This is a genomic window from Alteraurantiacibacter aestuarii (genome assembly GCF_039523595.1).
GTDB lineage: Bacteria > Pseudomonadota > Alphaproteobacteria > Sphingomonadales > Sphingomonadaceae > Alteraurantiacibacter > Alteraurantiacibacter aestuarii.
In genome coordinates this window covers 56,751-114,105 of sequence record NZ_BAAAFP010000003.1, presented here as the reverse complement: position 1 = coordinate 114,105, position 57,355 = coordinate 56,751, and the positions used below count along the sequence as shown (strand labels likewise).

The following is a 57,355-nucleotide window of genomic DNA, read 5'->3' as shown; positions in this document are numbered from 1 at the left end:
TCGCTTTCGAGAATCCGCTCGAACAGTTCGCGGCTGGTATAGTCGCGCACTGTCTCGCAATGGGCGATGGCATCCTTCAGCAGGGGGATCGCTTCGTTTTCCAGCGCCAGATCGGCGCGCAGGATTTCCTCCACCGTCTCGCCAACCTTGAGCTTGTGCAGCGCCTGGAAATTGGGAAGGCCATCAAGGAACAGCACGCGATCGGCCAGCATGTCGGCATGTTTCATCTCGTCGATCGATTCGTGCCGCTCATATTCCGCCAGCTTGCTGACGCCCCAATTGTCCAGCACGCGGTAATGCAGCCAGTACTGGTTGATCGCAGTCAGCTCATTGGTGAGTGCCTGGTTGAGATATTCGATGACTTTTGCATCACCCTTCATCGGGGCCTCCCTTGATTACCTGCCTGACATTAGGCGCGAGCATTGGTCCGATGGCAAGCAAAAGCACCTGCGCGTGAGGGAAAAAACGATGGAAAACCGCGCTGTTGCGAATGCGTTTCAGGAGAGGTCAGGCGGCCACCGTGTCCGGGCGGGCGCTCTCGCGTTCCTCGAAGATCAGCTCCTCGGCCTCTTCCAGGCACTGGCCGCAATTGGGCCGCTTGCCCAAGGCCGCATAGACGCCTTCCGCATCGCCGCCGGTGCGGCGCGCCATTGTTCGCAGGTCACATTCGCGAATGGCATTGCAGATGCAGATATACATGGGCGGGCGAATCTCCGTGGTGGAGATCAGTGTTAATGCGACTTTGTTGCAATAGCAAGCCAGATGCGAACCGTTATCAAATGCGGTTGGGGAAGATCCGCCAATAGGTCAGGCAGCGCCACAGCCATTCCAGCGGGCCGCGCCGGAAACGTGCCAGCCAGACCCGCGAAAAGGCAATCATCATGGCCCAGCCCAGCGTCACCACCACCAGCAGTTCCGCCCGGTGCATGGTGCCGAACCGATCGCCGGCCCAGCCCTGGAATATCAGCACCATCACCAGCGATGTGCCGATGTAATTGCTGAACGCCATGCGCCCAGCATCCGACAATCTGAGCACCAGCCAGCTATCGCCCGCCCCATCACGCGTCCGCGCCGCCCATTGTGCCAGCAGGCAGGTTCCCCCCACCAGCAATGGCACATTGGCAAAGCCGGAAAAGCCGAAGAAGGCCATCTGCGTGATGAAGGGTGTGAAATCGCGGGAATAGACGAACAGGCCCGCCGCCAGGTTCAGCGCCAGCCCCAGCACCAGTGCCGCCAGCGCCGGTCCGCGCCAGTGCGGCTTGCCTTCCCCGGAATGGAAAACCCCGCTGCGGAACAGGCCCATGCCGATCATCATCAGCGGGATGGTTTCAACAAAGCCAAAGGAGAAATAGCTCCACAGGTCGCCGCTCTCCTGCGTCAGGCGATAGCGCAGGATCGCCAGATAGGAATCGCCCGCCATCAGCTGACCGCTGCGCGCCGCATCGGCCAGCTGGCCCTGCCAGAATTGCTGATACAGGCTGATGGCGGTGGGATTGGCATCGGCGCCACCCAGTACGGTCAGCACCGCAGGCAGATAGGCAATGCCCTGCCACAACGCGCCGAGCATGGCCCAGATGATGCCGATGGTCAGCTGCGTGCGTGCCTTGAGCGGCACGGCATAAAGCGCAAACATCCCCGCGCAGCCATAGCTGAACAATATATCGCCTTTGAACAGCAGGTAGAAATGCGCCAGCCCGAACAGGATGAGCCAGAACAGCCGCCGCATCTGCAACAACGCGGCGGTCTGATAATCGGGGATACGTTCGATAAACAGCACCATCCCGGCGCCGAACAGGATTGAAAACAGACCACGGAACTTGCCGTCCACCAGCACATATTGCGCCAGCCAGATCAGCCTGTCCGCCGTATCGCCGCCGCCGGGCAGCGCGGGCGGCCAGTAATAGGCGATATCGACATGGGCAAAGCCGGTAATATTGGCGAGCAGAATGCCCAGCACCGCTATCCCGCGAATGAGGTCGAGCGAGGCAATGCGCGCACCAGCCTGCACCGGCGCCACCGTCACCTGTTCAACCGGACTATCTTGCTGCTGTGCGACCATTGGACTCCCGTCCGCAGGTCTTAGCGCTTCACTCGCGCGTCACAAGACAGTCATGCCCTGAATTCTGCAGTGAGCGGCAGGCAGCCTCTGCTTCGGCGCGCGAGGAATAGCCCCCGGCCTGCAACTTGGTGACACGGCCGGCAGGCACAAGCAGGCGCTGATACCCTGCCAGCTCGCGCCGGGACCTCAGCTGGCTCCACAGCCGCTCGGCATTGCTGGCGACCGAAAACGCGCCCAGCTGCACCCGCCACGGACCAGCGGCTCGCGCCTGCTGGGGTGCCGGTGCCGGAGCTGGAGCCTGTACCGGAGCAGGTGCCGGAGCCTGGACCGGAGCCGCAGCAGACGCGGAGGCGACGGTGGTTCCGGCCACGCGGCGGGGACGAGGTGATGGGGCAGCAGACGCGCCATAGGCAGCACCGGCCTGCGCCGGGCTTTCAGTCCCGGTGGCGCGGCTCGCCTCTTCCAGCGCGGAGCGCGCGGCGGCAACCGAAGGCGAAACGGCGGTGGTGGCAATCGGGCGCGGCACCCGGGCGCTGGGCTGTGGCGCCGGACGGGCGGACGGGCTGGCGGAGGGACTGGCGGAGGGACTGGCGGAAGGTATCTGCACACCCAGATCTGCCGCAGCCAGTTCCACTGCGCGGGCAGTGTCCGCCTCGGCGCGCAATTGCTCGGCCATTCCGGCACCTTGCTGGCGCTGTTCCAGCGGGATGAACTCATCCATCTGCGCCAGCGCCGGGATCGCCTGCGGCAGGCCCGAACCATTGGCCAGCGTCATCAATGCATAGGCGCGAACCCAGTCTCGCTCTGCAAAATCGCCGTTGAAGTGGGCAATGCCCATCAGATATTGCGAACGCGGATCACCGCGCCGGGCGGCTTCGGCAACATAGGGCAGGGCTTCCTGCTGGCGTCCGTTCTGGAACAGCATAAGGCCATAGATATCGCCCGCCTCGATATGGCCCGCCTGCGATGCACGGTAGAACAATTGCTCGGCGCGTTGCAGATCGAGCGGAACGCCGCGCCCGACTCGGTAAGCCTGGCCCAGATTGAACATGGCATCGGGATCGCCTGCAGCAGCAGGACCTTCCCATTCGCTCACCGCAGCCCCATAATCGCCGCGGCTCCACGCTTCCACGCCGTCTCTTACATCTGCCATTGCAGGCACGGCGACCAGCGCCGAACACAGCGCGGCTAGTCTGAGAATCTGGTACTTTTCCGGGCGTTTCACGGGATCATCCCCTAGAGTCTGACGCAAACACAAGCCTCCTCATAGTAAATGAGGCTTTAGCAAAAGATTTATGGCGCGCGGATTTTTGGGCGCATTTCGGGAGAGGCTGGGTGCTGCCATCCCCCTTCGCAGCACGATTATCCGGCAGATCGTGCCGCCCGCTCAAACCGTCGCCGCCACAGTATATGATAAAGTCCTGCTGCGAATTAACCCAAAATAAACGGTGATCTGCGAACTCCTTGCCAGGAAGGACCGCGAAATCCTCTCTTCCGGTCCAATATCTGAGGGGAATTGCCCGTGCGCGTTTTGGCATTGGCGTCACAAAAAGGTGGCTCTGGCAAGACTACACTGTCCGGTCATCTGGCCGTGCAGGCACAGCGTGCCGGTGCCGGTCCGGTGGTGCTGATAGACATCGATCCGCAAGGTTCGCTGGCCGATTGGTGGAATGAACGCGAAGCCGAATTTCCGGCTTTTGCGCAAACCACCGTTGCGCGCCTGGCCAATGATCTGGCGATATTGCGCCAGCAGGGATTCAAGCTGGCCGTAATCGATACCCCGCCTGCCATCACCATGGCGATCCAGTCGGTCATTTCGGTGGCCGAACTGCTGGTCATCCCCACCCGCCCCAGCCCGCATGACCTGCGCGCCGTGGGCGCAACCGTTGATCTGTGCGAACGCGCCGGCAAGCCGCTGCTGTTCGTGGTCAATGGCGCAACGCCCAAGGCCAAGATTACCTCGGAGGCTGCCGTGGCGCTTTCCCAGCATGGCACCGTGGCCCCGATCACCCTGCACCACCGCACCGATTTTGCCGCCTCCATGATTGACGGGCGCACGGTAATGGAAGTGGAGCCGGAAGGACGCAGCGCGCAGGAAGTTGTCGCGCTGTGGCATTACATCGCCGATCGGCTGGAGAAGAATTTCCGCCGTACCGTGTTTGCCGCTCCTGGCACCAGCGCAGCGCAGGCCAATGGCGTGTACCGTGCGCAAGGTGGCTTTGGCCGCCGGGTTGCCCAGTAAGGTGACGGAACAGGCCATGAGCGAACCCACATCTTTCGCCTCACTCGGCCCGCTTCTGCTTGCCCGTAAAGGCGGCGCAAAGCCCGCCCTTCGCGGCGCGAACGGCGAAGACGTTGCAGACGATCTGGCGCAGGACAATGAAATCGGGGCGGATGGCGAATCCATCGAAGCCCAGCTGGCCGCCTTCCAGGATGATGAGGCCTTGCGGGCAGAGCCGGAAGTGAAACGCCAGCAGCAAGCGCTGCTTACGCGCATTGCCGATGCCAATATCAGTGCCGCTGATCACCCCGGTACTTCCGATGCCGCGCAGGCGCAGGCCGCTGGCCGCCGAGCTGCCTTTACGCTGCGGCTCGATCAGGAACGCCATCTCAAATTGAAGCTGGCCAGCGCCGTGCTGGGTGCCAGCGCACAGCAGCTTGTTACCCGGGCGCTCGACCAGATGATGGCCGAAATGCCCGAAATTGAAGCACTCGCCGCGCAAGTCACGCGCGATGGAAGAAAGGCCTAAGGGGGGCCAGACCGGAATGTACCAGGTGGACAAAAGCAATCGGATGATCGGCCTTGCGGTCACCACCGCCATGGCCGGAGTGCTGCTTTCAGGCTGCGCTACCAATCCCGCGCCGCGTGCCGACATATCGGCCGCAGCCGCGCAAGAGGCGATGGCTGAAGGCCGCTCCGACCGCGCCATCCGGCTGGCGGAGGAAGCCGTGCAGGCCGATCCGCGCAACGCTGCCTATCGCACCATGCTGGGCACCGCCTATCTCGATGCCGGCCGCTTTGCCTCAGCCCAGACCAGCTTCAACGATGCGATGTCGCTGGGCGACAATTCACCGCGCACCGCGCTCAGCCTCTCGCTGGCGCTGACGGCACAGGCCAAATACGAAGAAGCCGCTGCCCTGCTGAACGATTGGGAAGGCGAGATCGGCACATCGGATCTGGGCCTTGCGCTGGCTCTGGCCGGACAGCCACAGCGCGGCATCCATCTGTTGAGCAACGCCATTCGCGGCGGTGAAAACACCGTGAAAATGCGCCAGAACCTCGCCTATGCCTATGCCATGGCAGGTCGCTGGCGCGAAGCACGGCTGATGGCGGCGCAGGATGTTCCGGCTGATCAGCTGGGCGACCGCATGGCCTATTGGGCCGAAATGGCCAGCCCGCTTGCCCATGAGCACCGCATTGCCGGACTGCTGGGCGTGCCTGCGGACGTACGCGATCAGGGCCAGCCGGTGCAGCTTGCGCTGGCCAACACTCCCGGCGTTGAACAGCTCATCGCCGAAGCAAGCGCCTATGCCGCTGCGGAACCGGCGGCTGTCCAGGTTGCGCCCAGCGACACGCAGGAACTGGCCGCGCTGGAGACCATCGCCATCCCCGCATCGGGCAGGGAACTGCCTCCCGGGGGCGAACCCGACATCGCGCTGACGCGCTATCAGGCACCGACTACCGAGCGCCCCACCAGCGTGGAACAGGCCTTCGCCACGCGGGCGCCGGAAGGCGGATCGCTCGCGCAGGTTGCGCAGGACGTGGTGCGCTTTGTCAGCGAACCCGTGGTGCAGACCACGCCTGTCCGTTACGGTGCCACTCCCGAACCGCGCGTGGCAGGCCAGGCCGGCCAGCCTTCGCGCCCGATTGCCCGGCGCGCCATTCCATCGGCGGCTCAGCAGTCAGTGATCGGCTCAGACCCGGTTGAACAGGGCGGTGAAGAACTGGCCGCAACGCCGGTTTCGCTGTCCGCAGATGGCTCGCACCTTGTCCAGCTCGGCAGCTTCGCCAGCGAACAGGGCGCACGCCGCGCCTGGGGCATTTATGTCAGCCGCTATCCCGAACTGGCAGGCCACGAAATGGTCCTGACCGAAGCGATCATTCGCGGAAAACGCTATTTCCGCGTTTCGGCGGGCGGTTTTGACCGTGTCGCCAGCCGCACCATGTGTTCGCGCGTGGAAGCCAGCAATGGCGATGGCTGCATCACCTGGGCCGCCGCCAGCCCGCTGCCCGGCGCAGTGGATACCGGCATAAGGTTTGCCAGCCGCTAAACCCATTCTCTCCCGAGAAAGACCTGCCCCTCCCCTTCCATCGAAGCGGAGGGGCTTTTCTTGGTGGTTGCTAGAGCGAATAGCCCCCGTCGCTGACCAGTACGGTGCCAGTGATCGTGGCCGCATCATCAGACAGCAGGAACAGGATCTGCGCCGCGATTTCTGACGCGGTGGCAAAGCGGGCCAGCGGCGTGCCGATTGCGGCCATTGCCGCCAGCGCCTTGTCCCTGTCCCCATCGTGGCTGGCGACCAGATCGCGGAAGAACAGCGTCTGATCCCAGATTGGCGTGTCCACCCCGCCCGGGGCGATGGCGTTGACGCGGATGCCGCGCGCTGCGGCTTCCCTGGCGGCGACACGGGCAAGCTGGATGACCCCGGCCTTTGAAGCGCCATAGGCCGCTGTGCCGGGTTCCGCCTTTACCCCGCTGACCGATGCAGTGAGCACGATGCTGGCCCCGTCGCCCGCCTTGCGCAATGTGCTGCGCAGCGAGAGGAACATCCCGTCCAGATTGACTCCCAGAGTGCGCCGCCAGTCGTCAAATTCGGTGTCGGCAATCATCCCGCCAGCGGCGATCCCTGCATTCAGCACGGCGCGATCAATTGTGCCTGCCTGCGCCTCTATCTGCTCCCACAATGCCGGATCGCAGACGTCACCGGCAAATCGCGTGACATCGCCGCCAGGGTCCAGCGCCTGCAACGCATCGTCATTGCTGTCGACCAGCAGCAGTCGCTGCGCCCCTCTGGCCGCCAGAGCATGGGCGCAGGCCGCGCCTATGCCCGATGCGGCCCCGGTGATGAGGCAGGTTCCGACCGGCGCATCAGAGGGCAATTTCGACCCCGCCCTTCCACAAGGCAGCGACGCGGCCCTGTGCGGGCTGGCGGTCAAACGGCGTGTTGCCTGCCGCCGCTTCCATCTTGCGGCTATCGATAATCCACGGGCGTTCCGGGTCTACCAGCGCGATGTCCGCCTCGCACCCGGCCACCAGCTGGCCCGCGTCGACGCCCAGAAGGCGCGCGGGATTGCTGGCGATCAGGGCAAAGGCGCGCTCCAGCGAGATCACCTCGTCACGCACCAGCGTCAGCACCATGGCCAGCAGCGTCTCCGCCCCGGCCATTCCCGGCGCTGCATCGGCGAAGGGCAGGTTCTTGTCTTCTGGGCCGCGCGGATCATGGCCCGATGACACCACGTCAATCGTGCCATCGCCAATCGCCGCGATCACCGCCTGCCGGTCATCTTCGGGCCTGAGCGGAGGAGAAAGGCGCGCAAAGGTGCGGAACTGGGCCAGAGCGAGGTCTGACAGCATGAAATGCGCAGGCGTAACGCCCGCAGTTACCGGCAATCCGCGCGCCTTGGCCGCACGCACCAGATCCAGCGCGGCGCGGGTGGTGACTTGCCTGATATGCAGCTTTGCCCCGGCGATTTCGGCCAGCGCGATATCGCGCGCCACCGCCAGCGCCTCTGCCTGCGCCGGAGCGCTGGGCAGGCCCAGCCTTGTGGCTATCTCGCCCGCAGTTGCCGCAGCGTTTCCGGCAAGTCCGCCGTCTTCCGCGTGGGAGACCACCACCATGTCCAGCATGGCGGCATATTGCAGCAGGCGCAGCATCAGGCCGCTATCGGCAATCCAGCTGCGACCCGTGGCAATCGCCCGTGCACCCGCTTCGCGCATCAGCGCGATTTCGGCCAGCTGCATTCCGCCAAGGCCTGGCGTGGCTGCTGCCAGCGGATGGACCCAGAAGTCGGGCTTGCCGCTCTGGGCAGCAAAGCGAACGCGGGCAGGATGATCGAGCGGCGGGGACTGATCGGGCATCAACGCCGCGCGGGTGATCCCGCCAAAATGAAACGCCGGCTTGTCGATCGCGAACACGCCCAGATCGACGAGTCCCGGCGCGACCAGCAGTCCGCCTGCATCAAGCACTTCGTCGCCATCGGCAATTTCGCCGCCAATGCTGTGGACCAGCCCGCCTGCCAGACGAAGATTGCCTTCGACCAGTCCTTCAGGCGTAACCAGTGTGCCGCCGGTGATGGAGATGGGGCGCATTTGTTTCATACCCATTGCCCGCCTAGATCATTTTGGCCCCAACCGGGGATGTTGCGGGCCTTGCGGGTCAGCACGTCGAGGCAGGCCATGCGGATCGCCACGCCCATTTCCACCTGCGCGGTGATGATGGAGCGCCCGGCAAGGTCGGCCACGTCGCTGTCGATCTCCACCCCGCGGTTCATCGGGCCGGGATGCATGATGATGGCGTCAGGTGCGGCCAGTTCCAGCCGTTCCAATGTCAGCCCGTACAGATGGCGATATTCGCGCGGAGAGGGAATGAACTGCCCCTCCATCCGCTCGCTCTGAAGACGCAGCATCATCACCACTTCACTGCCCGCCAGCGCGGCGTCGAACGAATGGAACACCTCCACGCCCATCGCCTCTATCCCCACCGGCATAAGCGCGGGCGGCGCGCATACGCGCACTTTCGCGCCCAGCGCCTGGAGGCTCAATATGTTGGAGCGGGCCACGCGGCTGTGCAGGATATCGCCGCAGATGGTCACCACCAGCCCGTTGAATTCCTCTCGGCCCCGTTCACGCAATTTGCGCCGCAGCGCCAGTGCATCCAGCAGCGCCTGCGTGGGATGTTCATGCTGCCCGTCTCCGGCATTGAGCACCGGACAATCCACCTTGCCCGCGATCAGCCCCACCGCCCCGCTGGAGCCGTGGCGGATGACGATGGCATCGGCGCGCATGGCGTTTAGCGTCACCGCCGTATCGATCAGCGTCTCCCCCTTCTTCACGCTCGACTGTGCGGCATGCATATTGACCACATCTGCGCCCAGCCTCTTGCCCGCAATCTCGAAACTGAGCAGCGTGCGGGTGGAGTTTTCGAAGAAGGCATTGATGATCGTCAGGCCCGCCAGCGCATTGCTGTGCTTGCTGGGCTGGCGGTTGAAATCCACCCACTGCTCGGCTTCCTCGAGCAGGTAGAGAATCTCGTGCGTTTGCAGCGCACCGATTGAAATGAGGTCGCGATGCGGGAAGGCCCGCCCGCCAGCCGGAAAGCGGCCTTGCGATGCTGTGTTTTGCGGCGATGTCATTAAAGCCAAGCCATTAGTCGGACTATGTGCAGCGCTCAAGCGCTTTCGGCTGGCACAAGTGCTTTGTGCAAACTAGGTTGCGCGCAAGGCACAATCACAAGGCATTGTTCATGAGTTTTGCAGGCAAGGTTTGGCGGCTGCTGGTTGGCGTAAAGGATGCGCTGGCACTGGTTTTTCTGCTGTTGTTCTTCAGCCTGGTGTTCGCCGCGCTCAGTTCCCGGCCCAATCCCGGCCTTGTTCGCGAAGGGGCGCTGCTGCTCAAGCTGGATGGCTCCATCGCGGAGGAGCCTTCGCTTATCGATCCCATCTCCACCCTGCTGTCAGGCACGCTGCCCACGCGTGAATATGCCGCGCGCGATCTGGTGCGCGCCATTGACGAGGCCGCGCGCGACAAGCGGATAGAAGCGATCGCCCTCGATCTCACCACATTCACCGGTGGCCCGCATGTCACCATGCAGGAAGTGGGCGATGCGCTGGCCCGTTTCGGCCGCACCGAAAAGCCGATCCTGGCCTTTGCCGTCGCCTATTCGGACGATGCGCTGGTGCTGGCTGCCCATGCCGATGAGGTGTGGGTTGATCCGATGGGCGGCGCTGCCATCCGCGGACCTGGCGGCAAGTCGCTCTATTATGCCGATGCGCTGGCGCGGTTTGACATCAACGCCCACGTTTTCCGCGTGGGCACATACAAGAGCGCGGTCGAACCCTATCTGGAAAACGGCATGTCTCCCGAGGCGCGCGAAAATGCCGAGACCTATGTTGGCGCAGTGTGGGATGAATGGCGCGCGCACATCGTGCAGGCGCGCCCGCAGGCCAATATCGAAAAGGCCACCACGGGCCTGATTGCGCTGATCGCGGAAAATGGCGGTGATCTGGCCAAGGCGACCGTGGCCGCGGGCCTGGCAGACCAGATCGGCACGCGCGAGGAATGGGGCGCCCATGTCGCCGAAATCGTCGGCAAGGATGAATGGGATGACCGGCCCGGCACTTTCGCCGCGACCGAGCTTGATCCGTGGCTGGCCGAAGTCGGCCCGGAAACCAGCGGCACCCGCAGCCTGACCGGCGGCAAGAAGGCCATTGGCGTGATCACCATTGCAGGTGAAATCAGCGATGGCGATGCCGGACCCGGCTCGGCTGGCGCAGCGCGGATCACCGCCCTGCTTGATGATGCGCTGGATGACGATCTGGCCGCGCTGGTGGTGCGGATCGATTCTCCGGGAGGGACCGTAACCGGCTCCGAAGCCATCCGCCGCGCCGTTCTGCGGCACAAGGACAGGGACATCCCGATTGCCATATCGATGGGCAATTATGCCGCCAGCGGCGGATATTGGGTGGCCACTGCGGGTGACCGGATATTTGCCGAGCCTGAGACGCTGACCGGATCGATCGGCGTGTTCATGGTGGTCCCCACATTCGAGGATCTGCTGGCGAAATATGGCGTGTCCTCCGATGGCGTGCAGACCACGCCCCTGTCCGGTCAGCCGGACCTGCTGGCAGGCCTGACCCCTGAGACAGAAGCACTGCTGCAGGCAGAGACTTCGGCGATTTATGACCGCTTCATTGGTCTGGTCGCCGAATCGCGCAATATGACCCGGGCTCGCGCAGATGAGCTGGGCCAGGGCCGGGTGTGGACCGGTGGATCGGCCCGCCAGCTTGGCCTGATCGATCAGTTCGGCGATCTGGATGCGGCGCTGGAATGGGCCGCTGGTGAAGCGGGGCTGGAGGAAGGCAAGTGGGGTCCACGCTTCCTGGTCAGTCCGCCCGATCCCTATGAAGCGATGCTGGCAGGCCTGCTGGGCGGCGATAGTGAAGCGGCGCCGGCCCAATCGAGCGTGTCGGGCATGATCGCGCAGGGCGAACAGGATCTGGCAGCGCGCATCTTCGCCGATTTTGACCGCATGATGTCCATGCGCGGCGTGCAGGTGCGGTGCCTGGAATGCATGCCGTTTGAGCGTGCCCCCGGTCCGCAGGCGGCATCTGCCACCCCGGTCTGGTGGCAGGCCATCGGGCAAAGGCTGTTCGCACGCTGATACGGCAGGAGATGTGCGGGCGACACGGCGGTCACGGTGCAAAGTGGGCGCTTGTCATTGCCGCAAGCTCATGGCAAAGGCCCGCCCCTGCCGTTGACAGCTGAATCGACATCGGTTTCGAGATCGGCTCCGGCGGGCGCGTAGCTCAGTGGTAGAGCACACCCTTCACACGGGTGGGGTCGCAGGTTCAATCCCTGCCGCGCCCACCATTCCTTCCGGCCACTGGCCGGAACGGATGCCTGCCAACAAAATGCCCGCCTTCAAATGGAGACCAGCACGATCCCGCTGGCAGTGATGGCCGTAAGCCAGCTGTTGCGATCGCGGGCGGCGAAGATGATCGGATCATCGTGCAATTCATTGCGGCTTGCCAGCACCAGTATCCGGCCGATCCAGTACAGCAGCAGGGGGCAGATCAGCCACAGCCGCTGCGGATGGCTGTATAGCGCGACGACTTCCGGGCTGGACAGATATTCGGTGATCACCAGGATGGCGCAGAACCCGGCCGCCGCGCCCAGCGGAAACATCACTTCCAGGTCCTGAATGCGATAGCCGCGGCCGGGCGGTGCGGACTTGCCTGCCTCGCGCCGGGCCACCAGTTCGGAACAGCGCTTCACGATCGCCAGGCTCAGGAAAATGAACAGGCTGAACATCAGCAGCCACGGCGACTGGTGCGAACCGGTGGCGATGACCCCGGCCAGCACCCGCAAGGTGTACAGTCCGCCCAGCGTGATGACATCGACCAGCAGGCGACGCTTGAGCAGCAGCGAATAGCTGAGCGTGGCGGCAACATAGATCAGCAGGATCAGCAGGAAGCGCGTGTTCAGCAAGCTCGCCAGGACGATGGCAACGGCCAGGATGGCAAGTGCCATCGGCGGCCCGTGGATCAATCGTATGCGGCAATCGGCAAACGGGCGGTTGCACTTGCGGTGATGATCCCGGTCCCCCGGCAAATCCAGCAGATCGTTGATGATATAGGCGCTGGAAGCTGCCAGGCAGAATGCAACGAAACCAATGGAGCTTTCCATCACCGCGCCGACATCGAGGAAGCGGTGACCAAGAAGCAGCGGCAGGAACAGCAGCAGGTTCTTGGCCCATTGATGCGGGCGCATCGCTTCCAGCCAGGCACGCAGGTCGCGGTCCGACTGCACGATGATCTCGGCATCGGGAAACCGGTTGATGATCTTTTTTGCAAAGCCGGGTCGATGTGCGACCACCAACTTGCCCCGCGCCGCTTCCCATACGGGGATATCGACCCGCGCGTCGCCGATGTAATCGAAGCCCAACCTGCCGAATTTCCCGGTCAGCGCCGCGGCCTTGGCCGTGCCTGCCAGATTGGTCTCGCCGTCTGAAGCGAGCACGCCGGTCAATCCGCCGACACGCTCCGCGACCTTGTCGACCCACCGATGATCGGATGCGGAGGCCAGATATGTCTCGCGCCCCTGCGCCTGTGCCGTGCGGATCGCGGCCATTGTTTCGTCGCGCAAGGGGATCGAATCGATGCCAAAATCGCCCCGTTCGGCCAGCCTGCTTTTCAGCACCGCCTTGCCCAGCAGCAGCCAGTACAGGAGCTTCCAGCATTCGAGTGGATTTTGCGCCACGAACTGCAGCGCCGCCTCATGGAGCAGGTCGGACCTGAGCAGCGTGCCGTCAACATCAACGACGAGCGGCACCTGCTTCGGGTCGCTTTTCTCGGCCGGGTGTTCCGGATTCGTCATGGGTTCTCGCCAGCGTGCTGAAATGAAAGATAGTGCTCTGTTATCATAGAGTAGCAATGGCTGCCCGGCGCAAGGCGTGTTGGCTCGCTCATGCCGATCCTTCGCCGATTGCTTCGACCATTTCCTTCGCCAGTCGCACGCTCTCCGAAATCCCCCGATCTTCAGGGTAATAGAAGCATGTGTCGGCAATCTGCAGCCCCGCAATCGGCGTGCGCACCGGCGGAATCTTCGCTGCGAAACCGGGTTCGCACACGGGCTGGGCGTAGCGCAGGCGCGCGACATGGCTGGCCAGCACGTCATCATCCGAGATCGCCGGGTTCAGCCGCACGATATAGCTCAGCGCTTCGTCCACCAGACGATCATCCGCCCAGGCGAATTTCTGGTGGGTGACCGGCATGTAATAGGGCACGAACACGATCGTCTCCCCGCCAGGCATCGGGCGCAGGTTGGAAAATTCGATGATCCCGGGCACTTCGATCCCGTCTTCGGCGATGTTGACCCAGAAGTGCGGCGTGACGGACTTCTTCAGCTTGAACAGCAGGCAGCACACGCCAATGTTATTGATCGCCTCATAGCGATCCTTCCAGTCCTGCGGCAGGTCGGGAACGGTCGCGGCGACATAGGGCGTGGGCATGGTGGAAATGACGGCGTCTGCCGGAAAGAACCCGTTTGCGGTTTCAACCCCGGTCACCCGCCCGTCGCTGGTAACCACCCGCGTGGCCGCGCTGGACAGGTGGATCTTGCCGCCCATCTCCCCGATCCGCTGGCACAGCCTGTCGACCAGCGTCTGGCTGCCACCCTGAATATAGCCCAGCCGCTCTTCAAACAGCGACTTGCGAGAGCGGCCGATGCGCTTGACCCTGGTCCATATCCACGCCGCGGAAATATCATCGGCATATTCGAAGAACTTGAGATCGAACAACGGCTTCCACAACCGGGCATAGGCTTCCTTGCCCGCCCAGCGGGTGATCCATTCGCGCGCGCTCTGCGTCTCCAGCGCGTCCCACCGCTCACGCCTGGTCGAAACGAAGGCAAGCAGGCCATAGCGCAGCCGCGCGATCAGGCTGACGCCGGGATAGCGGAGAAGGGAAACGGGATCGCCCCAAGGGTGCAGTTTGCCGCCTGAGAAAATGCCCATCGTGGTTGCCGTCCAGCGCATGGAGTCAGCCAGATCCAGTTCTTCCAGCAGATCGAAAGTCGGCTGGTCGGCCATGCACACGAAGTGGTAGAAACGCTCGATCGAGGTCCCGTCGAAATCGAAATGGGCAGCCATTCCGCCCGGCTCGGGGCCGGCTTCCAGAACCGTGACATCATGGCCCGCTTTTGCTGCATGGTAAGCTGCGGCAAGGCCCATCGCACCTGCTCCGATTACAACGACTGCGCTCATTTCAAGGGCACCTTTCGTGTCTGACCTGACCAGTGATCGAGACCTAGAATTCGAGCGCTACCTGCGAGTAGGTCGGATCGCCGAATGTTTCATCCAGAGCTTGCTGCAAGGGAGTGGCTCGGACTCCGAAAATACCCGGCCAATCGATGACTTCGAATATGTCGGGAGTGATAAGCGCCTTGAGTTGCTTGATTGTGAAAGGCGGGTTCCTGCCCAGCAGGCCATAGCTTTTCAACATCAGCCAGAACGACCAGTAGGGCACCCGGACAATCGCGCTGCGGGCCTTTGTGGCGCGCTTCACCGCACGCATCAGATCGATATAGTCGATCCGTTCCTGACCGGTGATATTGTAGGTGCCCGTCATGCGCTTCTGTATTGCAGCATCAATAATGGCCGCAAAATCAGCAACATAAAGCGGCTGGCGAAGGTAGCGCCCATCGCCCGGAACGGGGAAGACCGGCGATTTCTTCATGAAGCGCGAAAGCCACCCCATGTGCTTGCGATCAAACCAGCCGAACATCAAAGTGGGGCGCAGGACGATCTGCGGGATGTCACAGGCGGCGACCAGCGCTTCCTGCGCCTTCTTGGTCTCGGTGTAGAAATCCACCGCCATCGAATTGACGACCGATGACGAGATGTGGACGATGTATTCGATATCGTGGCGCTTGGCCGCATCGATCAACCGAACAGTCGCCTCGATATTGTTCCGGTCGAATTCAGCATAATCAAGCCCGCCGATCTGCGCCTGTCCAATGATCAGCACGTCCGCACAGGCCAGCGCTTCTTCCCATTCCCCCGGCTGCGAAATATCCGCACAAATCGCTTCGACACCGGGATGATAGCGGCGCAGCACCTTCATTTTGGCGACATGCTTGTCGATTGCGACTATTTCGTTTCCGGGAACGTCCAGTCTCTTGAGCAGATTCTGCCCCAGCAATCCTGCAGCACCGGTAAGGACGATCTTTGCAGGCATGAAGTCTGTTCCCCGGGTTCAGCGCCACTGGCTCACTACAGTGCGACATTGCTGCATTGCAACATAAATGATATCGCACAACAGGTGAAGTGGGGCCGCGCGTCGAGCGTCACAGCGTGGTATTTCCACCGTGGCCGCGAGTTGCTGGCGCTGGAGGGTAGGAATGGTCTTGCAGCGAATAACACAAGCTCTCGCCGTGTTCATTGCGAAACGGCCCGGATCGGTCTCCGCCCTGATCTGCGTGCTGTTCTTTATCTTCCTTTTCCTGACGATGAACCGTGAAATCGATGCGTTTGACGAAAGCATCATTCTGGTAAACGCGCAGCGGGTGCTGGCCGGGGATGTGATCCACCGCGACTTCTATTCGAACTATGGCCCGGGCAGCCCCTATCTGGTCGCTGCTGTATTCTGGCTGTTTGGTCCCAAGCTGCTGGCGGCGCGCCTGTTCGGATTGGTGCTGATGGCTGTTCCCGCAGGCCTGGTGACCTACCTTCTGGTGCGCCGCGTCCCGTTTGGCTTGGCCCTGGGTGGCAGCCTTGCGTGCGCCATGTTCATCTATGTTGCGGCCTTCCACCTCTATCCCGTCTATCCTTGCCTTGTGCTGATCCTGGCGAGCGCGATCATCGTGTTGCGTGAGGACATTCTCGCCCGGCCGGGCCTCATCCTCACTTGCGGCGGGTTGACCGGGATCGTGGCGCTGTTCCGCTATGACACCGGCTTCTTCACGCTGGTGGCTTTCAGCATATATCTGCTGGCGATCGGCCCGGGAAAGACAATCCCGGCAAGGATCGCAGCGGCAATCCGGCCAGTCCTGACGCTGGCTGTCGGCGCGGCCCTGGCGTTTGCGCCATTCGCCATCTATTTCCTCGCCACTGCGCAGATAGCGGACTTCTGGGCCGACATTGTCGAGCACTCCGCTCCCTATGCGGCCAATCGCGGCCTGCCCTTCCCCGGACCCGGTGCAATAATGGCAGATCCCGCCGTGGGCGGTGTCTATATTCCCCTGCTCGTCACACTGGCTGCGCTGGCCGAACTGTGGAGAAGCCGGGCTTCGGGGGCAGGACAGCAAGCTGGCCAGGACTTCCTGATCCTGTTCACCCTGCTGACGGTGATCCTGACCTACAAGGGACTGGTTCGCGTCAGTCTGGTCCACATGCTGCTGGCTATCGTCCCGGCGATCACTCTTGCCGCATTTCTTGCACAGCGCTGGGCCTCGCGGCGCGGCCACTGGCGCAGCGCGGCAATAGTGCTGTCTGCCGTGGCGGTCTTTGCCGTGGCGGGCTCGTTCAACCGGCTGCGCGCGGACGTGGGCGCCATCGAACGCACCGCCACCGGTGGGCTGCTGTTCGCCGGGAGTGAAGAAAACCCTCCCTGCGTGGAGGGAAGCCCGCCATTCGTGGGCCTTACCTCTGCCGATTATTCCCGGGCCGTTGCATATCTCGACGCGCATGTTCCGGACGGAGAACGCATTCTTGTGGGGCTGGACCGGCATGACAAGGTTTTCGCCAATGGCCTGTCGATCTATTTCCTGGCGGACCGGCTCCCCGGCACCAAATGGGCCCAGTTCGATCCGGGCGTGACCAATACCGCCGGCATCCAGCGTGAGATCATTGACGATCTCAGGAAATATGACGTCCAGTGGATTGTCCGCGATGCCTCATTCGAAAATGTGACCGAGCCGAACCTCAGCTCCGTCAGCAGCGGAGTGCTCCTGCTCGACAGCTACCTTGCCCGCAATTTCCGGAAGGCATTTGCATCAGGCAAGGTGGAAGTGTGGCTTCGCAACGATGTCCCCGCCCCTGCCCCGGACGGGGCCTGAGGCTACCGGGCTAACGCCCTGCGCGCATTCGCGCTTTGGCTGGGGAATGGAGACCCGGATACATCTGTAACCCCGTCCGCCAATGCAGCACGCATATCTGACATCGGGCGGTCCACTTCGTCAGATTCCGCTTTGTTGCGGTAGAGACTACAATTGTACACCTGACACTCGCCAATATAGCCGGTAACTCTGACTGTTTGGCCGTTCAGTTGATCTATCTGGGTTGGAAATTCGTCGACTGTGATTGGCCTATCGGTGGACGAGCTGCCACAAGCGATCGTGGCAAGTGCCAGAAGAATGCCAGTCACAGGTCGTAGAACTGAAGCGACTCACACTTCCCGGGGATACTGGCGGCGATGTCCGCTTTCCACCCCGACCTCGGTCGTTCATCAGTATCTTGGAACCAGGCGAAAGCGGCCATTCACCCATTTTTGGCGCGCGCCATAACTACACGCCCATCTCGGCTTCCCGTAATTGAGCCTGGATGATTGAAGCTTGCAGGAACCGCATCCTTTTCTGAAAACCCATGCAGCCGCTCCCACTGGGCAGGGCTTCAAACATCGATCCGGCAAGCAGGACCACCCAGAAATCTCGATTCAACTCGATCTCGCGTTTGCTTTGCCAACGCCGCTCGCTGCGTCATTTTCCCGTAATACCTCCATTCTAAGCGCCCGCCTCATTGAACTTCAGGTATTCAAATTGGGGCCCCCACATGAAACTTCTAAAGCTGACTGTATTTCTGGTTTGCACAACATCTGCCACCTCGATTGCCCATGCGGGTGAGATCCGCGGAGTGGTTGCGGATTCGTCACAGACCACGCAATTGCAAGCTGTCGATATCATCGTGGAGGATCTTGGGCGAACCGCTACGACGGACCGCAACGGCGCCTATGTGATTGCCGACATTCCTGCAGGTTCGTATCAGATTTCTGCCAGCTATATCGGTGCTGCGACGGTAACTCAGACTGTTTCGGTCCCTGAAACCGGCACTGTTACGGCCAACTTCATCTTGGGAGCCGGTGCCGACAATCAGATTCTGGTTATCGGCCAGGCCGCCAATCTTGCCAGTTCGCTATCGCGCCAAAGAGCAGCGGACGGAGTTTCCTCCGTGCTTACGCGTGATGCGATTGGTCAGTTCCCGGATCAGAATGTGGCAGAATCGATCCGGCGTCTGCCCGGCGTCAATGTTCTAAACGATCAGGGTGAGGGCCGGTTCGTTTCTATCCGCGGTCTCGATCCTGAATTGAACAGCAGTTCGATCAACGGCGTTCGCCTGCCTGCGCCTGAAAGCGATGTGCGGTCAGTGGCGCTCGATGTGATCAGTTCCGACATCATTGAATCGATCGAGATCAAGAAATCACTTACCCCGGATATGGATGGTGACAGCATCGGCGGCTCGATCGAAATCAACACGACCAGCGCTTTCGATCGCACGAATGACCTGCTGACGGCGAAACTTGAAGGCAGTTACAACGAATATGCCGACAGCGTGACGCCCAAGGGCAGTATCGATTTCGCCACCCGCATCGGCGAGGATTTCGGCATTTCCGGCGGCATCAGCTACTACCGGCGTGAATTCGAATCCGACAATATCGAGGCAGCTGACTGGAACGAGGCCGGCGGCATCGTGTTTGCCGAGGAAGTTCAATATCGCGATTATGATGTGACGCGTGAGCGCCTCAGTGCCTCGCTGAACTTTGATGTCCGTGCATCCGCTTACACCACGCTGTTTGCGCGCGGACAATTCAGCCAGTTCGACGATCAGGAATATCGCCGCCGGACGACCATCATCCTGAATGAAGACCCGGCATCTGGCACCGATACAAGCGCTTTCTTCACCGACGCCGATGGCCGTATCGAGGTACGCCGAGACATCAAGGACAGGTTTGAGCGCCAGCGCATTCGATCCTTCCAGATCGGCGGCGATCATGATGATGGCATCTGGGAGGGAGGTTTTTCTGCCAGCTACGCCAAATCGAGCGAACTGGAGAATTTCTCCGTCGACCCCACCCGCTTCCGCTCCCGTTTTGACGGTGACGGCGTGGATGTAAACTTTGACTACAGCGATCCGCGCCTGCCGCTTTACAGCGTCACTAGCGGATCGGCGCTGTTCAATGATCCTTCGGAATACAGCTTCAACCGCGTCGAGCTGACCGATCTGTCGGCCAGTGTGGACGAGGAATATGCGCTGCAGGGCGACCTTGGCCGCAGCTTCCTGGCCGGGAGTGGTGAATTCACCGTGCAAACCGGCTTCAAGTCGCGCTGGCGTGACAAGAGCTATGATTTCAATGGCCGCTTCTTCGGCGATTATGACGGCGACTACACATTGGCCGATGTACTGGGCGCCCAAACCTATCTGATTACCGATATGGGACCGGTGGCCAGCCATACCGGCGCGACCGACTTCTTCCTTGCCAATCTGGGTAATTTTGAAGTGGACCAGTATGAAACCGATCTGCTCAGCTTCCCCAGCGATTATTCGGTCCAGGAAGATGTGCTGGCAGGCTATCTGCTGGGCCGTTTTGACAGCAGCACTTTGCGGGTGATCGCAGGTGTTCGCGCAGAACGCACGTACAACGAACTCAACGGCAATCTGGTGGTGGATGACGGCGATGATGTGACCGATGTCATCCCGGTTTTCATCACCCGCAATTACACGGACTGGCTGCCCAGTGCGACAGTGCGCTTCTCGCCGGAACGCGAACTGGTTTTCCGTCTGGCCGGATACAAGAGCCTGGTGCGGCCCAAGCTGTCCAATCTGGCGCCGCGTTATACCATCAATGAGGATCTGGAAGCTGAGTTCGGCAATCCGAACCTGCTGCCCTACCGGGCGTGGAATGCGGATCTTTCGGCAGAATATTACTTCAGCGAAAACGGCGCGGTATCGATCGGTGCTTTCTACAAGACAATCGACAATTTCATCGTCGATTCTGTGATCTCGGCTTCCGGAACCTTCCAGGGTGTCGATTATGATGAACTGACCATCCCGATCAACGGGGACAGCGCCGAAGTATTCGGGATTGAGGCAAGTTTCAGCCAGACCCTGTCTTTCCTTCCCGCACCTTTCGATGGGCTGCTGGTGCAGGCCAACTACACTTTCACAGACGCCACAGGCACATTGGATGACGGACGTGAAATTGCCTTGCCAGCGGCTTCGCGCCACACTGGTAACATCGTGCTTGGCTATGAGAACGGTCCGTTTGAGTTCCGGGCTGCTGGCACCTATCGCAGCAGATATCTGGACGAAATTGGCGCCGCCGCAGACCAGGACAGGCTGGTCGACAATCACTTCCAGCTCGACCTTTCTGCCAGAGTCAGAGTGACCGACGACATCCGCATTTTTGGCGAATGGATCAACGTCAACAACGCCAAGTACTTTGCCTATCAGAACTTCATGGGGGCTCAGCGCAACCTGCAGTATGAAGCCTATGGCTCGACCTTCAAGTTCGGCGCGCGAGTCAGCTTCTGATGGCTCCCGCGTGGCGCAAGAGCTGCGTGGCCGCCGCGTTCACCCTCTTGGGAGGGTGCGCGGCGGTCGGCGACGGGATGGTCAGTCTGCCCGCTGTCAGCGTGACAGCAAGCGGCGAAACCACGCCTGTTGGTACGGTCAATGCAGATGCGGCAGATGATCCGGCAATCTGGCGCAACCCCGCCAACCCGGCGAACAGCCTGATCGTTGGCACAGACAAGAAGGCGGGGCTCTACGTCTACGGCCTTGATGGAGCCGTCCGTGATTTTGTGGCGGCTGGCGAGCTGAACAATGTTGACTTGGCCGGCAACGCCGATGGCGCGCTGGTTGTCGCAAGTGACCGGACCGATCCGGCAAATTCCCATGTCGCGATGTTTCAGCTTTCGGCCGAGGGCACGTTGACCCCCCAAGGCAGGATCGCCAGCGGGCCGGGCGAAGCTTATGGCCTTTGCCTGCAGCGCCATCGTTCGCAGGATGGTGCAGGCGGTAGCCAGGTCATTTATGCGGCGATCAAGGACGGCACGGTGCGCGAACTGCGCATTGATCGGCAGGCGGGCGGAACCTGGCAAGGCACCCCTCTGCGCAGCTGGAAAATTGCCACCCAGATCGAAGGATGCGTCACCAATCCGCGGAATGGCGACTTATTCATCGGCGAGGAAAATGTCGGCATTTGGCGCATTCAGACCAGTCTGGCGAATGCCGAACCAGAGCTGTTCGCCAGTGTGGGCGAACAAGATGGTCTCGTTGCCGATGTCGAGGGACTTGCCTTCGCCGCACAGGAAAACGGGCCAGACTATTTGATCGCGTCGAGCCAGGGCGACAATGCCTATGCCGTCTTCCATATCAATGACGGCGCGCTTGTTGGGCGCTTCCGTATCGCTGATGGCATCGTGGATGGCACCAGTGAAACCGATGGCATCGAGGTCTCCATTGGCGACTTGCCCGGTTTCCCCGGCGGACTTTTCGTGGCCCAGGATGGCGACAACTCCCCCTCAGGCCAGAATTTCAAACTCGTCAGTTGGGATGCAATAGTGTCTGGCATGGGCCTGAGGTGAATTTTATGGTTCTGATTCGGCGGATATCGAGGGCAACCGCCTGAAACCGGACATCTGGTCGAAGTCGCCATATGGCAGCTCATCGGGTTGAGCGCGGCGGCAAGCCGCGCCATTCGTGGGCCTTACCTCTGCCGATTATGCCCGGACCGTCGCATATCTCGACGCGCATGTTCCGGCCGGAGAACGCATTCTTGTGGGGCTGGACCGGCATGACAAGGTTTTCGCCAATGGCCTGTCGATCTATTTCCTGGCGGACCGTCTGCCCGGCACCAAATGGGCCCAGTTCGATCCGGGCGTGACCAATACCGCCGGCATCCAGCGTGAGATCATTGACGATCTCAGGCAATATGACGTCCAGTGGATCGTCCGCGATGCCTCATTCGAAAATGTAAACGAGCCGAACCTCAGTCCCGGGGACGCAGGCGCGGACGCGCGTGCGCAAAACCCGGAACGCGGATGCGCGTGCGAAAAGCACATAGTTGCTCTAAATCAATGCGGCTTTGCTGGCGCGCCTGCACTGGCAGCATCGAAGGAGCAAAATCATGTTTGCAACCAATGTCGGCTCTGCCGATCGTGTGATCCGTATCGTCCTTGGCCTGATTCTGTTGTCGCTGACCATGGTCGGGCCGCAAACGCCGTGGGGGCTGATCGGCCTTGTGCCGCTGCTGACCGGTCTGTTCCGGACCTGCCCGCTCTATTCGCTGATCGGGGTCAACACCTGCCCGAAATAGGGTGTGCACCGGACCTGCTGCTGCGCGCCAACACTGGACAATTGCCGTGCCAAGAAGGCATAGGCCGCGCCCATGCATGACCTACGCACCATCCGTGAGAATCCGGAAGGCTTCGACGCCGCGCTGAGCAAGCGCGGGCTTGATCCGCTGAGCAAGGCGCTGCTGGCGCTGGATGAGGAGCGCCGCGCGCTCTCCACGCGCCTGCAGGAAGCGCAAAGCCGCCGCAATGAAGCCTCCAAGGCCATTGGTGCGGCAATGGGCAAGGGTGACAAGGACACTGCCGAGGCGCTGAAGGCCGAAGTGGCCGAACTGAAGCAGACCATGCCCGCAATCGAGGAACGCGAACGCAAGGTCGCCGCCGAGCTGGATGGGCTGCTGGCCGCCATCCCCAACCTGCCCGCCGATGACGTGCCGATGGGCGCGGATGAGGCGGACAATGTCGAGGTCAGCCGCTGGGGCACTCCGCGTGAGTTCGCCTTCCAGCCGCAGGAACACGCCGATATCGGCCCCGCGCTGGGGATGGATTTTGAAACCGGCGCGGCCCTTTCCGGCGCGCGCTTCACTTTCCTGCGCGGTCAGATGGCGCGGCTGCACCGAGCGCTTGGTCAGTTCATGCTGGACCGGCACACCACGCAAAGCGGTTATACCGAATGCGCGCCGCCAGTGCTGGTCAACGACGCGGCAATGTATGGCACCGACAAGCTGCCAAAGTTCGCCGACGACAGCTTCCGCACCACCGATGGCCGCTGGCTGATCCCCACCGCAGAAGTCAGCCTGACGGCGTCTGTACAGGGCCAGATCGTGGATACAGATGCGCTGCCGATGCGCATGACCGCGCTCACCGTCTGCTTCCGCAGCGAGGCCGGTTCAGCGGGCAAGGACACGCGCGGCTTCATCCGCCAGCATCAGTTTGAAAAGGTCGAGCTGGTCAGCGTCACCCGGCCCGAAGATAGCGAGGCCGAGCATGAACGCATGACTGCCGCCGCCGAAGGCATATTGCAGGCGCTGGACCTGCCCTATCGCAAGGTATTGCTGTGCACGGGCGACATGGGCTTTGGTGCGCGCAAGACCTATGATCTGGAAGTATGGCTGCCGGGGCAGAACGCTTACCGGGAGATCTCATCCTGCTCGAACACTGGAGATTTTCAGGCCCGGCGGATGAACACGCGTTACCGACCCAAGGTTGATCAGGCGGAAGCCGGCGCCAGGAAGACCGATTTCGTCCACACGCTCAACGGCTCCGGCCTCGCCGTGGGCCGCACGCTGGTGGCGGTGCTGGAGAACTACCAGCAGGAAGACGGATCGGTCACCGTACCCCCTGTCCTTGCGCCCTATATGGGCGGGCTGGAAAAGCTGCTACCCGCAAGCTGATGCGCATTTTGCTGACCAATGACGATGGCATTCACGCCCCCGGTATGGCGGTGCTGGAAGCCATCGCCCGGCGGCTTTCCGATGATGTGTGGGTGTGCGCCCCGGCAGAAGAGCAATCGGGCGCGGGCCATTCGCTCACCCTGCATATGCCGGTGCGACTGCGCAGCTTTGGCAACCAGCGCTACGCCGTAACCGGCACGCCGACAGATGCCGTCAACCTGGGCTTGCGCAAGCTGTTTGCGGACCAGAAGCCCGATCTGGTGATCTCCGGCATCAATGCAGGCGAAAACCTGGCCGATGACATCACCTATTCGGGCACCATATCCGCCGCGATGGAAGCGGCGCTGGCGGGCATTCCTGCCATCGCCCTGTCACAGGCCATGCGCACGCCTTCCTCCAGTTTCGATGCGGCTGAAGCCTGGGCCGAAAAGGTCCTCGCTCCGCTGGTGGAAGTGACCATGGCCAGGCGCACGCTGGTGAACGTCAACTTCCCCGATCTGCCCGCAGAGGCCGTGAAAGGCATTCGCGTGGTGCGGCAGGGCTTCCATGATTACCAGCGCGGATCGCTGGTGGAAGGGACCGATCCGCGCGGGCGCAACTATTACTGGTTCGGGCTGGAAGACATGGAGCACACGCTTGACCACGGCACCGATCTGGAGGCCGTTGCGGATGGCTATATCGCAGTCACGCCGTTGCAGCTGGACCTGACCCATCACTCCGCCATCGGCACGCTGGCGGAAAGGTTCGCAGGCTGATGGTGGAACGCCGGCGATCACTTATCCGGGACGCCCGCTCGCGCCGCTTCACCCCCCTGCGCCGCGCCGTGAGCGTGCCTGTGTGGGGCGATCTGGGCATTCGCCTGGGTCTTGCACTGATCCTGATCATGAGCGTGGTGATGATCCACTGGCTGGACCGCGACGGGCTGAGCGATACGCATGACGGCGTGGTGAGCTTCCTCGACGTGGTCTATTTCACCATGATCTCCATCACCACCACCGGCTTTGGCGACATTGCCCCGATCAGCGACCGCGCGCGGCTGGTGGAAGCGGTGATCGTCACGCCGGTGCGCTTTGCGGTGCTCTTCATTTTCGTGGGTACGGCGTATAATTTCATCATCAAGAGAAGCTGGGAGAAATTTCGCATGTCTCGCATTCAAAGCCAGCTGTCCGATCATGTCGTGGTGCTTGGCTTCGGCGTGTCCGGCTCCGAAGCGGTCAGCGAACTGATCGAGCGCGGCACCGATCCGCGCAATATCGTGGTGATGGACCGCGATGAACACCAGCTCGAACAGGCCGAGGAACTGGGCTGCAACGTGATCGAGGCGGATGCCACGCGCGATGAAAGCCTGATGGCGGTGCGCATCGATGAAGCGCAGACGGTGCTGGTATCAGCAGGGCGCGACGATGCCTCCATCCTGATCGTGCTGACCGTGCGCCACCTTGCGCCCAACGTGCCGATCAGCGTGGTGGTGCGCGCATCCGATAATGAGATCCTGGCGCATCAGGCAGGTGCCAACAATGTCATCAACCCGGTGCGCTTTACCGGCCTGCTGCTGGCGGGCAGCGCGCAGGGCGCGCATATCGCCGATTACCTGGCCGACCTCGCCTCCGTCTCTGGCCGTGTCCAGCTGGTGGAACGTCCGGTCAAGCCAGAGGAGATCGGCAAGCCGCTGAGCGAGCTTTCCACCGGTGGCCGGGGCCTGCGCATCTATCGCAACGGCGGCGCCTGCGGCTTCTGGGAAGCCGAGGCGGGCGCGTTGCAGGCAGGCGATATCGTGGTGGAGATCCTGCCGACCGGCGAGGACGCGATTTCCACCAAGGGCGACTAGCTCAGCAGCACGAACACCGCGCCCATTGCTGCGGTGCCGAAGATGAAGTGACCGGCATCGATCAGGAACAGCTTCAGGGGCCGGTTCTGGAAGAGGTAGTTGATGCCGATGGCCGGTGTCATCACCGCAGCGCCAAGGCCGACTGCCATCATCATGATGACATGCGGCTGCGGGCTGGTGCGGGCGATCATGTGGCCCAGCAGCCATGATACGATCAGTTCCAGCAGCAGAGCCGTCAGCATGATCTTGACCGTGTAGCCGTTGCCCCTGGCCCTTGCCTCGGCCTTGGCCGCCTCGGTTATGCCCGCTGCGGCCTGCCATGCCTTGCTGAACAGCGGGCCGTACCAGATGGCCCCCACGGCGAAGAAGGCCAGCGCGCCCAGCAGCACGGCCAGATAGTTCACATCACCCATAGCACCCACTCCTCACGCTCTCGCCGCGCACTCTAGCGCAAAGCGCAGCGCGGGTGTAGGGGCGCGCCACCATGGCCAATCAAATACCCGATCAGAAGCGCGTGGGCATCGTCAGCCTGGGCTGTCCCAAGGCGCTGGTCGATTCCGAACGCATACTCACCAAATTGCGCGCCGATGGCTACGCGATGAGCCCCGACTATGCCGGAGCGGACGTGGTGCTGGTCAACACCTGCGGCTTCCTCGACAGCGCCAAGGAGGAGAGCCTTGACGCGATTGGCGAGGCGATTGCCGAGAATGGCCGCGTGATTGTGACCGGCTGCATGGGCGATGAGGCCGACGTGATCCGCGCCCGCCACCCGCAGGTGCTCGCCATCACCGGCGCGCATCAGTATGAGGACGTTGTCAAAGCCGTCCATGAAGCCGCGCCGCCATCGCAGGGCCCGTTCATCGACCTGATCCCGCAAATGGGCGACCTGGCCGACATCAAGCTCACTCCGCGCCATTACAGCTACCTCAAGATTTCCGAGGGCTGCAACCACTCCTGCGCCTTCTGCATCATCCCGAGCCTGCGCGGAAAGCTGGCCAGCCGCCGGGTGGATGCGGTGCTGCGCGAGGCCGAGAAGCTTGTCGCCGCCGGCACGAAGGAGCTGCTGGTCATCAGCCAGGACACCTCCGCCTACGGCGTCGACACCCGCCATGAGGAGCGCGAGTGGAAGGGCAGCCCGGTGCGCGCCCACATGACCGATCTGGCCCGCGAACTGGGCAAATTGCGCACACCCGCCGGTGAAACGCCGTGGGTGCGCCTGCATTATGTCTACCCCTATCCGCACGTGGATGCAGTGATCCCGCTGATGGCTGAGGGGCTACTGACGCCCTATCTGGACATTCCCTTCCAGCACGCCTCGCCCTCCGTCCTGAAAGCCATGAAGCGCCCGGCGAATGAGGCCAAGGTGCTGGAACGGCTGAAGAGCTGGCGCGAAATCTGCCCGGACATCACCGTGCGATCCAGCTTCGTGGTCGGCTTTCCGGGAGAGACCGAGGAAGACTTCCAGTACCTGCTGGACTGGCTGGAAGAAGCCCAGCTGGACCGGGTGGGCGCCTTCCGTTTCGAACCCGTCGAAGGCGCAGCCGCCAACGACCTGCCGAACCCGGTGCCAGAGGCGATCAAGGAAGAACGCTATGCCCGGCTGATGGAAGTGACCGCAAGGATCAGCGCCGCCAAGCTGCAGGCCAAGATCGGCAGGACCCTGCCCGTCATCATCGACGAAGTGGGCGAACCGGACGAAGACGGCGACATCGGCGCCACCGCCCGCAGCCAGGCCGACGCGCCGGAGATCGACGGCAATGTCTTCCTGCGCAACGTGCCCGCTGACCTGAAGGCCGGCGACTTCGCGCAGGCACTGATCGAGGATGCCGACGAGCATGACCTGTTCGGGGTGATCGTCTAGGCGCCAAACGGTTCGCCGAAGCGAAACGTCACCCTGAACTTGTTTCAGGGTCCATTTCTTCACCAGGTCTTCCACCCGAAGATGAAGCATGGATGCTGAAACAAGTTCAGCATGACGGGATGGCTATGAGCAGGCCGGGGAATATGCAGGTCAGCCCGGAAACCCCGCCCCATGTTTACACAAGTTACACCATGTATACCTGGTGCATCGCAGCCTAACACGCTGTTTTTGCAAGAAGATTTGCTCGATTTTGCGGGCGGGATCACACAGCAGAAATAAAAATCATATTACGCACCACTATGCGAAAATTTCCTACACGCCGCGCGTGAGGGAATTGGGTGCAGACAGTGGGAAAGAGCCGCCGTGGCGCTAGGCTGGTCCGGGGTGTGTAGGACAGCGCGAATTTCCCCTATTGGGTGGAAAGCAGACCTCACGCGTCCAGACGCAATGGTTTGGCACTGAAGCCCCACACTCGTGGATGACTTGGCTCGCGCCCGGCCTGTGCTATGTCTCGTTCCACAAGAACCTTGGGAGGGGTGGCATGAGAAACAGAATTCCTGGCGGTATTGTGAGCGCGGCGATGGCTGCTGCGTTTTTCGCCACCGGTGCGTATGCGCAGCAGGACGTGCCGATGACCGAAACCCGCATACCCGTGGCGCCGACGGGCCTGGCGGACAATCCGCTGCCCGACGGTCCTTTCCATTATCGGACCGCAGAGGGGATGGACATTCGCGTGGAGGTGCTCGCCCGCCTCGAATACCCGATGTCGATGGCTTTCCTGCCCGATGGTGACATGCTGGTGGTCACCCGCCGGGGCGAGTTGCACATGCTCGAACAGGGCGCTTCCGAGACAAGCTTGATCGAGGGTGGGCCGGAAGGTGTGTTCTTCGGCGAGTCCGGAGATGCCGGCACCTCCCATGCCTATGTCGATATCGTCCTGCATCCGGACTTCGCAGCCAACCATTTCATTTATCTCGCCTACAACAAACCGACCGAGGATGGCTCGCGCGTAATGGCGCTGGGCCGCGGCCGCTGGACCGGAGACCGACTGGAGGGGTTCGAGGACATATGGGTCGCACATCCGGGCGTGTCGGGCGTGAGCCGCATGGCCTTCGCCAATGATGGAAAGCTGATCTTCACCACCAGCGGCTCCGGGCCGCAGAACCTGTCCACCGCAGGCGGCAAAGTGCTGCGCATCAATGATGACGGCTCGATACCCGACGACAATCCCTTCATTGGCGATGCCAATGCGCGTGACGACGTCTATTCCTATGGCCATCGTGGCTCGCTGGGCCTTGCCATCCATCCCACCACTGGCGCAATCTGGCAGAACGAGAACGGCCCCAATGGCGGTGACGAGATCAACATCATCAAGCCAGGCGCCAATTACGGCTGGCCCTATGTCAGCCTGGGCCGCACCTATCAGGGTCCCTGGCAGGCCGAGCGGCCGCGCCACGACCTGTTCGAGCCGCCCGTTGTCTATTGGATGCCCGCCATCGCGCCGTCCGGAATGCTTTTCTATACCGGCGATGCGCTGCCCGCGTGGAAAGGCGATATCTTCGTCGGCGCCTTGCGCACCGGTGAGATCCCCGGGACCGGCCATCTGGAGCGCATCCTGATCAACCAGAACATGCAGGAACTGCGCCGCGAGACTTTGCTCTACGACCTTCGCCAGCGCGTCCGCGACGTGCGCCAGGGGCCCGACGGCTACATCTACCTCGCCACCGAAGAACGCGACGGCGCCATCCTGCGGATCGTCCCGGACGATTGAACCTTGAGCAATGGGAGATTGGACGGATTATTGGCGCCCACTTTCAAAAACTGAATTCGGGTGTTCCGGAAAGCTGGGAGTTGGGTCGTTAGCTGTCGATCAGCGATCAACGCGCTGAATGTCCACTTTTAGGGTGGATAGCTGACCTTGGCTCACGGTTGCCTGCGAGAGTACACAATTCGCAGGGCCGCGCTGGCAAGAAGTAAGATGATTGGCAACCCGAGCGATACTGCGGCCGTTACTCCGCGGATAAATTCCTGACAGGGCGTTTCCAGATCGAATCCGAAAACACCATCCGGAAGTGGCGGAAATGAATCGGAAACACCCAGTAACGGACAAGCCCCTCTGAAATCTTCCGGTACCTGGACGAATGATGCAACTGCCATTCCCAAAGCGAATGCAAGGTACGAGAGTATCAGGGCAACATTAGCGCTTTGGCTGCCTAGAAAGTGGTCCCTTCCGGCAATGGCGGTCAGCAGCCAATAAGAACCCAAGATTGCGACTACTATCGCGTAAAAAACTGCAAGAGACCTTTGCCATTGTGAAACCACCCAAGCGTCAATCTCTGGGTCAAATCCATTTACCTCGACTGTGTAGGGAGCAAATAGGAACTGCGCACCCGCCAATAGAGCTATAGCGGCTACGGAGGCACCAAACCCGATAGCCGCACTTTTGAAGCGCGATACTTGTCCAGAGGCTCCATGAGTTGTCGACATTTCGTCAGAATATCGACTTTTTCAACGTCCGCAAATGGGTCGTTAGCGGACGCACTCGCGCCGACGCAGCCCAGATCATGGCTTCCACCGCTTTTCCCTACCAACCACCCCCATCGCCCTCTAAACCCACCCCATGCACCAGTCCCAGACCAGCTTCACCATCCCCACCCGCGGCAAGTCGCTGTATGAGTTCACCGATCAGGTGGCGGACTGGCTGGCGTCCACCGATATTGCCACCGGGCTGCTGACGCTGTTCTGCCGCCACACCTCTGCCTCGCTGCTGATCAATGAGAATGCCGCACCGGCCGTTCAGCGGGATATCCTGCGGTGGATGGAGATGGTTGCGCCGGAGCGGGCGGGGTATGAGCATGATGATGAGGGGCCGGACGATATGCCCGCGCATATCCGCACCCTGCTGACGGGTGAGAGCCTGCAAATTCCGGTGGCGGACGGGCGGATGGTGCTGGGCACGTGGCAGGGGATTTTCCTGGCCGAACACCGCAGCTCTGCTCACCGCCGGCAGGTGGTGGGGCATTTAATCGGCGAGTGAGGGAAACCAACTGCGCGCAGGCGCGTTCGCCCAGCATATGCCCATCACCATAAACTCTCGCTTCTCGTTCTTCCTCAACCAGCCGAGCGATGCCCTGCTGCATTTCGAGGCGGCGATGATCCCCGAACAGGATATCCTCAGCTGCGATACGCAGATGGGCGAGGCGATGCATTTTGCCCGCGTGCCCGCGCAGGACAATATCGGCGAGCGTATCTGGATCCGCTCCGAAGGCTATTTCGAAGTGGCCTATTCCGCCAGTGTGGAGGTCAACCGGCAGGTGCCAGACATCGCCGGACTGGGCGCTATCCTGCCGCATGACCTGCCCGGCGACTGCGTGAAATACCTGTTCGATTCGCGCTATTGCCAGGGCGACCGGCTGCACAGCTTCGTCTATGACAATTTCGGTGAGCTTACGGGCGGTGAGAAAGTGGCCGCCATCCGCGACTGGATCTCACGCGAAATGGTCTATGAGCCGGGCAGCAGCGATGCGCGCACCACGGCGATAGACAGCTTTGTGGAACGGCGCGGGATCTGCCGCGATTTTGCCCATGTGCTGATCGCCCTGTGCCGCGCGGCCACCATCCCCGCGCGCTATGTCAGCTGCTATGCCCCCGGCGTGAATCCGCCCGATTTTCACGCCGTGGCCGAGGTGTTCCTGGCCGATCCCACAGTGCCCGGCGGCGGCGCTTGGTACATGGTCGATGCCACCGGCATGGCCGATCCGGCAAAGGCAGTGAAGATCGGCGTGGGCCGCGATGCCGCCGATGTCAGCTTCCTGACCATATTCGGCCCCGCCCAGTTCAACATGAGCGAAGTGCAGGTAAGCGAAACGCCCGCCACCTGAACCGCAGACCTGATCGCCAAACCTCATAGCCCGCCCTGAACTGCAGACCCGATAGCCAGACAGGTCTTGCCAAGCGGGTCCTTCGTCGCCTAAAGTGAACGTTCACAACGGGGTTGATGCAAGGCTGGTGTGGTGCGGGCCCGGGTCGGGCGGGCAATTGAATTGTGCCTTGAATCAACGCCTCTATTGCAGCGCAACATGATCGGTGGGTAATATGCCCTTCAAGCGCCACTGCGAGGAATGCGAATGACGTCGAAGGCACACACACTCCTGTTGTTCGGGGCAACGGGGGATTTGTCGCAGCGGATGTTGCTGCCCAGCCTTTGCGCCCTCCACACAGACGAGCTGATTGCCGAGGATCTGCGCATCGTGGGAACTGCGCGTTCTCCGATGACCGACCTGGAATTCCGCAACTTCGCCCGCGATGCGCTGGAAAAATACATGCCGGCCGAACGGCGCGGCCACATGGCCGATTTTCTGGGTCGACTGAGCTATCAGCAGCTGGATGTGACCAGCCCCGAAGGTTATGAGGAACTGGCCGCAAAGGTTGACGCGGGCGAGGATCTGGCGATCTTCCTGTCGACCGCGCCCAGCCTGTTCAAGCCCACCATCGAAGGCCTGCAAAAGGCCGGCCTGGCAGGCGAAGGCGCGCGCATCAGCCTGGAAAAGCCGCTGGGGTCGGACCTGGCATCGTCCTGCGCCATCAATGATGCGGTGGCTGCGGCCTTCCCCGAACGCCGCATCTTCCGCATCGATCACTATCTGGGCAAGGAGACGGTGCAGAACCTGCTGGCGCTGCGCTTTGCCAATCTGCTGTTCGAACCGCTTTGGCGCAGCCAGTATATCGACCACGTGCAGATCACCGTGGCCGAGACTGTCGGGCTGGAAAGCCGGGTCGATTTCTATGACGATGCCGGCGCGCTGCGCGACATGGTGCAGAACCACATGCTGCAATTGCTGGCGCTGGTGGCGATGGAGCCGCCGGGCAGTTTCGACGCCGATGCCGTGCGTGACGAGAAGGTGAAAGTGCTGCGCGCGCTGCGCCCTGTCAGCGCCGAGGAAAGCGTCACCGGCCAGTATCGCGGCGGAGCCAGCAGCGGTGCCATCGTGCCCGGCTATGACGAGGAACTGGGCCGCGACAGCAATACCGAGACCTTCGTTGCCCTCAAGGCCCATGTCGACAACTGGCGCTGGCGCGGCGTGCCGTTCTACCTGCGCACCGGCAAGCGCCTGCACAAGCGTGTGACGGAGATTCTGGTGCAGTTCCGCCAGGTGCCGCATTCGATCTTCCCCGATGCGCGGATGAAGGCCAACCAGCTGCTGATCGGCATTCAGCCGGAGGAGAACATCTCCATGACGCTGATGGCCAAGGTGCCGGGGCTGGAGGAAGAAGGCATGACCCTGCGCTCCGTCCCGCTGGATATCGCCATGCCCGATGCCTTCACCGGCAAGCACAAGCGCATCGCCTATGAACGGCTGCTGCTGGACCTGATCAACGGTGACCAGACGCTGTTCGTGCGCCGTGACGAGGTGGAGGCGCAGTGGCGCTGGGTCGATGCGATCCGCGCAACATGGGCCAAGGAAGGCGTCACGCCCAAGACCTATAACGCCGGAAGCTGGGGGCCAAGCGCCGCCATCGCATTGGCAGAACGCGACGGGGTAAGCTGGCATGAGTAATCTGCACCCCGCCGTGGAGCGGGTGACCGACCGCATCATCGAACGATCGCGCAAGGGCCGCACGGCCTATCTTGCGCTGATGGCGGAAGAGGGCGAGCGGCATAAGGATCGCAACACCTCCCTGCCCTGTTCCAACCTGGCGCACGGCTTTGCCGCTGCCGAGGAAGACAAGGCCAGCATCGCCACCCGCGCCGGGCCGAACATCGGCATCATCAGCGCCTATAATGACACCATCAGCGCGCATCAGCCTTACGGCGCCTATCCGCCCCGGCTGAAGATCTATGCCCGCGAAGCAGGGGCCACGGCGCAGGTGGCCGGCGCCACGCCCGCCATGTGTGACGGCGTGACGCAGGGTGCAGACGGCATGGAACTGTCGCTGTTCAGCCGCGATGTGATCGCGCTGGCGGCGGGCGTGGGCCTGTCTCACAACATGTATGATGCGGTGGCGCTGCTGGGTATTTGCGACAAGATCGTGCCCGGCCTGCTGATGGGCAGCTTGCGCTTTGGCTGGCTGCCGGCCATGTTCATTCCGTCAGGTCCGATGGCCAGCGGCCTTGCCAACAAGGAAAAGCAGCGCGTGCGCCAGCTCTATGCCGAGGGCAAGGTGGGCCGCGCCGAATTGCTGGAGAGCGAGAGCAAGAGCTACCACTCGCCCGGCACATGCACCTTCTATGGCACCGCCAATTCCAACCAGATGATGATGGAGCTGATGGGCCTGCACATGCCCGGCGCCGCTTTCGTGCAGCCCGGAACGCAGCTGCGGCAGGAACTGGACCGCGCCGCCATGCACCGGCTGTCCGCCATAACCTGCGATGGCAATGATTACCGCCCCTTGAGCGCCTGCGTGGATGAAAAGGCCATCGTCAACGCTGCCGTGGGCCTGCTGGCAACCGGCGGATCGACCAATCACGCGATCCACATTCCCGCTGTTGCGCGCGCTGCCGGGATCATCATCGACTGGTCCGACATGGCCGAGCTGAGCCATGCCGTGCCGCTGCTCGCCCGCGTCTATCCCAATGGCTCCGGCGATGTGAACCACTTCCACGCCGCAGGCGGGATCGGCTTCGTGATCCGCGAACTGGTGGCAGCAGGGCTGGCGCACAAGGACATATTGACCGTAGGCGGCTATGACCTGGGCGATTACGCGCGTGAGCCGTGGCTGGACAATGGCCAGCTGGAATGGCGCGATATCGATGGCAGCGGAGACGCCGACATGCTGCGCCCCGCCGCCGATCCGTTCCAGGCTGATGGCGGCATGCGGCTGGTGGAAGGCAACCTTGGCCGTGCCTGTTTCAAGACCAGCGCGGTGGACAAATCCCGCTGGACCATCGAAGCGCCATGCCGCGTCTTCAGTGACCAGAAGGCGGTGGCCGATGCCTTCACCGCAGGCGAGCTGGACCGTGACGTGGTGGTGGTGATGCGCTTTCAGGGTCCGCGCGCCAACGGCATGCCCGAACTCCATGCGCTGACACCTCCGCTCGGCGTGTTGCAGGACAAGGGCTACAAGGTGGCGCTGGTGACAGATGGCCGCATGTCGGGCGCATCGGGCAAGGTCCCCGCCGCGATCCATTGCAGCCCCGAAGCGCTGGCGGACAAGGATGGCAACAGCGGGCCGCTGTCGCTGCTTCAGGATGGTGACCTGGTGAGGCTGTGCGCCACCACCGGCACGCTTTCGACCACCGCAGACCTTTCCGCCCGCACGCCGGCCACCGCGCCGCCAGCGGCCAGCGGCACGGGACGCGAGATCTTCGCCATGTTCCGCGTCGGCGCGGATGAGGCGGAAAAGGGCGGCAGCGCCATGCTCGCCGCGGCGGGCCTGTAATGACAGCTGGAGGGGAGAGCGCGATGGAACTGGTAACCGTGGATATTGGCGGCACCCATGCGCGCTTTGCCATTGCCGGCGTGGCAGCAGACCGCAGCATCACCATGGGTGAGCCGATCACCCTCAAGACATCCGATTACGCCAGTCTGAAAACCGCGTGGGAGGCGTTTGAAAGCCAGTATGGCCAGGTTCTGCCACGCCGCGCGGCCATCGCCATTGCCGGGCCGGTAACGGGCGAGACGGTGCGCATGACCAACAACAGCTGGGTGCTGCACACCGGCGCTCTGGACGAGCAGCTGGATATCGATGCGGTCAGCGTGATGAATGATTTTGCCGCCGTGGCCCATGCCGTGGCGCATGCTCCCGAAGATCAGCTGCTGCATGTCACCGGCCCCAAAGGCCCGCTGCCGGGCAAGGGCACGATCAGCGTGATCGGCCCCGGCACCGGCCTTGGCGTGGCGCAGTTCTACCGCAATGGCGGCACCTATCACGTGCAGGCGACCGAGGGCGGCCATATCGATTTCGCCGCGATCGATGCGCTGGATGATGCGCTTATGGCCAAGCTGCGCAGCGCCCACCGCCGCGTTTCGACAGAGCGGATCAATTCCGGCCCCGGCATCGTGCATATTTACGAAGCGCTGGCGGCACTGGAAAAGCGCAGCATCCAGCCGCTGGAAGACCGCGAAATCTGGCAGGCGGCCTTTTCCGGCAAAGACAGCCTGGCGGTGGCGGCAATGGACCGCTTCTGCCTCAACCTGGGCAGCGTGGCGGGCGATTATGCGCTTGCCCACGGTGCCTGCGGCGTGGTGCTGGCAGGCGGGCTGGGATACCGGATGCGCGACATATTGCCCAAATCAGGCTTTGGCGAACGCTTCCGCTTCAAGGGCCGCTATGAAGGATTGATGGCATCAATCCCGGTCAAGTTGATCACTCACCCGCAGCCCGGCCTGTATGGCGCCGCCGCTGCCTTTGCATCGGAGCACGGCGTATGAGCGCGATTGAAAAGATAATGCGCACCGCGCCGGTGATCCCGGTGCTGGTGATCGACGATGTCGCCGATGCCCGCCCGATTGCGCAGGCGCTGGTGGCAGGCGGGCTCAAGGTGCTGGAAGTGACCCTGCGCACACCCGCCGCGCTCGATGTGATCCGCCGCATGAACCTGGTGCCCGGCGCGATTGTGGGTGCAGGCACTGTCACCAACAAGGAAGAGCTGGAGGCGGCGCTGTCCGCCGGGGCCGAGTTCATCGTCTCTCCCGGCCTGACGGAGCCATTGGGCAGGGCCGCGATCCGCGCGGGCGTGCCGTTCCTTCCCGGCATCGCCAATGCCGGCGATATCATGCGCGGGATGGACATGGGGCTGCACCATTTCAAATTCTTCCCGGCCACGGCGGCTGGCGGCATTCCGGCACTGAAGGCGCTCGCCGCGCCCTTCCACCAGTGCAAGTTCTGCCCCACCGGCGGCATTACCGAAGCAACCGCGCCAGACTGGCTGGCGGTCGATCCGGTGCTGTGCGTGGGCGGAAGCTGGGTGGTGCCCAAGGGCGCCAGTCCGGCAGAAATAGAGGTTCTGGCCCGTCAGGCGGCAGACCTGCCACGATGAAAACGGTCGCACAGCTCACCCGCCGCCTGCAGGAAAACCATCTTCGCACAGAAGAGACCCCGCTTTTCAATCCCGTCTTCCAGCTCTCGCTCGACCTGTCGCGCCTGCTGGAAAGCGGCGAGCTGACGCTGGACGAGTGCGCGGCGATGATTGACGATCTGGAGTGCGAGGCTTTGGGCCACCGCGCGCACCGGCTGCACACGATGGTCGCCCCGGTGGCCGAGGCTGACAATGTGCAACACATATTGGACAGCTGCACCGAGGCTGACTTTGCCGCCTTCCGCAATCACTGGGAAAGCCCGCAATTGCATGCGGTGTTCACCGCCCATCCCACCTTCCTGCTGACCCCCGGTCAGTCTGACGCGGTGGCGCAGGCCGCAGGCAGTGAGACGGCGGTGGACCCGTCCGTGGTGGGGCAGGAACGGCCGCAGATCACGCTGGCTTTCGAACACATGCGGGCGATGCGCGCCATCGCTCACGCGCAGGGCGCGCGCGACACCATCGTCAAGACGCTGCTGACCCATGCGCAGGCGACATGGCCGGACAAATGGCATGATCTGGCCCCTCTGCCGTTCCGCTTCGCCAGCTGGGTCGGCTATGACATGGATGGGCGCACCGATATCAGCTGGTCCAATTCAATTGGCTTCCGCCTGTCCGAAAAGGCCGAGCGGCTGGCGCTCTATTGCACCGCGCTGGAAGCTATCGACCCCGCGCACCGCCTGCTGGGCGAGCTGCGCCCCGCCGCCGATTTTGCCAGCGACCGCGCCGTCGATTTCACCGCCGACCTGACCGATCCCGCGGCATTGTCGCTCGCTGCCAACCGCCTGACCGCCAGCGATCCGCGCAAGATGCTTAGCCTCAAGCCGATCATCGCCGCGCTGGAAGCAGAGGCGCGCGAGGCGGATGCCGACCGCGCGCTGCAACTCAAGACGCTGGCCGCATCGATGTGCGCAGACGGGCTGGGCATGGGCTGGATTCACTTCCGCGTGAACGCCAAGCAGCTCAACAATGCGATCCGCCGCAAGCTGGACCCCACCGGCGGGATCGACCTGTCGAGCAAGGGCGCGATTGTCCATATCCGCCGCGCGATCGAGAATGTGAAGCCGCTGCGCTCCAACTTCGGGGCGCTGGCCATTGAAAGCAGCACGGCGATCCGCCAGTTCCTGGCGATGGCGCAGATCCTTGGCCATGTGGACGCCGATGCGCCGATCCGCATGCTGATCGCCGAATGCGAGGACCCGGCAACCATCCTTGCCGCGCTCTATTTCGCCAAATTGTTCGGGATTGAAGGCAAGGTCGATATCTCGCCGCTGTTCGAAACCGAAAGCGCGCTGGAACACGGCGGACGCTTTCTGGACGAGCTGCTGGCAGAGGATATCTACCGCACTTATGCCAAGCGGCGCGGGCGCGTGTCGATCCAGGCCGGATTCTCCGATGCCGGGCGGTTCGTGGGGCAAATCCCCGCCAGCCTGGCGATTGAGCGGCTGCAGGGGCGGCTGGCGCAGGCGATGGCCGCCAATGGCATGGAAGACACCGCCGCGCTGATCTTCAACACGCATGGTGAAAGCATGGGCCGCGGTGCCCACCCATCATCGCTGGAAGACCGGCTGACATGGCCGCTGAGCCCATGGGCCAAGCGCCGCTTTGCCCGCGCCGGCATCATGCTGGAGCCGGAAGTCAGCTTTCAGGGCGGCGATGGCTATCTGTGGTTTTCCACTCCGCAGATCGCGCTGGCCACGCTGACGCGGATCGCCAATATCCGCCCGGCATTCACCGATCCCGATGCGCCGCGCGATATCTTTTACCAGCGCACCGATCTCAGCCTCGATTTCTACCGCGCCATTCGCGATCATCAGCATGAGCATCTGGAAAGCCGCACCTATGCCCGCGCGGTCACCGCATTCGGGCTGGGCCTGCTCAACCCCACCGGCAGCCGGGTGAGCCGCCGCCAGAGCGATATCAACGCCGACCGCGAGATGAGCCTGCGGCAGATCCGCGCCATTCCGCACAACGCCATCTTGCAGCAGATCGGCTATCCGGTGAACGTGATCGCGGGCGTGGGCCACGCGGCGGAGGGCCATTACGAGGATATGGCCGCCCTCCTGCGTGACAGTGAGCGCGGCCGGCAGCTGGTGCGGCTGGTGCGCGCATCCAACGCGCTGGCCAGCGTCAAGACCGTGGCTGCTTACGGCGAATTGTTCAATTCCGCCTATTGGGCCAGCCGCCCCTATCGCGGGACCGAAAGCCACCTTTCCGCCCCGTGCGAGGCATTGTCCGAATATCTGGGCAAGGATGACCGGGTCGGCGTTTTCCGCCGCCTCGCCAGCCGGTTGCGCGTGGATGCGCTGAAGCTGCACCGCCTGCTGGAATTGCTGCCGGATGATCACACGGCCCAGGACACGGCCCAGGACACGGCCCAGGACACGGCCCAGGACACGGCGGATGACCGCGAGGACCTGCGCCGCTCCATCGGCGTGTTGCAGGCGCTGCGGCTGGCACTGCTGCAATATATGTTCATCCGCGCGGTATCGGTGCCGGTGTTCAGCCGCGCCAATGATGTCAGCCGGGACGATGTGCTGGAAATGGTCTTCACACTGCGGATAGACGATGCGCTGGCGCAATTGCGCCGTGCCTATCCCACCAGCTTTCCCAGCATCGATGATTTCAGACTGGATGAACCGACCGATTATCCCGAAGGCGAAGACCACGGGTATGAGGCGATCCGCAGCCAGTTCATCGACCCGATAGAAACCGCCTATGCGCTGACCCTGCGCATCTCCACCGCCATCGCCAATAATTTCGGCGCGCATGGTTAAGCGTTCGTAAGCGTTAGGAAGGCCGCGCCCGCGCGTCTCTTTTCGGGACTGGCCGGGCGCCGCCACTGGATTTCTGCGGGATTGTGGGCATTATGGCGCGCATGACATCGCTGGCTAAATGGATTGGCGGATCGACGCTGGTGGTGCTGATGCTGATCGGCACCATGATATTTGCCGGCAATGCGCTGGAAGCGCGCGCCGATGGTGACAGCGCCGCCCGCCTTTCCGCCGAGAATGTGCTGGCCAGCGAACCATCCGCCATCGATCTTTCGCTGGACGAGCGGACCGACAGCCTGCCCGAATATGTGGCCGATCCGGTGGTGCAGGAAGTGCCCGCCTATGATGCGGACAACCCCTTCGTGATCAAGCGCATCCTGCCGATCAACGGCCCGATCCGCTATGGCGAATGGCATTGGGACGATGCCGGTGTGCCCGATGGACCGCTGGTGGTGACGGTGGATTTGCAGGCGCGGGTCATCTCCGTGTTCCGCAATGGTTATGAGATCGGCGCCGCCGCGGCCCTGCTGGGGACGGACGAACATCCCACGCCGGTGGGCACATTCCCGATCCTGACCAAGGAACGCCACAATGTGTCCGAGAAATACGGCAATGCGCCCATGCCGTGGACGCTGCGGCTGACGTGGGATGGCGTGGCCATCCACGGCGGCTCCACCGTCCAGCTGGGCTATGCCAGCCACGGCTGCATCGGCGTGCCGGATGAATTCGTCAGCCGTCTGTATGCGATTGCCAAGGTTGGCGATCAGGTGATCATCACCAACGGCCAGACCGCCACCATCGGTACGGCGCTCGCATCCAACTGAGGCGCTTCCAACTGAGGCGCCGTGAACTGAGGCCTAGCCGGTCCTGCGCGGCGGTTCGGGGCGGAATATCCACAGGCCGTCCTCCGTAGTGGCCAGCACCCCGCCGATATTGCCGCCTTCCCCGCGCTCCAGCCGGTCATGCAGGCGCGCCACATCGCTGCCGCGCGGTGAACCGCCCATCCCCGTGATGATCCGTTCGATCACCCGCAGCGCGATGGCGCGATCGGGTGGCGGAACCAGTTCCGCGCCATCGCCCGTCTTTGTCAGATAATCGCGCACGGCGCGGTTGGTGATGGTCTCCAGCGCCTCATCAGCCTCCGCCAGAAAAGCGGCGGAGCGGGCCATCGCCAGCGGATCGATCCAGTCCGCGTCGGCCAGCGCCTTGCGGATGCGCACGCGGTCGAACCGGTCAGCCGCATTGCTGGGATCATGCGCTACCTCAATGCCCGCCGCCTCGATCACGGTGGCCAGTTCCGCCCGGCGGAATTGCAGCAAGGGCCGGATCACAGGGACATCAAGACCCGCCATCCACACATATTCGCGCACGCCTGCCAGCCCGGCCACGCCGCTGCCCCGGTTGAGCCGCATCAGCAACGTTTCAGCCTGATCGTCGGCATGGTGCGCGGTGGCGATGGCGGCAAGGCCGCGCTGCGCCGCCCATTGCCCCAGCGCGGCATAGCGCGCCGCGCGCGCCTGTTGCTGAAGATTGCCGCCGCTGACCTGAACCTTCAGCGTGGCACAGGCAATGCCGCGCGCTTCACAGGCTGCAACCACCAGCGCGCATTCGTCCGCTGCCTGTGCCCGCAGTCCGTGATCGACGGTGGCGACTTCAAACGCACCGGGGATGGCGGCATGGGCCAGCAGCAGCATGGCCATGGAATCAGGGCCACCGGATACGGCCAGACCGATCCTGTCACCGTCCGGATTCAGCCTGTCTGCCGCCTCCGCGAACCGTTCAACCAGTTGCGGAGGCACGCCGTCAGTTGGCGCAGTCGACACGGCCCCTGTTCGCATCATACTGGGCCTGCAACCGGCCCGTGGCGAGCGCGGGATAGGTATCGCCAAATTCCGCCAGGGCGATGCAGGCGCGGCTGGTATCGCCCAGCGCGATCATGCTCTCAGCCAGATACAGCAGGCTGTCCGGCGCGCGGGCGGCCTGCTTGTCGGACTGGTAATTCTCAAAGAAATGCGTGGCCGCGCGGCGCGCATCGCCTGCATCCAGAAACGCCCGGCCCAGCAAATTGCGGCCATAGGTGGTGCGCCAGTGATCGGGATAGCGTTCCACGAACAGCGCCAGCTGCTGCTGCGCTTCGGGATAGAACTTGGCGTCCCACAGGCGGAAGCCATAGGTGTATTCATCGTCGCCCGCATCATCGGTGGCGGGCTTGGTAATGGCCTGCACCCCGGCCAGCCGTTCCGGCGTGGGACCGGCCGCGGCGGTTGTCGCCGCAGTCGCTGCTGCCGATGCCGGTTGCTGGGGCTGGTCGGCTGAGGCCAGCGCTGCTGGCTGATCCGCCGGCCTGTCCGCCGGCATATTGATCACACCGGTGGGCTGCTGCGCCAGCGCGGCGCGCTCCTCCATCGCCACGATCCGCGCTTCCAGCAGGGAAAGCGCATTGTCATTCACCTCGGTCGAAGCGGTCAGCCGCGTCAGTTGCGCTTCAATCGCATCGAGCCGAACCAGCATGTCGGTCAGCGCGGTGCCGGACGTGGTGCCCGGCTGGCGAACCTGGCTCTGGCCGGGAGCGGCAGTGATTTCCGGCTCGAAAAAGCGCTCATCGCCGCCGGGAAAGACCACCCGCTGCAAGGCGCGCAATTGCGTCTCTATGCGGTTTATGCGGTCATCCACCTGCGCCTGTGCGGCGCCGGGAACCATGCCCACAACAAACCCCGCCGCCACCAGCGCGGCGCAAGTCGCCCTCAGCCTAGAAAACCTGCCTGCCATCAAAACCATGCCTTTTCCCCAAGAGGTTCGGTGCCCGTGTCATCATGTGTGTATGATCGTGTCGGGCAGTATAGAACATTAACCAAGCCGCCGTCACCCGCCGGGGGCCACAATCCACGGCGCAGATCAGCTGTCGGGGCGATCACTTATTGCGCTGTTGCCGGGTCCGCCTGCGCAGCGCTGGCGGCAGGCTGGCTGCGCGCCATCAGCGATGCGCCGTCCACCGCCACATCGCGCATCGTCACCAGACCATCGGCCAGCCGCGGTATCGCGCGGCCACCCACGGTGATCGACAAGGCATCGGGCCGGCCAGTCCACAATTGCGGACCTCTGGCATCGGCGGGAACCGTATAGCTTTCACCCAGCGCCATTTCCTTTTCCATCAGCCGCTGGTTGTCCTGATCGTAGAACCGCACCCACACACCGTCTTCGGTGGCGGTGAAGACGACCGCGCCCGCAGGATTGGCAGGCTGCTGGCTGGCATCGCGATCGGCTGCGGCAAGCGCGGCAGCCTCCGCCTCCTCCGCCTGCTGCTGCTGGACCAGCGAGGGCAGTTCGACAGCGGGAGAGAAATATATCCGCGCGACAAAATACAGGCCCGCCACCAGCAGCACCACTGCGAACAGCGAGAACCACGCCAGCCGCCCCGAGGGGGCGCGGGCCGGATCGCCCGGCTCGAAAGTGGCGCGGCGATCTTCCATATCGGGACTGAACGCACCCAGTTCGGCGCGCACCATGGCGGCCACGTCACCCTGATCCAGCCCCACCACCTTGGCCATGTTGCGGGCAAAGCCCACCGCATAGGTGCGACCCGGCAAGGCACCGAAGTCGCCCGCCTCGATCGCGGCGATGAAGCGCTGCGAGATGCGGGTGTTGGCGGCAACCTGTTCGATCGTCAGCCCCAGTTTCTCCCGCGCAACGCGCAGCTGCGGGCCAACGCCGCGCGGAGTGAGCGATTCTTCAGGCATCTCGATCTGATCGGTCATTGTTGCTCCGGCACAGCTGCCGGTCCTTGTGCAAACCCAGTATTCACCATCAATGAAGCGCCAGTATGACAAGTCAAGGATGCAGGCGGGCCGGTGCTGCTATTCCACCTCGATTTCGTGCGCTTCAGCCCATTCGAGCAAAGCGGCACGCATATTTTCCGGCGGATTGGCCAGCCAGCCGGCCATCGCCTCGCCGATTTCCCTGGTATCGACCTTGCGGATCAGTTCCTTGATCGGCCCCACCGCAGCCGGGGTGATCGACAGGCGGCGAATGCCGATACCGATCAGCGCCAGCGCTTCCAGCCGCCGTCCGCCCATTTCCCCGCACACGCCCAGGTCCACCGGGTGGCCGGTACAGCCCAGCACCACCCGGCGCAGGAAGCGCAGGATAGACGGGCTGAGCCAGTCGTACCGCTCCGCCAGCATCGGATTGGCCCGGTCGGCCGCGAACAGGAACTGCGTCAGGTCATTGGTGCCGATTGAGATGAACGACACCTTGGGCAGCAGCAGATCGAGGCATTCGGCCAGCGACGGCACTTCCAGCATCACCCCATAGCGGATGACGCTGGGCAATTTGTGCTTGTGCTTCTTGAGGAATTCCAGCTGGCCTTCGAACACCGCCTTGGCGGCATCGAATTCCCACACTTCGGAAACCATCGGGAACATCACGTTCAGCTCATACCCGGCAGCGCCTTCCAGCAATGCGCGGGCCTGCACTTTCATCAGGCCTTCACGCTCCAGCGCCAGCCGCAGTGCGCGCCAGCCCATCGCCGGGTTTTCATCCTGGCGCGATGTCTCGCTGGCGAGATAGGGCAGCGACTTGTCCCCGCCGATATCCACCGTGCGGAAGATCACCTTCTTGGAGCCAGCAGTTTCCAGCACATCGCGGTAGAGCCGCGTCTGGCGATCGCGCTGCGGCAGGGCGGCGGACACCAGAAACTGGAACTCGGTCCGGTACAGGCCGATCCCGTCCGCGCCCGAAACGGCGAGCATGGCCACATCATCGCGCAGGCCGGCGTTCATCATCACTTCGATGCGCGTACCGTCGCGGGTGAAGGGTTCGATATCGCGCATGGCGGCATAGGCGGCCTTGCGCTCCTGCTTTTGCGCGAAACGGGCCTCGAACGCGCTCAGCACGCCTTGCCCGGGGCGCACGGTGACCTGCGCTGCATCGCCATCCACCAGCACCAGATCGCCTTCGCGGATCAGCGCGCGGACATTGCGCACGCGGCCAATCACCGGAATGCCCATGGCCCGCGCCACGATCACCACATGCGCGGTGAGCGAGCCTTCCTGCAGCACCACGCCTTTCAGCCGGCGCCGGTCATATTCCAGCAATTCCGCCGGGCCGAGATTCTTGGCGATCAGGATCGAATCGCCGTGCAGGCCCATGGTCGCAGCCGTTCCCAGCTGGCCCGAGACAATGCGGATCAGCCGGTTCGCCAGATCTTCCAGATCGTGCATGCGTTCGGCCAGCAGCGGATCGGAAATCTCCCGCATGCGCATGCGGGTGCGTTGCTGCACGCGCTCGATCGCTGCCTCCGCCGTCAGGCCGCTGTCGATCGCCTCATTGATGCGGCGCGACCAGCCTTCGTCATAGGCGAACATCTTGTAAGTCTCGAGCACCTGTTCCTGCTCGCCGCCAACGCCAAATTCGGCCTGGCCTGTCATGTGGTCGATCTGCTCGCGCATCTTGTCGAAGGCGAGATAGACGCGCTGGCGCTCGGCCTCGGTATCCTCGGCCACGGTATGTTCGATGTTGACGCGCGGCTGGTGGAACACGGCCTTGCCGAAGGCCAGCCCCTTCACCAGCCTCAGCCCTTCGAGGACCAGCTGGCCGCTGTGCGATTCGGGCCGCTCTCCCAGCATCTCGCCATCCACCAGGCCGGCATTGTGGATCAGTTCGGCCAGCACCATCGCCACCGTCTGCAGCGCCTCGATCTCCACCTCTTCATACTTGCGCTTGTCGACATGCTGCACGGTCAGCACGCCCACGGCGCGTTCCCGCCGCACGATCGGCACGCCGGCAAAGGAGTGGAATTTTTCCTCACCCGTTTCGGGGCGATACTGGAATTCGGGATGGGTCGCTGCCTCATCCAGGTTGAGCGTTTCGATATTCTCGGCAATCGTGCCGGTCAGGCCTTCGCCCACGCCCAGCCGGGTGACGTGGACCGCGCTCTGGTTAAGGCCGCGGGTGGCATAAAGCTCCAGCATGCCTTCGCGCAGCAGATAGATCGAGCACACCTCGCTATCGAGCGCTTCGCCGATGACATCGACGATCCGGTTGAGCTTGGCCTGCACATGCGTACGCGCAGCCATAACCTCATGTAATTGGGTGAGGATCGATCTGGCGGCAGCGGCGGCTCCTTGCATAAGTTCCGCCTATAGCATTATTGCCGCTTTGAAAATGTTACCGGTGCATGGCCGCAACAAATCTTGCGGCCCACACCGGCCTCATCACCAGCTCAGTGGTGCGAAATCTCTTCCTTCAGCCTGAGCTTCTGTTTCTTGAGAGACTGGACCTTCACCATGTCAGGAGCCGGCCTGTTCAGTTCCGCCTTCAGGCGCTGATCGAGACCATTATGTTTTTGCTGGAGAGCAGTGACATGCGAGGATTCCATTGGCGTTCTCCTGTCGCTAGGGGCCATGCAGGCAGCAGGCCCGAAAGTCGTACCTTTACGCGACTCGCAGGCTGTCTGGGAGCCGCGCAATTGTCATCAAAACACAGAAGTCCTAGATCGGCAAATGGCAGACGGGCCGACACGCCCAGTTGCCGCGAAAGCAAGGCCGGTCGTGTGGCCGGTGGGATCAGCATGGCTACAATTATCAACACAGGCATCAACATGGTGACAGGCAGGGGATCGGCGCATTGACCGAAGAGGAACTGCGCAAAAGGCTGACGGCGCTGCGTGTGGAGCACCGCGATCTGGATGCGGCCATCGATGCGCTGACGTCCACCGGCGGGCCTGACCAGTTGCAGGTGGCGCGGCTGAAAAAGCGCAAACTGCTGCTGAAAGACCAGATCGCCATGGTCGAGGATTATTTGACGCCCGATATCATCGCCTGACCGGCAACAGTCCGAAATCCTGGCCCGGCAAACGCACAAACCGTTTCTGTGCGGGACAGATGCCACGCAAGCTGTGAATTGGCGGCGGCGGCTCTGGCGTGGCCGCGCGCTTCCAGCTAGCCAAGCGTGATGGCCGCACCCGCCGATATCAGCCCCACGATCGTGGAGACGCTTTACCGCGATGCACTGGACCTGGCAGACGAGACGCGCGCCGCGTTCGACCTGTCGGGCCGACTTGACCAGGTCAGCAGCGATGAGGATCTGGCGCGCATTGCGCTTTCCTGCGAGGCCCTGCGCACCACCACGCGGATGATGCATGCGATTGCCTGGCTGCTGAACCACCGCGCTTTCTTTGCCGGCGAGCTGAGCGAATTCCAGCTGCGCCGCCACGGCCGCCTGCCCCCTGCGCAGTCAGATGGCGACCCGCAGCAGCTGATCATGCTCGATCCCGAATTGCGCCAGCTGGTGGATCGCACCAAGCGTTTCTATGACCGGATTGCCCGGCTGGATCGCGCCTGGCGCGACCATTTCGCCATGCAACCCGCCGCCGTCCACCGCCTGCGCGAGCGCCTCGGCAACGCCGTCCAGCGGCTCTGATCACATCCTGGCGATGGCTTCGGCCCAGTCGCCAAGACGTTTTTGCCGGTCCGGGCCGTGCATCTGCGGGGCGAAGCGGCTGGACTCGCCAATCATCGCAGCGGCGGCCTGATCCAGCGCGGGGTGAATACCTGCCCCCACTGCGGCCAGCATCGCGGCACCCAGCGCGGTGGTTTCCACAAGATGCGGGCGCTCCACGGGCAGGTCCAGCAAATTGGCGATATCCTGCACCATCCAGCTGTTGGCGGACATGCCGCCATCGACCCTCAACCTGCTCCACGGCGCGCCATCGGCCGCGAAAGCCTGCGCCAGGTCGCGCGTCTGGTGCGCCATCGCCTCCAGCGCGGCCCTGGCGATATGCGCCTTGCCGGCGGAAAAGCTGAGGCCGGTGATCGTGGCCCTTGCATCGGGCAGCCAGTGGGGCGCACCAAGGCCTGACAGGGCGGGAACCACCACCACGCCGCCATTGTCCTCTACCGATCGCGCCAGCTCCTCCGTCTCCGCTGCGGAACTGATCAGCCCCAGCGTGTCACGCAGATATTTGATCAGCGATCCGGCCACGAACACCGATCCTTCCAGCGCATAATGCCGCTCCCCGCCGATCTGGTAGAGCACGGTGCCGAGCAGGCGGTTGGCCGATTGCGGAATGTCGCGCCCCTTGTTGGCGAGCACGAAGGCGCCCGTGCCATAGGTCGCCTTGGTATCGCCGGGGGACAGACACCCCTGCCCGATGGTGGCCGCCTGCTGATCGCCCGCCATCCCGCAAATGGGGATCGCACCGCCCAGCAGTCCGGGCGCGGTCACGCCCAGCTGGCCTGCGTTGTCCACCACGTCTGGCAGGGCGGAGCGCGGCACGCCGAAGGCATCGCACAGGCCTTCATCAAAGCCCGCCCCGTCCAGCGCCAGCAATAATGTGCGGCTGGCGTTGGAGGCATCGGAGATATGCCGGCCACCCTTGGAGCCGCCCGTCAGCTTGTATGTCAGCCAGCTTTCCACCGTGCCCAAGGCCAGCGTTCCGGCCTGCGCGGCGGCGGCCACGGCAGGCTCATTATCCAGCAGCCAGCGCATCTTGGTGGCGGAGAAATAGGGATCGAGCAGCAGGCCGGTCTGCGCGCGGATGGCATCCTCCAGCGCGGCCTCGCGCATCGCCTCGCACATGCTGGCGGTGCGGCGGTCCTGCCACACGATGGCGCGCGCATAAGGCTCGCCCGTCTGCCGGTCCCACGCCACCACGGTTTCGCGCTGGTTGGTGATGCCGATGGCGGCGATCCGGTCCGCCCCGCCCGCCTTGGCCACCATCTCGCGCGCGCAGGCCAGAGTCCTGTCCCAGATCTCGCCCGCATCGTGCTCAACCCAGCCGGAACGCGGATAATGTTGCGTCAGGTCTGCCTGCGCCACGCCGTGCTGCGCGCCGTCTGCACCAAACAGCATGGCGCGGGTGGAGGTGGTTCCCTCATCCAGCACCAGGATCAGGCGATCGGTCATTGGCAATCCTCTCTCTCGTGCCCCATATGCCCGCCATGACACTCCCCCCGCAACCCTGGCCGACCGGCAAATGTGAGCAGCTGGAGCCGCTGGTGCGGCGCGTGCTGGCCGCCAATGGCTCGACCTTCACCTACACCGGCACGCAGACCTATCTGGTGGGAACGGATGACGAGCTGGTGGTGATCGATCCCGGTCCCGCCGATGGCGATCATATCCAGGCGCTGCTAGGCGCGATTGGCGAGGGGCAGGTGCTGGCCATCGCCTGCACCCACACCCACCGCGACCATTCGCCCGCCGCCGCCCCGCTGGCCGAGGCGACCGGCGCGCCGATCATCGGCTGCGCGGCGCTGGCGATAGAGAGCGACGCGCCGCGCGTGGATGCTCCGTTCGACAAGCTCTATGCGCCCGATCTGGTACTTGCTGATGGCGAGCGTATCTGCGCCACCGGCTGGACGCTGACCGCCATTGCCACGCCGGGCCACACCTCCAACCACCTGTGCTATGCGCTGGACGTAGAGGGATCGGACGAGGAGAGCGGCGCGCTGTTCACCGGCGATCACGTGATGGGCTGGTCCACCAGCGTGGTGGTCCCGCCCGACGGCGACATGGCCGATTACATGGCCAGCCTGATGAAACTGTATGAGCGCGAGGACCGCATCTATTACCCCGCACACGGCCCGGCGGTGGAAAATCCGCGCCAGCTGGTGCGCGGCATGTTCGGCCACCGCAAACAGCGCGAACGGCAGATCATCCGCCTGCTTGAGGAGGAGGCACGCCCCATCGCAGCGCTGGTTCCGGTGATGTACAAGGGCGTGGACGAGAAGCTGTGGCCCGCCGCATCGCAGAGCGTCCATGCCCATCTGATTGAGCTGGAACGGCGCGGCGAGGTGGCCAGATCGGGTGAAAGCTGGTCCCCGATCGCTGGCAGATAATGCAATTTTCCGTGAGCGCGCTATATCGTTCAGATACGGCCCGTTTCTGGCAATGAAGAGGTAACATGAGCGCCCACGCAAATATCCCCGCAGGCACGGACCTGCTTGAAGAGATCAACCGCCTGCGCAAGGAGCGCAATGCGGTGATCCTGGCGCATTATTACCAGCGGCCGGAGCTGCAGGACCTTGCCGATTTTGTCGGTGACTCGCTGGAACTGAGCAAGAAAGCGGCGGAGACCGACGCCGATGTCATTGCCTTTTGCGGCGTGAAATTCATGGCCGAGACCGCCAAGATCCTTTCGCCGGAAAAGATCGTGGTGCTGCCCGACATGGAAGCCGGCTGTTCGCTGGAAGATTCCTGCCCGCCGGAGAAATTCGCGGCCTTTCGGGAACGTCACCCCGATCATATCGCGCTGACCTACATCAACTGCTCGACCGAGGTGAAGGCGCTGAGCGACGTGATCGTCACCAGTTCCAGCGCGGAAACCATCCTGTCGCAGATCCCCAGGGACCAGAAGATCATTTTCGGCCCGGATCGCCACCTTGGCGGCTATCTCAACCGCAAGTTTGACCGCGACATGCTGCTGTGGCCCGGCGTGTGCATCGTGCATGAGGCTTTCAGCGAGCGTGAACTGATGAAGCTGATGCAGGCCAATCCCGGAGCGCCAGTGGCCGCGCATCCCGAATGCCCGCCCAACATCATCGACCATGCCGATTATGTCGGTTCGACCAGCGGCATCCTCAATTTCGCCAAGACCTTCCCCGGCGACACGCTGATCGTGGCGACAGAGCCGCATATCATCCACCAGATGGAAAAGGCGATCCCGGAAAAGACCTTCCTTGGTGCGCCGGGCGCGGACGGCAACTGCAACTGCAACATCTGCCCCTACATGGCGCTCAACACGATGGAGAAGCTGTACCTGTGCCTGCGCGATCTGGAGCCGCGCATCGAGATCGAGGAACAGCTGCGGCTGGATGCCAAGAGGAGCCTGGACAAGATGCTGGAAATGGCCGCGGGCACCGTGGGCAAGGGCGATCTGGGTAATCCAAGCGGGGATTGACCGTGATGGTTGCACTGCTCACCGCAACCATCCCGCCGCCCGCGCGTTACCTTTCACATGACAGCACAAATCCGATGGTTCTGGGCGCGGCTTAACGCCAATTACTGGTTCTATCCGGCGCTGTTTTCGATCATCGGTGCGGCGCTGGCCCTTGCGCTGATCTATCTTGACCGGAATGGCTTTGCCGCGTGGGTCAATGACCTGAGCTGGATCACGCCTGCGCGGCCAGATGGCGCGTCCAACATGCTGACGGTGATCGCCGGATCGATGATCGCGGTTGCCTCCACCGTGTTTTCCATCACCATCGTCGCGGTCAGCTATGCCAGCGGCACTTATGGCCCGCGCCTGCTGACCAATTTCATGGAGGACAAGGGCAACCAGCTTTCGCTCGCCACCTTCATCGGCACATTCGTCTATTCCATCACCGTGCTGCGCACCATCCGCGGCGAGGATGAGAGCGCGGCCAGTGCCGCCGATGCCGCCTCCACCGCCCTGCCCGGCTTTGTGCCGCAACTCTCGCTGCTGGTCGCCTATGCGCTGATGGCCCTTTCGATCGCGGTGCTGGTCTATTTCCTCAACCACGTGCCATCGGGCATTCGCATCAACAATGTGCTGAAAGGCATCGGCCAGCGGCTGATCGAGGGCATTGAGGAGACCTATCCCGATCCGGGCGGCGAGGATGACGGGCAGGACCGGCCCCAGGGCAAGGCCATCCTGGCGCACAGGCCCGGCTATGTGCAGCTGATCGAGTTTACCGAGTTGGCAGCCATCGGCGCGAAGGAGGACTGCGATATCATCTTGCGGGTGCGCACCGGCGATTTCGTGCATCCGGGGATGGCGCTGCTGCAGGTGAGCGGCTGCGATGACACCGATGCAATCAGGCAGGCCCTGCTCGACAACTTCACACTGGGCGCATCGCGCACGCCCGAACAGGACCCGCAATTCCTGATCGATGAGCTGGTGGAGATCGGCCTGCGCGCGCTGTCCCCCGGCATCAACGATCCCTTCACCGCCATCACCGCGCTGCACTGGCTGGGCGCGGCAACGTCCGAGCTGGGCTGCCGCAGGCTGACCAAGTTGATCTGTCCGGATGATGACGGATCATGCCGGGTCCACCCGCTGCCCGATGATTTTGCCCATTATGTTGCGCGCGGGTTTGGCGCGATCCGCAGCGCCGTGGCCACCAACCCGATTGCCGCCAAGGTCATGCTGGACACGCTGCGCAATGCAGCCGCCCCGATCAGGGACCTGAAAAGGATTGCCATTCTGCACCGCGAGGGCGTGTTGTTGCGCGATCAGGCACGGCTGTCTCTGGGCGGCCCGGACCTGGCCGAAGTGGAAGAGAGATTTACAAGCTTTAACCGCGCCGTTTCATCAAGCCCTTAGGCTTTGCTGCCATGTGCACGGCTGATACAATCGGCCCATCACGGGTCAGGAGAGCTTGGATGAAGATGCGAAGCTGGCTGTTCGTGCCAGGTGATAGCGAGAAGAAGCTGGCCAAGGTCGCCTCTGCGGGCGCCGATGTGGTCATCGTCGATCTGGAAGATGCGGTTGCGCCGCATGCCAAGGTGGCCGCGCGCGGCATGGCGCAGCAATGGCTGTCCGCGCACCGCCGGCAGGTGACATCGGGCGATGGGTTTCAGCGCTGGGTGCGGATCAACCCGCTGGACGGGAACCTGTGGCGCGACGATCTGGCCGCTGTCCTGCCCGGCCATCCTGACGGAATCATGGTGCCAAAGGCGATGGGGCCTGAGCAGTTGCGGATGCTGGCGGCAGAGCTTTACGAGATCGAGCAGCGCAGCGGCATTGCCCCCAATGCCACCCGCATCCTGCCGCTGGTGAGCGAGACCGCCCGCGCCAGCCTGTCCATCGCCGATTATGCAAGTGACACATTGCCCCGGCTTGCCGGGCTGACCTGGGGCGCAGAGGACCTGTCCGCCGCCATCGGCGCATCACGCAAGCGCGATGCTGACGGGGCGTGGACAGACCTGTTCCGCATGGTCCGGTCCATGGTGCTGCTGGCCGCCCATGCGCGCGGGGTGGCCGCGATAGACACGCTGCATGCCGATTTCAGGGATCTGGACGGCCTGAAGACGATTGCCGCAAACAGCTTTGCCGACGGATTTTGCGGCATGCTGGCCATCCATCCCGATCAGGTGCCGATCATCAATGAGGCGTTCTGGCCCGGCAAGGCGCAGATTGCCGAGGCGCAGGCGATTGTCGATGCCTTTGCCGCCAGTCCGGGCGCAGGGGCGCTGCAACTGGAAGGGCGGATGATCGACCAGCCGCATCTGGCACAGGCACGCCGCCTGCTGGAAAGCGTGCGCTAGGGCCAGCCACCGGCACCGCGCGGCGGGCGCGCCTTCACCAGAAGGCAACGCCCGCCGATACGGTGATTACTCCAGACCCGTCTTATTCCAGTCCCGTCTTGCGCGGTGCCGTTTCCTTCAGGAACAGGGCGATGAAGAAGCCCACGATCAGGCTGGCGATGGCAAAGGTAAACACGTGCTGGATGCCGCTGGACCCGGCGATCTGCCCGGCAATGACCGGCGCCACGCCGCCGCCGAATATCTCACCCGCACCGATCACCAGACCGGCCACCGATGCCACCATCCCCAGCGGAGCTGCCTCTGCCGCAACCGGCCCGGCCAGAATGGCCAGGGCGGAGAAGTTGAACAGCGCGGCGAAGAACAGCAGCCAGAACAGGGTGGAAAGGCTTTCCGCTCCCGCCTGCGTGAACAGATAGGTGAACACCGCCGCCAGTATATAGGAGATCAGGATGGTCACCTTGCGGCCGATGAAATCGGACAGGGTCGGCATGGCAAACTGGCCGATGCAGCCGCCAAAGCCGATGGCCGCAGTCACAATGCCCATGTCCTGCAACGACAGCTGCAGATAGTCTGTCAGGTAATTGGGCATCATTGCGCCCATCACGAACACGCCGCCCATCGCGCACATCAGCGTGAACATCGCCAATGGCACGTTGCGGTGCTTGAACAGATCGGGAATGCTGGGCCGCACCACCGGGGCCGCAGCTGGCTCACCCGGTGCCGCCTTGCCGGCGGCCACATGATGGGCAGGTTCGCGAATCACGAAGAACATGGCCGCAGCCATGATCAGGCCGGGAATACCCACCAGCATGAACACCGTGCGCCAGTCCGTTACCAGCAGCAGCTGGGTGGCGATGATCGGTCCGATGGCATTGCCGAACAGCGAGATCATGCACTGGAAGATGCCGTTGTTCATGCCGCGCCGCTTGGGATGCGATGCTTCCACCGCCACGGCCACGCCGGTGGAGGCCACCGGCCCTTCGGCCAGGCCCATGATGGCGCGGATGATCAGCAGGCCCACCAGTCCGCCCGCCATGCCGCTGAGCGCGGACATCAGCGAGAAGATGATGACCGCAGGGATCAGGACCTTGCGCCGCCCCACCCGGTCCGACAGGAAGCCCATGGCAAAGGCGGATATGCCCCAGAACACGGCAAGGATGCCGACCAGATTGCCCAGATCCTCATAAGTGAGGCCCAGTTCATCCATGAATGCCGGAAACAGGACTGGCAGGATGAAGCGATCCAGACCCACCAGCCCGAAGGTCAGGCTCAGGATCAGGATGATCTTCCACTCGTAGCTGGTATCCCAGCCTTCGGTCTTCTTGTCGGTTTGCATGATTCCCCCCTTATTGTCTTTTGCAATAATGGCGGGTGATAGCACCACCCGGGGAAGCGCGCGTGGGAAAAACGTCGGTCCGGAAAAACCCGGCTGAGCTTTACTCCGGTTCAGGCGGTGCGGGCGCGGCTTCGGGCTCCGCCGCCTCACCCGTGTCATCCGCCGATGGTTCGGCATCGCCTTCATCTGCGGCAGCGGTCGGGGCACCGCTCGCGGGTACTTCCTGCAAATGCGGTGCCTGCGATTGCAGCTGGTCGAGCGGGATCATCTCATCGCTGATCGATCCTTCGAGCACTTCGCCCGAAGCCTCACGTCCGTCGCTTTCCTGAACCGCATCGGGATCATCACTGCAGGCAGCCAGCAGCAGGACGGGGCCGCACAGGGTCAAACACCGGGTCAAACACCGGGTCAAAAACCGGGCCGAACGCTGGGCCGAACGCTGGGCAATACGGGTCACGCGCAATTGTTTCACTCCGGTTCAATCAGGCCAGGATGGCTGATGATCGCTGATGGCGGCCAGGAATTCGCCGCTGCGTCGCTGCAATGCCTCATCCCACTCCCCCGGTGCAAGCGTGATGCCCAGCCTGTCCATGCTGGTGACGCCATATTCGGCAATTCCGCACGGCACGATGCCGGTAAAATGCGTCAGGTCGGGGGACAGGTTGACGGCGAAGCCATGCATCGTGACCCAGCGCCGCACGCGCACGCCAATCGCCCCGATCTTCGCCTCGGTCCCGTCAATGTCGGTGGTCCAGATGCCGATCCTGTCGGGCACTGCCCACGCCTCCACCCCGAAATCGCCCAGCGTGGCGATAACCCAGTTCTCCAGCCCGTGGACGAAGCGGCGCACGTCCTTGCCGCGCTTGGCCAGATCCAGCAGCACATAGCCCACCCGCTGCCCCGGCCCGTGATAGGTATGGCGCCCGCCGCGCCCGGTCTCCACCACCTCGAAGCGCGGATCGAGCACTTCGGCGGCATCGGCGCTGGTCCCGGCGGTATAGACCGGCGGATGCTCCAGCAGCCAGATCAGTTCGCGCTCGCCGCCGGCATGGATCGCCTCATTGCGCGCCTGCTGCACGGCCAGCGCCTCACGATAGGGCACCGCTGTGTGGCTGGTGCGCCATTCGATCGGGCCAGCGGGCGGATGCGTATCGGGATCGGGCAATTGGGCCATTGTCTCTGGGCCATTTTCTTTGGGAGATTGCGTGGAGGGTGCTTTGGCGGTTATCACATGCGCCGACAAGGGGAGAGGAATAGCGCCATGAAATTCGATATGAGCAAGGCCTGGAGCGAGGCGACCAGCATGATCGGGGCAAATCGTGAGGTTCTGGCGATTGTGGCGGGCCTGTTCTTCTTCCTGCCTGGGGTGATTCTCTCGCTGACCACACCCGATTTTCCGCCGCTCGAATCCGTTGATGAGGCCGCCATCGCCCGGTTCACCGGTGTGGTGCAGGCATTCTATGCCGATTACTGGTGGCTGGTGCTGATCAGCTTCATGGCCCAGCTGGTGGGATATCTGTCGCTGCTGGCGCTGCTGCGCGATGACAGCCATCCCACTGTAGGTGCGGCGATCCAGACCGGGATCAAGGGCATTCTGCCCGCACTGGGGACCTATCTGCTGTTCGTGATCGGCGCCACTCTGGCGCTGACGCTGCTGATCGGCGTCTCAGCGGCAAGCGGTATTGGCGTGCTGATAGGCCTGGCATCGCTGATCGGCGTGGTCGGGATGATTTATGTTTCGGTCAAATTCTCGCTGGCAGCGCCGGTGATCGCGATCGACCGGGTTTCCAATCCCATCCGCGTGCTGCAGCGCAGCTGGCAGCTGACCAAGGGCAACAGCGTGCGTATCTTTGCCTTCTTCGCGCTGATCATCGTCGCCTATATCGTCCTGGCCTTGGTCATTGGCATGATCGTGGGAGCGTTGGGCGCGCTGACATCCGGCGGGGTGCTGAGCACGGTGCTGACGGTGATATCGTCGCTGGTCGGCGCCGCGGTCACGGTTCTGTTCGTGGCGGTTCTGGCAGCCATCCACCGGCAATTGTCCGGTCCGTCCACCAGCGCGCTGAACCAGACTTTTGGGTAATCAGCCGGGCGGCTGAGGGATTGGCCGGGGCGGCACTCTGCCCCTCCGTCTGGCCCTCGCCAGCTGTCAGTCCTGCCAGCCCCAGGCGAGCACGCAGGGCGGGATATTGGCCCACACGTAACCCGATTCCACCCGCGGGAAATAGCGCGCGGTAAGATCGCGGGCAGAGCCGGTGTACTGGTATGTCAGGAACGCTCCGCCCTTGCGGATCACGCGGGCAGTGGCCGCTGCAATGGCCGGGCCCACGCCTTCGGGCAGGGTGGAAAAGGGCAGGCCGGAGAGCACGTAATCGGCCCGTTCATGGCCGATGGAGCGGACGATGTCCTCCACATCCTCTGCCGATCCCAGCACGGCGTGAAAGCGGCTGTCGGTGATCGTGCGGCGCAGGTAATCGATGAACATCGGGTTGGTGTCGATCACCAGCAATTCCCCGTCGCGCGGCAGGCGGTCGAGCACGGGCTGGCAGAACGTGCCCACGCCCGGACCATATTCGACGAACAGCTTGCAGCGCTGCCAGTCCACCGGATCCAGCATCGCCTTCACCGTCATGGGGGAAGACGGCATGATCGCGCCGACCATGCGCGGATTGTCCATGAAGCCGCGAAAGAACACGCCAGCCGGTCCAAAAGAGCGCTTCAACCTGTTCAGCAGACGCGGAATTCCGCGCTGCTCGGCCAATTCATTGCCATTCATTGAAAAATTTCATGCCCCCAGCTCAGCCGACACGACATGACGCGCCTTTCAGGATTATCGATCCAGTCGCAAAATTGTCCGGCTTTTGCAACTTTCAGGTCGCAAATTGGTCTCGCATGGCGAATTTCGCAAGGGGTTGGGATGCCGGCCTAGAGGATTTCTTCCAGCCGTTCCGGCGGACGGCACAGGCGCACGCCCTTTTCGGTTTCCACCAGCGGACGTTCTATCAGCGCGGGATCGGCGGCCATCGCATCCAGAACCGTGTCTGCATCGGCGCCGGGCAGTCCGCGTTCCCTGGCGTCAGTTCCGCCCAGCCGCAATCCCTCAGCCGGAGACATGCCGGCATCGCGGTAGAGCTGAGCCAGCTTTTCCCGGCCTGGCGGTTGCTTGAGATATTCCACCACTTCGATGTCGATATCGCCCGCATCGCGCAGGATTTGCAGCGCCTGGCGTGATTTGCTGCAACGCGGATTGTGCCAGATGGTGGCCTTCATCGGCTCGAACTCCCCTTCGAATTGTAGCCACGAGGCCTAGCCCGGCACAAAAATTTGGCCAAGGCCCAGTTTTCTATTGC

The 57,355-nt window shown here is 63.0% G+C and carries 51 protein-coding genes and 1 tRNA gene (1 of these 52 running past the window's edge); 29 read left to right on the top strand and 23 right to left on the bottom strand.

Features of this window, described 5'->3' with window-relative positions; genetic code table 11:
* From bfr to ABDZ98_RS13880, 4 genes are all read right to left on the bottom strand, one after another.
* A protein-coding gene (bfr, locus tag ABDZ98_RS13895; RefSeq protein WP_160591343.1) for a bacterioferritin crosses the window boundary here: on the bottom strand, positions 1-380 show its 5' portion. Its footprint begins 112 nt before the window's first position; 380 of the gene's 492 nt are visible here — the first part of the coding sequence; it begins with the start codon at positions 378-380; the stop codon falls past the left edge of the window.
* A gap of 127 nt (positions 381-507) precedes the next feature.
* The gene (locus ABDZ98_RS13890) at positions 508-699 is read right to left on the bottom strand and encodes a (2Fe-2S)-binding protein (RefSeq protein ID WP_160591341.1); all 192 of its coding nucleotides are present in this window, start codon (positions 697-699) and stop codon (positions 508-510) included.
* Positions 700-775: 76 nt separating this feature from the next.
* Positions 776-2,059: a DUF418 domain-containing protein gene (locus ABDZ98_RS13885; protein WP_160591339.1), complete on the bottom strand. Its 1,284-nt coding sequence runs from the start codon at positions 2,057-2,059 to the stop codon at positions 776-778.
* A gap of 28 nt (positions 2,060-2,087) precedes the next feature.
* A complete protein-coding gene (locus ABDZ98_RS13880) occupies positions 2,088-3,284 on the bottom strand; it encodes an SPOR domain-containing protein (RefSeq protein ID WP_337190193.1) in 1,197 nt (398 codons plus the stop codon).
* 297 nt (positions 3,285-3,581) lie between these two features.
* Between ABDZ98_RS13880 and ABDZ98_RS13875 the strand changes: the two genes are divergently transcribed.
* Genes ABDZ98_RS13875 through ABDZ98_RS13865 form a run of 3 tightly spaced genes read left to right on the top strand, consistent with a single transcriptional unit; the run spans position 3,582 to position 6,331 of the window.
* A complete protein-coding gene (locus ABDZ98_RS13875; RefSeq protein WP_160591337.1) occupies positions 3,582-4,301 on the top strand; it encodes an AAA family ATPase in 720 nt (239 codons plus the stop codon).
* A 16-nt stretch (positions 4,302-4,317) separates the two neighbouring features.
* Positions 4,318-4,809 carry a hypothetical protein gene (locus ABDZ98_RS13870; RefSeq protein ID WP_160591335.1) on the top strand — a complete coding sequence of 164 codons (492 nt, stop codon included), beginning with the start codon at positions 4,318-4,320 and terminating at the stop codon, positions 4,807-4,809.
* A gap of 25 nt (positions 4,810-4,834) precedes the next feature.
* Positions 4,835-6,331 carry a CDC27 family protein gene (locus ABDZ98_RS13865; RefSeq protein ID WP_160591333.1) on the top strand — a complete coding sequence of 499 codons (1,497 nt, stop codon included), beginning with the start codon at positions 4,835-4,837 and terminating at the stop codon, positions 6,329-6,331.
* 70 nt (positions 6,332-6,401) lie between these two features.
* On the opposite strand, the gene ABDZ98_RS13860 is transcribed toward ABDZ98_RS13865, so the two are convergent.
* Genes ABDZ98_RS13860 through ABDZ98_RS13850 form a run of 3 tightly spaced genes read right to left on the bottom strand, consistent with a single transcriptional unit; the run spans position 6,402 to position 9,413 of the window.
* Positions 6,402-7,160, bottom strand: a complete 759-nt coding sequence (locus ABDZ98_RS13860; RefSeq protein ID WP_160591331.1) for an SDR family NAD(P)-dependent oxidoreductase — start codon at positions 7,158-7,160, stop codon at positions 6,402-6,404.
* Positions 7,150-8,379 (bottom strand): dihydroorotase, encoded by a 1,230-nt coding sequence (locus ABDZ98_RS13855; protein ID WP_160591758.1) that lies wholly within the window; start codon positions 8,377-8,379, stop codon positions 7,150-7,152. Before ABDZ98_RS13855 ends, ABDZ98_RS13860 begins: the two co-directional genes overlap by 11 nt.
* Positions 8,376-9,413 (bottom strand): aspartate carbamoyltransferase catalytic subunit, encoded by a 1,038-nt coding sequence (locus ABDZ98_RS13850; protein WP_160591329.1) that lies wholly within the window; start codon positions 9,411-9,413, stop codon positions 8,376-8,378. The genes ABDZ98_RS13855 and ABDZ98_RS13850 overlap by 4 nt, the downstream gene beginning before the upstream one ends.
* Positions 9,414-9,523: 110 nt before the next feature.
* Here ABDZ98_RS13850 and sppA point away from each other — a divergent pair, with 110 nt between their 5' ends.
* Together sppA and ABDZ98_RS13840 are read left to right on the top strand one after the other, a co-directional pair.
* Entirely contained in the window at positions 9,524-11,440 is a 1,917-nt protein-coding gene (gene sppA / locus ABDZ98_RS13845; protein ID WP_160591327.1) for a signal peptide peptidase SppA, read from the top strand.
* 134 nt (positions 11,441-11,574) lie between these two features.
* Positions 11,575-11,649, top strand: a tRNA-Val gene (locus ABDZ98_RS13840).
* A 51-nt stretch (positions 11,650-11,700) separates the two neighbouring features.
* Here the strand turns inward: ABDZ98_RS13840 and ABDZ98_RS13835 are convergent.
* The 3 genes from ABDZ98_RS13835 to ABDZ98_RS13825 all read right to left on the bottom strand — a co-directional run bounded on the left by ABDZ98_RS13835 (position 11,701) and on the right by ABDZ98_RS13825 (position 15,515).
* The gene (locus ABDZ98_RS13835) at positions 11,701-13,155 is read right to left on the bottom strand and encodes a UbiA family prenyltransferase (protein ID WP_160591325.1); all 1,455 of its coding nucleotides are present in this window, start codon (positions 13,153-13,155) and stop codon (positions 11,701-11,703) included.
* Positions 13,156-13,243: 88 nt separating this feature from the next.
* Positions 13,244-14,542 carry an NAD(P)/FAD-dependent oxidoreductase gene (locus tag ABDZ98_RS13830; protein ID WP_160591323.1) on the bottom strand — a complete coding sequence of 433 codons (1,299 nt, stop codon included), beginning with the start codon at positions 14,540-14,542 and terminating at the stop codon, positions 13,244-13,246.
* 43 nt (positions 14,543-14,585) lie between these two features.
* Entirely contained in the window at positions 14,586-15,515 is a 930-nt protein-coding gene (locus ABDZ98_RS13825; RefSeq protein WP_160591321.1) for an NAD-dependent epimerase/dehydratase family protein, read from the bottom strand.
* Between the two features lie 196 nt (positions 15,516-15,711).
* Here ABDZ98_RS13825 and ABDZ98_RS13820 point away from each other — a divergent pair, with 196 nt between their 5' ends.
* The 3 genes from ABDZ98_RS13820 (at position 15,712) to ABDZ98_RS13810 (ending at position 21,858) form a co-directional block, all read left to right on the top strand.
* The gene (locus tag ABDZ98_RS13820) at positions 15,712-17,334 is read left to right on the top strand and encodes an ArnT family glycosyltransferase (RefSeq protein WP_160591319.1); all 1,623 of its coding nucleotides are present in this window, start codon (positions 15,712-15,714) and stop codon (positions 17,332-17,334) included.
* Positions 17,335-18,046: 712 nt separating this feature from the next.
* Entirely contained in the window at positions 18,047-20,803 is a 2,757-nt protein-coding gene (locus tag ABDZ98_RS13815) for a TonB-dependent receptor (protein WP_160591317.1), read from the top strand.
* Positions 20,803-21,858 carry a phytase gene (locus tag ABDZ98_RS13810; RefSeq protein ID WP_160591315.1) on the top strand — a complete coding sequence of 352 codons (1,056 nt, stop codon included), beginning with the start codon at positions 20,803-20,805 and terminating at the stop codon, positions 21,856-21,858. The genes ABDZ98_RS13815 and ABDZ98_RS13810 overlap by 1 nt, the downstream gene beginning before the upstream one ends.
* Before the next feature lie 79 nt (positions 21,859-21,937).
* On the opposite strand, the gene ABDZ98_RS13805 is transcribed toward ABDZ98_RS13810, so the two are convergent.
* The gene (locus tag ABDZ98_RS13805) at positions 21,938-22,204 is read right to left on the bottom strand and encodes a hypothetical protein (protein ID WP_343809023.1); all 267 of its coding nucleotides are present in this window, start codon (positions 22,202-22,204) and stop codon (positions 21,938-21,940) included.
* A gap of 196 nt (positions 22,205-22,400) precedes the next feature.
* On the opposite strand from ABDZ98_RS13805, the gene ABDZ98_RS13800 reads away from it, so the two are divergent.
* The 4 genes from ABDZ98_RS13800 to ABDZ98_RS13785 all read left to right on the top strand — a co-directional run bounded on the left by ABDZ98_RS13800 (position 22,401) and on the right by ABDZ98_RS13785 (position 25,788).
* Positions 22,401-22,589, top strand: coding sequence for a YgaP family membrane protein (locus tag ABDZ98_RS13800; protein WP_160591305.1), 189 nt, complete (start codon positions 22,401-22,403; stop codon positions 22,587-22,589).
* 72 nt (positions 22,590-22,661) lie between these two features.
* The gene (gene serS / locus ABDZ98_RS13795) at positions 22,662-23,960 is read left to right on the top strand and encodes a serine--tRNA ligase (protein WP_160591303.1); all 1,299 of its coding nucleotides are present in this window, start codon (positions 22,662-22,664) and stop codon (positions 23,958-23,960) included.
* The gene (gene surE / locus ABDZ98_RS13790; RefSeq protein ID WP_160591301.1) at positions 23,960-24,715 is read left to right on the top strand and encodes a 5'/3'-nucleotidase SurE; all 756 of its coding nucleotides are present in this window, start codon (positions 23,960-23,962) and stop codon (positions 24,713-24,715) included. The genes serS and surE overlap by 1 nt, the downstream gene beginning before the upstream one ends.
* Positions 24,715-25,788 (top strand): potassium channel family protein, encoded by a 1,074-nt coding sequence (locus ABDZ98_RS13785; RefSeq protein WP_160591299.1) that lies wholly within the window; start codon positions 24,715-24,717, stop codon positions 25,786-25,788. The genes surE and ABDZ98_RS13785 overlap by 1 nt, the downstream gene beginning before the upstream one ends.
* On the opposite strand, the gene ABDZ98_RS13780 is transcribed toward ABDZ98_RS13785, so the two are convergent.
* On the bottom strand, positions 25,785-26,201 hold the full coding sequence (locus ABDZ98_RS13780; protein WP_160591297.1) for a DUF1761 domain-containing protein: 417 nt from the start codon (positions 26,199-26,201) through the stop codon (positions 25,785-25,787). The genes ABDZ98_RS13785 and ABDZ98_RS13780 overlap by 4 nt on opposite strands.
* A gap of 71 nt (positions 26,202-26,272) precedes the next feature.
* Between ABDZ98_RS13780 and rimO the strand changes: the two genes are divergently transcribed.
* From rimO to ABDZ98_RS13730, 10 genes are all read left to right on the top strand, one after another.
* Positions 26,273-27,649: a 30S ribosomal protein S12 methylthiotransferase RimO gene (gene rimO, locus ABDZ98_RS13775; RefSeq protein WP_160591295.1), complete on the top strand. Its 1,377-nt coding sequence runs from the start codon at positions 26,273-26,275 to the stop codon at positions 27,647-27,649.
* A 541-nt stretch (positions 27,650-28,190) separates the two neighbouring features.
* Complete coding sequence (locus ABDZ98_RS13770; protein WP_160591293.1) at positions 28,191-29,420, top strand: PQQ-dependent sugar dehydrogenase; 1,230 nt, start codon at positions 28,191-28,193, stop codon at positions 29,418-29,420.
* Between the two features lie 849 nt (positions 29,421-30,269).
* The gene (locus tag ABDZ98_RS13765; protein ID WP_160591291.1) at positions 30,270-30,686 is read left to right on the top strand and encodes a secondary thiamine-phosphate synthase enzyme YjbQ; all 417 of its coding nucleotides are present in this window, start codon (positions 30,270-30,272) and stop codon (positions 30,684-30,686) included.
* A 37-nt stretch (positions 30,687-30,723) separates the two neighbouring features.
* On the top strand, positions 30,724-31,530 hold the full coding sequence (locus ABDZ98_RS13760; RefSeq protein ID WP_160591289.1) for a transglutaminase-like domain-containing protein: 807 nt from the start codon (positions 30,724-30,726) through the stop codon (positions 31,528-31,530).
* A 246-nt stretch (positions 31,531-31,776) separates the two neighbouring features.
* Entirely contained in the window at positions 31,777-33,207 is a 1,431-nt protein-coding gene (gene zwf / locus ABDZ98_RS13755) for a glucose-6-phosphate dehydrogenase (protein ID WP_160591288.1), read from the top strand.
* The gene (edd, locus tag ABDZ98_RS13750; RefSeq protein ID WP_160591287.1) at positions 33,200-35,029 is read left to right on the top strand and encodes a phosphogluconate dehydratase; all 1,830 of its coding nucleotides are present in this window, start codon (positions 33,200-33,202) and stop codon (positions 35,027-35,029) included. Before zwf ends, edd begins: the two co-directional genes overlap by 8 nt.
* Positions 35,030-35,052: 23 nt before the next feature.
* On the top strand, positions 35,053-36,021 hold the full coding sequence (glk, locus tag ABDZ98_RS13745; protein WP_160591286.1) for a glucokinase: 969 nt from the start codon (positions 35,053-35,055) through the stop codon (positions 36,019-36,021).
* Positions 36,018-36,629, top strand: coding sequence for a bifunctional 4-hydroxy-2-oxoglutarate aldolase/2-dehydro-3-deoxy-phosphogluconate aldolase (gene eda / locus ABDZ98_RS13740; RefSeq protein ID WP_160591285.1), 612 nt, complete (start codon positions 36,018-36,020; stop codon positions 36,627-36,629). The genes glk and eda overlap by 4 nt, the downstream gene beginning before the upstream one ends.
* A complete protein-coding gene (locus ABDZ98_RS13735; RefSeq protein ID WP_160591284.1) occupies positions 36,626-39,445 on the top strand; it encodes a phosphoenolpyruvate carboxylase in 2,820 nt (939 codons plus the stop codon). The genes eda and ABDZ98_RS13735 overlap by 4 nt, the downstream gene beginning before the upstream one ends.
* A 101-nt stretch (positions 39,446-39,546) precedes the next feature.
* Positions 39,547-40,266, top strand: coding sequence for a L,D-transpeptidase family protein (locus ABDZ98_RS13730; protein WP_160591283.1), 720 nt, complete (start codon positions 39,547-39,549; stop codon positions 40,264-40,266).
* A 33-nt stretch (positions 40,267-40,299) separates the two neighbouring features.
* On the opposite strand, the gene tilS is transcribed toward ABDZ98_RS13730, so the two are convergent.
* The 5 genes from tilS to ABDZ98_RS13705 all read right to left on the bottom strand — a co-directional run bounded on the left by tilS (position 40,300) and on the right by ABDZ98_RS13705 (position 45,818).
* On the bottom strand, positions 40,300-41,265 hold the full coding sequence (gene tilS, locus ABDZ98_RS13725; RefSeq protein ID WP_343809013.1) for a tRNA lysidine(34) synthetase TilS: 966 nt from the start codon (positions 41,263-41,265) through the stop codon (positions 40,300-40,302).
* Positions 41,246-42,166, bottom strand: coding sequence for a tetratricopeptide repeat protein (locus ABDZ98_RS13720; protein ID WP_343809011.1), 921 nt, complete (start codon positions 42,164-42,166; stop codon positions 41,246-41,248). The genes tilS and ABDZ98_RS13720 overlap by 20 nt, the downstream gene beginning before the upstream one ends.
* Positions 42,167-42,357: 191 nt before the next feature.
* Positions 42,358-43,197 (bottom strand): helix-turn-helix domain-containing protein, encoded by an 840-nt coding sequence (locus ABDZ98_RS13715; RefSeq protein WP_160591270.1) that lies wholly within the window; start codon positions 43,195-43,197, stop codon positions 42,358-42,360.
* Positions 43,198-43,296: 99 nt separating this feature from the next.
* The gene (gene ptsP, locus ABDZ98_RS13710; protein WP_237437476.1) at positions 43,297-45,516 is read right to left on the bottom strand and encodes a phosphoenolpyruvate--protein phosphotransferase; all 2,220 of its coding nucleotides are present in this window, start codon (positions 45,514-45,516) and stop codon (positions 43,297-43,299) included.
* A 146-nt stretch (positions 45,517-45,662) separates the two neighbouring features.
* A complete protein-coding gene (locus ABDZ98_RS13705; protein WP_160591266.1) occupies positions 45,663-45,818 on the bottom strand; it encodes a YdcH family protein in 156 nt (51 codons plus the stop codon).
* A 248-nt stretch (positions 45,819-46,066) separates the two neighbouring features.
* Here ABDZ98_RS13705 and ABDZ98_RS13700 point away from each other — a divergent pair, with 248 nt between their 5' ends.
* On the top strand, positions 46,067-46,264 hold the full coding sequence (locus tag ABDZ98_RS13700) for a YdcH family protein (protein ID WP_160591264.1): 198 nt from the start codon (positions 46,067-46,069) through the stop codon (positions 46,262-46,264).
* A gap of 129 nt (positions 46,265-46,393) precedes the next feature.
* Positions 46,394-46,861 carry a DUF1465 family protein gene (locus tag ABDZ98_RS13695; protein WP_160591262.1) on the top strand — a complete coding sequence of 156 codons (468 nt, stop codon included), beginning with the start codon at positions 46,394-46,396 and terminating at the stop codon, positions 46,859-46,861.
* Here the strand turns inward: ABDZ98_RS13695 and glpK are convergent, their stop codons facing one another.
* Positions 46,862-48,346, bottom strand: coding sequence for a glycerol kinase GlpK (gene glpK, locus ABDZ98_RS13690; RefSeq protein ID WP_160591260.1), 1,485 nt, complete (start codon positions 48,344-48,346; stop codon positions 46,862-46,864).
* Between the two features lie 26 nt (positions 48,347-48,372).
* Between glpK and ABDZ98_RS13685 the strand changes: the two genes are divergently transcribed.
* The 4 genes from ABDZ98_RS13685 (at position 48,373) to ABDZ98_RS13670 (ending at position 52,669) form a co-directional block, all read left to right on the top strand.
* Positions 48,373-49,278: an MBL fold metallo-hydrolase gene (locus ABDZ98_RS13685; protein WP_160591754.1), complete on the top strand. Its 906-nt coding sequence runs from the start codon at positions 48,373-48,375 to the stop codon at positions 49,276-49,278.
* A gap of 65 nt (positions 49,279-49,343) precedes the next feature.
* The gene (gene nadA, locus ABDZ98_RS13680; protein WP_160591258.1) at positions 49,344-50,339 is read left to right on the top strand and encodes a quinolinate synthase NadA; all 996 of its coding nucleotides are present in this window, start codon (positions 49,344-49,346) and stop codon (positions 50,337-50,339) included.
* 57 nt (positions 50,340-50,396) lie between these two features.
* Positions 50,397-51,725: a DUF2254 domain-containing protein gene (locus ABDZ98_RS13675; RefSeq protein ID WP_160591256.1), complete on the top strand. Its 1,329-nt coding sequence runs from the start codon at positions 50,397-50,399 to the stop codon at positions 51,723-51,725.
* A gap of 59 nt (positions 51,726-51,784) precedes the next feature.
* The gene (locus ABDZ98_RS13670) at positions 51,785-52,669 is read left to right on the top strand and encodes an HpcH/HpaI aldolase/citrate lyase family protein (protein ID WP_160591254.1); all 885 of its coding nucleotides are present in this window, start codon (positions 51,785-51,787) and stop codon (positions 52,667-52,669) included.
* A gap of 82 nt (positions 52,670-52,751) precedes the next feature.
* Here ABDZ98_RS13670 and ABDZ98_RS13665 read toward each other — a convergent pair whose 3' ends face one another.
* The 3 genes from ABDZ98_RS13665 to lipB form a co-directional block, all read right to left on the bottom strand.
* Entirely contained in the window at positions 52,752-54,005 is a 1,254-nt protein-coding gene (locus tag ABDZ98_RS13665; RefSeq protein WP_160591252.1) for an MFS transporter, read from the bottom strand.
* 100 nt (positions 54,006-54,105) lie between these two features.
* Complete coding sequence (locus tag ABDZ98_RS13660) at positions 54,106-54,393, bottom strand: hypothetical protein (RefSeq protein WP_160591251.1); 288 nt, start codon at positions 54,391-54,393, stop codon at positions 54,106-54,108.
* Between the two features lie 90 nt (positions 54,394-54,483).
* Positions 54,484-55,179: a lipoyl(octanoyl) transferase LipB gene (gene lipB, locus ABDZ98_RS13655; RefSeq protein ID WP_202386006.1), complete on the bottom strand. Its 696-nt coding sequence runs from the start codon at positions 55,177-55,179 to the stop codon at positions 54,484-54,486.
* Between the two features lie 87 nt (positions 55,180-55,266).
* Here lipB and ABDZ98_RS13650 point away from each other — a divergent pair, with 87 nt between their 5' ends.
* The gene (locus ABDZ98_RS13650; RefSeq protein WP_160591249.1) at positions 55,267-56,088 is read left to right on the top strand and encodes an EscU/YscU/HrcU family type III secretion system export apparatus switch protein; all 822 of its coding nucleotides are present in this window, start codon (positions 55,267-55,269) and stop codon (positions 56,086-56,088) included.
* Positions 56,089-56,154: 66 nt separating this feature from the next.
* On the opposite strand, the gene ABDZ98_RS13645 is transcribed toward ABDZ98_RS13650, so the two are convergent.
* Both ABDZ98_RS13645 and arsC read right to left on the bottom strand, forming a co-directional pair.
* Entirely contained in the window at positions 56,155-56,781 is a 627-nt protein-coding gene (locus ABDZ98_RS13645; protein WP_160591247.1) for a class I SAM-dependent methyltransferase, read from the bottom strand.
* A 149-nt stretch (positions 56,782-56,930) separates the two neighbouring features.
* Positions 56,931-57,275, bottom strand: coding sequence for an arsenate reductase (glutaredoxin) (gene arsC, locus ABDZ98_RS13640; protein WP_160591245.1), 345 nt, complete (start codon positions 57,273-57,275; stop codon positions 56,931-56,933).
* Between the last annotated feature and the right edge of the window lie 80 nt (positions 57,276-57,355).

Bases quoted from the DNA above. Each gene is read 5' to 3' on its own strand.
- ABDZ98_RS13890 (WP_160591341.1), bottom strand. From the start codon at position 699: ATGTATATCTGCATCTGCAATGCCATTCGCGAATGTGACCTGCGAACA.
- ABDZ98_RS13885 (WP_160591339.1), bottom strand. From the start codon at position 2,059: ATGGTCGCACAGCAGCAAGATAGTCCGGTTGAACAGGTGACGGTGGCG.
- ABDZ98_RS13870 (WP_160591335.1), top strand. From the start codon at position 4,318: ATGAGCGAACCCACATCTTTCGCCTCACTCGGCCCGCTTCTGCTTGCC.
- ABDZ98_RS13855 (WP_160591758.1), bottom strand. From the start codon at position 8,379: ATGAAACAAATGCGCCCCATCTCCATCACCGGCGGCACACTGGTTACG.
- ABDZ98_RS13850 (WP_160591329.1), bottom strand. From the start codon at position 9,413: ATGACATCGCCGCAAAACACAGCATCGCAAGGCCGCTTTCCGGCTGGC.
- sppA (WP_160591327.1), top strand. From the start codon at position 9,524: ATGAGTTTTGCAGGCAAGGTTTGGCGGCTGCTGGTTGGCGTAAAGGAT.
- ABDZ98_RS13835 (WP_160591325.1), bottom strand. From the start codon at position 13,155: ATGACGAATCCGGAACACCCGGCCGAGAAAAGCGACCCGAAGCAGGTG.
- ABDZ98_RS13830 (WP_160591323.1), bottom strand. From the start codon at position 14,542: ATGAGCGCAGTCGTTGTAATCGGAGCAGGTGCGATGGGCCTTGCCGCA.
- ABDZ98_RS13825 (WP_160591321.1), bottom strand. From the start codon at position 15,515: ATGCCTGCAAAGATCGTCCTTACCGGTGCTGCAGGATTGCTGGGGCAG.
- ABDZ98_RS13815 (WP_160591317.1), top strand. From the start codon at position 18,047: ATGAAACTTCTAAAGCTGACTGTATTTCTGGTTTGCACAACATCTGCC.
- ABDZ98_RS13810 (WP_160591315.1), top strand. From the start codon at position 20,803: ATGGCTCCCGCGTGGCGCAAGAGCTGCGTGGCCGCCGCGTTCACCCTC.
- ABDZ98_RS13800 (WP_160591305.1), top strand. From the start codon at position 22,401: ATGTTTGCAACCAATGTCGGCTCTGCCGATCGTGTGATCCGTATCGTC.
- serS (WP_160591303.1), top strand. From the start codon at position 22,662: ATGCATGACCTACGCACCATCCGTGAGAATCCGGAAGGCTTCGACGCC.
- surE (WP_160591301.1), top strand. From the start codon at position 23,960: ATGCGCATTTTGCTGACCAATGACGATGGCATTCACGCCCCCGGTATG.
- ABDZ98_RS13785 (WP_160591299.1), top strand. From the start codon at position 24,715: ATGGTGGAACGCCGGCGATCACTTATCCGGGACGCCCGCTCGCGCCGC.
- ABDZ98_RS13780 (WP_160591297.1), bottom strand. From the start codon at position 26,201: ATGGGTGATGTGAACTATCTGGCCGTGCTGCTGGGCGCGCTGGCCTTC.
- rimO (WP_160591295.1), top strand. From the start codon at position 26,273: ATGGCCAATCAAATACCCGATCAGAAGCGCGTGGGCATCGTCAGCCTG.
- ABDZ98_RS13770 (WP_160591293.1), top strand. From the start codon at position 28,191: ATGAGAAACAGAATTCCTGGCGGTATTGTGAGCGCGGCGATGGCTGCT.
- ABDZ98_RS13765 (WP_160591291.1), top strand. From the start codon at position 30,270: ATGCACCAGTCCCAGACCAGCTTCACCATCCCCACCCGCGGCAAGTCG.
- ABDZ98_RS13760 (WP_160591289.1), top strand. From the start codon at position 30,724: ATGCCCATCACCATAAACTCTCGCTTCTCGTTCTTCCTCAACCAGCCG.
- zwf (WP_160591288.1), top strand. From the start codon at position 31,777: ATGACGTCGAAGGCACACACACTCCTGTTGTTCGGGGCAACGGGGGAT.
- edd (WP_160591287.1), top strand. From the start codon at position 33,200: ATGAGTAATCTGCACCCCGCCGTGGAGCGGGTGACCGACCGCATCATC.
- glk (WP_160591286.1), top strand. From the start codon at position 35,053: ATGGAACTGGTAACCGTGGATATTGGCGGCACCCATGCGCGCTTTGCC.
- eda (WP_160591285.1), top strand. From the start codon at position 36,018: ATGAGCGCGATTGAAAAGATAATGCGCACCGCGCCGGTGATCCCGGTG.
- ABDZ98_RS13735 (WP_160591284.1), top strand. From the start codon at position 36,626: ATGAAAACGGTCGCACAGCTCACCCGCCGCCTGCAGGAAAACCATCTT.
- ABDZ98_RS13730 (WP_160591283.1), top strand. From the start codon at position 39,547: ATGACATCGCTGGCTAAATGGATTGGCGGATCGACGCTGGTGGTGCTG.
- ABDZ98_RS13715 (WP_160591270.1), bottom strand. From the start codon at position 43,197: ATGACCGATCAGATCGAGATGCCTGAAGAATCGCTCACTCCGCGCGGC.
- ptsP (WP_237437476.1), bottom strand. From the start codon at position 45,516: ATGGCTGCGCGTACGCATGTGCAGGCCAAGCTCAACCGGATCGTCGAT.
- ABDZ98_RS13705 (WP_160591266.1), bottom strand. From the start codon at position 45,818: ATGGAATCCTCGCATGTCACTGCTCTCCAGCAAAAACATAATGGTCTC.
- ABDZ98_RS13695 (WP_160591262.1), top strand. From the start codon at position 46,394: ATGGCCGCACCCGCCGATATCAGCCCCACGATCGTGGAGACGCTTTAC.
- glpK (WP_160591260.1), bottom strand. From the start codon at position 48,346: ATGACCGATCGCCTGATCCTGGTGCTGGATGAGGGAACCACCTCCACC.
- ABDZ98_RS13685 (WP_160591754.1), top strand. From the start codon at position 48,373: ATGCCCGCCATGACACTCCCCCCGCAACCCTGGCCGACCGGCAAATGT.
- nadA (WP_160591258.1), top strand. From the start codon at position 49,344: ATGAGCGCCCACGCAAATATCCCCGCAGGCACGGACCTGCTTGAAGAG.
- ABDZ98_RS13675 (WP_160591256.1), top strand. From the start codon at position 50,397: ATGACAGCACAAATCCGATGGTTCTGGGCGCGGCTTAACGCCAATTAC.
- ABDZ98_RS13670 (WP_160591254.1), top strand. From the start codon at position 51,785: ATGAAGATGCGAAGCTGGCTGTTCGTGCCAGGTGATAGCGAGAAGAAG.
- ABDZ98_RS13665 (WP_160591252.1), bottom strand. From the start codon at position 54,005: ATGCAAACCGACAAGAAGACCGAAGGCTGGGATACCAGCTACGAGTGG.
- lipB (WP_202386006.1), bottom strand. From the start codon at position 55,179: ATGGCCCAATTGCCCGATCCCGATACGCATCCGCCCGCTGGCCCGATC.
- ABDZ98_RS13650 (WP_160591249.1), top strand. From the start codon at position 55,267: ATGAAATTCGATATGAGCAAGGCCTGGAGCGAGGCGACCAGCATGATC.
- ABDZ98_RS13645 (WP_160591247.1), bottom strand. From the start codon at position 56,781: ATGAATGGCAATGAATTGGCCGAGCAGCGCGGAATTCCGCGTCTGCTG.
- arsC (WP_160591245.1), bottom strand. From the start codon at position 57,275: ATGAAGGCCACCATCTGGCACAATCCGCGTTGCAGCAAATCACGCCAG.